The sequence below is a fragment of the Ruegeria sp. SCP10 genome, from assembly GCF_040329495.1.
In the GTDB taxonomy this organism is placed as follows: Bacteria; Pseudomonadota; Alphaproteobacteria; order Rhodobacterales; family Rhodobacteraceae; genus Ruegeria.
Genome location: NZ_JBDZYF010000001.1, coordinates 1,185,583 through 1,241,615 on the forward strand (window position 1 = coordinate 1,185,583; position 56,033 = coordinate 1,241,615).

Below are 56,033 nucleotides of genomic sequence, written 5' to 3' on the forward strand. Positions count from 1 at the left end.
TCGCCGATGGCCGCGTGGTCAAAGGTGTGAATTTCGTGGGCCTGCGCGATGCGGGCGATCCGGTGGAGTCGGCCAAGGCCTATGACGCAGCAGGCGCGGACGAGATCTGTTTTCTTGACATCCACGCGACGCATGAAAACCGCGGCACGATGTTCGATGTGGTTCAGCGTACGGCTGAACAATGCTTCGTCCCCCTGACCGTTGGTGGAGGTGTGCGCACCAAGGATGATGTGCGCGCCCTGTTGCTGGCGGGCGCTGACAAGGTCAGTTTTAACTCGGCCGCTGTCGCCAACCCCGATGTGATCGCCGAAGCTGCAGACCAGTTTGGCAGTCAATGCATCGTCTGTGCCATCGACGCCAAAACCGTAAGCCCGGGGGAATGGGAGATTTTCACCCATGGAGGGCGCAAACCCACCGGGATTGACGCGGTCGAATTCGCCAAGACCGTTGTGGCCAAAGGTGCAGGAGAAATCCTGCTGACATCGATGGACCGTGATGGCACCAAGGCCGGGTTCAATCTGCCCTTGACGCGGGCGATCAGTGATGCAGTGGACGTGCCAGTGATCGCCAGTGGCGGTGTTGGCACCCTCGACCACCTGGTCGAAGGTGTGACCGAGGGTGGCGCGAGCGCGGTTCTGGCCGCCTCGATCTTCCATTTCGGCGAATACACCATCCGCGAGGCCAAGGAACATATGGCCGCTGCGGGTATTCCGATGAGGCTGACATGAGCATTCTCCAAGAACTTGCCGCGACGATCGAAACCCGCAAAGGGGCCGACCCTGACTCCAGCTGGACCGCCAAACTGCTGGCCAAGGGCCCAGAAAAATGCGCCGAGAAATTCGGAGAAGAGGCCGTTGAGGCGATCATCGAAGCCGTCAAAGGCGATAGGGACAAGCTGACCTCCGAAGCGGCAGATGTACTATACCACCTGTTGGTGATGCTTGCCGCGCGCGACGTTGCGCTGGATGACGTGCTGGCCGAACTCCAAAGGCGTCAGGGCACCAGCGGCATTGCTGAGAAGTCCGCGCGCTAAGTAAGCTTCCGATCCGTCAGTCCCAGCCTTATGATCCTTCGAGATACTCAGTAGGGAAAATCGGAATGATCAAAGCTTTGGCCTTTGTTCTGGCTCTTGTGGGTTTGGCAGCCTGCGCTACCCCTCCCCCGCAGACTGGGGATGAGGTGCAGCGTCTTGCGGCCGAGATTCGGACCCTAGGGCCCGGGATTGACCCGGAAGAGGCCGACCGCGCCGCCCGGGTCGCCTATACCTATACCGCCCAGCTGGCAAAGGAATATCAGATCACTGATCCCCCGCTGATCCACAACACGAAGGTCAACAGGGGGCTACGCCCGCGCGGGCTGTGCTGGCATTGGGCCGAAGATATCGAGCGCCGGTTGCAGCAGGAAAACTTCGAAACACTTACGCTGCATCGCGCCATCGCCAATGCCGATAACCCTTTCCGCATCGACCACAGCACGGCGATCATCAGCCGCGCCGGAGACTCGATGTACGAAGGTGTTGTGCTGGACCCCTGGCGTTATGGCGGGGTTTTGTTCTGGTCCCCGCTGTCAGATGACAGCCGATATGACTGGGTTCCGCGCGATGTTGTTCTCGAAAAACGGCGCCTCGAACAGGTGGCGCGGTTGAAACCTTATGTCACCAACTAGGTTCAAAGCTTCGATGAGATGATGCCGGTGCTGAACCCGCCCATGCGCAGTTCGCCAAACAGGCGCTGATATTCGATTTTGGGGCAACGGTTCATTACCACATCCACCCCACGGGCCTGCGCCGTTTCAGCAGCCTCAGGATGCTCGACCCCGATCTGCATCCAGATGGTCCGAAGCTTGGGGAACACCTCCAGCGCCTCATCGACAATGGGTGGAACAGCCTCGGAGCGCCGAAATATATCGACCATATCGACAGGTTCAGAAATCTCCGACAGGGCGCCACGCACCGTCTGGCCAAACAAGTCCTTGCCAGCATGGCCCGGATTGACGGGGATCACCGCATATCCTTTCAACGAAAGATACCGCGCCACATAATAGCTGGGTCGCACCGGATTCATCGACACCCCAACCACCGCGATGGTTTTGGTGCGTTGCAGGATGGTTTTCAGATGATCGTCGGAATAATCAGCCATGGCCGCATCCTAATCACAGCCGCGAAAAAGAAAAAAGCGCCCAAGAAGCCTTGGGCGCCAGTTGTTGGAACGAGGGACAGTGAAATGACCCGCGGCAGTTCCGTTCCGCGGTCACTGTGACATTTAGGCATGATCTGGTTAAAAAAAAGACCAAGCGCTCATTTTTGTGATGACTTTTCACAAAAAACGGAAATTCGCCTAGTCTTCGTACAGAATGACGGGCCAATTTTCTTCGGCCAGATGGATATTCGCCGTCCTATCCTGTTCCCAGATCCGCTCAACCGCCGGGGAATGAGTGAGATACAAACGCCCATCCACGACCTGCCATGCCATGGGGTCGGTGCTTTTCAAAACACCATTAGCCATCGCATAGGAACAATAGCCCCCGAACTGAGGAGCGAAGGCGCGCGGGTTGCTTTCAAACCGTTCGCGATTTTCCTGCGACGCAAAATGCCACTGGGCCCCTTTCCAGGTGACGGCAATGCTTGGTTCACCCCGAACCGGTACAGCACTGTCGAAATAGGACACCGGATCATACCCCGCCATCGCGGCGCCATCGGTTGCAAAATAGACAGGTTTGTCCTGCGCCCAAGCGATAGGTGCAAAAGCGATGGCTGTCAGTATACCGAATATGAAACGGCGGTTTTGCATCTTGGTCCCGTAGCAAAGAATCGAGCAACTAAGATGCAACTTTTGAACCGCTGTGAAACCCCCGTTGACGTGGATGTGAACATCCTTGCGAATGCGCGGTAGCCCTTAATCAAAGATGTCTTCTATAACATCCCAGGCTTCATCCAGAACACGATATAACGCGCTCTTTTTCTTCTTCTTTTTTCGAGACTTCGGGGGTGCGACGTGGCTGATCGCCGTACGAGCAGGCTTTGATTTCTGAACCTTATGCTTTGGCAACATCTTAAGGTCGTGCAGAGGCGCACCACAGCTTGAGCAACTCAGCTCGTGCCGTTTCTTCCCGGTCAGAACCAGGGCAGCCCGAGTACCGCAATAGCAGCAGGTGGCGATTTTGGACGGTCCGGAAATAGCGCTCTCCTGTCTAATGGTGCCGAGAGGCATATAGGGCGATTGCGGCAGCATTTGAGACGTTCAGCGACCCAAATCCCCCGGATGCGTCAATTTTCACCAATTGATCTACAGTTTCTTTGGTCTTTTGCCGCAATCCCGGCCCTTCAGCACCCAATACCAGCGCCACAGGTCGATCCCTTTGATCCCCCAGGGCTGTTTCAATAGTTTCATCCGCCTCGCCATCCAGACCGAGCACCAGAAACCCCATCGACTGAAGCTCGGTTATGGCATCGGCCAGATTGCGCACCCTTAGATAAGGCTGACGTTCCAATGCGCCGCTGGCGGTCTTGGCCAGTGCCCCGGTTTCAGGGGCCGAATGATGCCGGGTTCCGATCACAGCACTTGCACCCAATACTTCGGCTGACCGAAGAATCGCACCTACATTATGTGGGTCCGTTACACGGTCCAGCAGGATCACCCGGGGATGTTCCCGTCCGATGCAGTTCTCGGCCAAGCCGCCCCACTCCAGCGGCTTAACCTCAAGCGCTGCCCCCTGATGCACCGAACCCGCGTCGATCGGGGCACTAAACTTGCGCGGATCAACCATCTCGGCCTCGATCCCCGCGAATTCAATGGCTTCGAGCAGCTTGTCCCGCGCATTTCGCGTCACAATCAGGCGCAGTTTCTGGCGTTTGGGGTTCATCAAGGCGTCGCGCACGGCGTGCAAACCAAACAGCCAAACCGTCTCGGCCGCAGCTGCTTTTCGCGCCTGTTCCTTTTCAACAACCCACTTGGGTTTTTTCATTCTGAGGGCCTCCGGGCCATGAATTCGCTTTCCTGCGCCAATGCCGTATTTTCCTGTTGACGCTCCTTTGGTGCGCTAGTAATCACGCCTCCACGTCAGGTGCAACGCCTGACAGTGGGCGACAGGCCGCAAGGTGTGGCAGGGGACTGTAACTCCCTCGCGGAGACGCACGCCTGGTTCGATTCCAGGGTCGCCCACCACTCTCACAAAGCTTCCAGATACCAGAGCAAAACGCCCACGCCATTGGCCTGTATCTGCTGTTATGAAGAGCAGTCTATCTATTCGTCAAACATTTGGTTCAGTGAAGTGGTCGCTGTTAAACCTTTCGAAAGCCGCAGGCTAAGCCCAGCCATGCCGCCCAGCGACTGCCACAGGTCGTTTTTCTGCACCCGACATAGCGGTTGTCGGCGACACGCTTGACAAGCACCGTATCAGTGCCGCATGTCCGATCCGTTGGTGTCCTCGTAAGAGGATGAAAAGGGAATGCGTCAACGGGTTTACCGCCAAACGCAGCCGCCCCCGCGACCGTGACCGGAGAGGGTGCCCAAAGCCACTGGCCAAAGGCTGGGAAGGCGGGACATCCGACAGGGTATACACCCTGACATCCGCAAGCCGGGAGACCTGCCAGCGCCCGAAGATGAAACCGGACGGGGTGTTCCGGTGTGGGGCTTGGATCGGCCCACATGAAACCCCGTCCCCCAGATTTGACTAAGGGGGATGAGAGAGATGAGCAAAGCCGCACCAGTTGAACTGCTGGTCTGCACGACATGCCGCCGTGGCCTGGCAATCGAAGATGACACCCAGCGCCCCGGCGCTTTGCTGCATAAGGCGCTGGAACAGGCGGGCGTGCCAGATGGGATCCATCTGAAACCCGTAGAGTGCCTGTCAAATTGCGATCAAGGATGTTCCATCGTGTTGCGTGGCGGACCCACGCGTTGGACTTTTGTCTACGAAAACCTCAACGAAACCGACCATGTCGAAACGATCATCGAAGGTGTGACCAAGTACTTGGCCACTGACGATGGTTTGGTCAAATGGCGCGAACGTCCTGAACATTTCCGCAAAAACTGTGCGGCCCGTATTCCCCCGATTGGAGCCCTGAAATGAGCAACTTGGAAAAACTGCCCGTCACCGTTATCACCGGCTTCTTGGGCTCGGGCAAAACCACACTGGTCAAGCACCTGATGCAGAACCCACAGGGCAAGCGTCTGGCGGTGGTGGTCAATGAATTCGGTGATGTAGGTGTCGATGGCGACATCCTGAAATCCTGCGCGATCCCCGATTGTCCGGCAGAAAACATCATGGAGTTGGCCAATGGCTGTATTTGCTGCACCGTGGCTGACGATTTCATACCGACTATCGAAGCTCTGATGGCGCTGGAGCCGCGTCCCGATCACATCCTGATCGAAACCTCTGGCCTCGCCTTGCCTAAGCCGCTGCTGAAAGCGTTCGACTGGCCCGATATCCGCTCAAAAATCACCGTTGATGGCGTGATCGCGCTGGCCGATGCCGAAGCCGTCGCCGCCGGTCGCTTTGCGCCGAATGTGGCAGCGGTGGATGCGCAACGTCTGGCCGATGACTCGATTGACCACGAAACACCCTTGTCCGAGGTGTTCGAGGATCAGATTTCCTGCGCCGACATCATTCTGCTGACCAAGCCCGATCTGGCCGGTCCTGAAGGCGTAGCCAAAGCGAAAGAGATCATCGCCACTGAGGCCCCTCGCCCGCTGCCCGTTGTCGAAGTTGCCGAAGGCGCCGTGGACGTACGGGTCGTTCTGGGTCTTGAGGCCGCAGCCGAGGATGACATGGACGCCCGCCCGTCGCATCACGACGGTCACCACGATCACGAGCATGACGATTTCGAAAGTATCATCGTTGATCTGCCGGAACAGTCCGATCCAGCCGATCTGGTCGCCAAAATCGAACGTCTGGCCACTGAGCTGAACATTTTGCGCGTCAAAGGCTATGCCGCCGTTCAAGGCAAGCCGATGCGCCTGCTGGTGCAAGCCGTGGGTGCTCGTGTGCGTCACCAGTACGACCGCCCGTGGGAGCCTGGCGAAGAACGCCGCTCGCGCATGGTGGTGATCGCCGAGCATGACGACATCAAAGAAGCAGAAATCCGCGATATCCTTGTGGGTGTAACCGAGGCCGCCGAGTAAGGCCCATGCACGTCGTCTTCCGCGAAAGTCACGGGTTAGAAGAAACGGAAACCCCAACCGATCTGGGCCAGAGCCCGGCGGATTTGGTGGTGCTGTCCTTCTCGGACAGTGACCTTGGCGCTTTCGCGGCAGGCTGGCATCGCGGTGGTGGGCCCGAGGGGCGTATGCCCACGATGCGGTTGGCGAACTTGACGGCGTTGAAGCATCCTCTGTCCGTCGACACCTACGTGGAACAGACGCTTGAGGGTGCCAAGGGCATTCTGATCCGCCTGATTGGCGGCGTGCCTTACTGGGCCTACGGGCTGCAGCAAGTGTTGTCGCTGGCGCAGGCCAAGGGGATCGCGCTGGCCGTCCTGCCCGCAGACGGGCGTGAGGACACGCGGCTGGATGAATATTCCACCCTGCCCGTCTCGACCCTGCGTCGTCTGGCGCATCTCTGCGACACCGGCGGCGAAGTCGCCGCACAGGCCGCCTTGGCGCAGATGGCATTGGCGGCGGGGCTTTATGCCGGCCCTGTTATGGGGGCTAAAACCCTGCCCGAATCCGGCGCGTGGTGTCCTGATCGCGGCGCGATCCCGGTTGAGACTGCCTTTTCGGGCGACGTTAAACGTATCGTCGTCACCTTCTATCGCGCCTATCTAACCTCGGCGGATACGGCCCCTGTCGCCGCCGTGATCCGCAGCTTGCGGGATCGCGGGTTCGAGGCCGTCGGTCTCTTCGCCCCCTCGCTCAAAGCACCTGTTGCTGCCGAATGGTTGCGTGGCAACATCGTTGCGCTGAAACCTTCGGCGATCATCAACGCCACCTCGTTCTCGGGCAAAGGTGCATCGGGTACGTCCCCTTTGGACGCGGCGGGCGTGCCCGTGTTTCAGATGGCTCTGGCCACGTCGCGCCGCAAGGCGTGGGCCGAGGCGGAACGCGGCCTTTCCCCTGCCGACCTCGCGATGCATGTGGTGCTGCCCGAGGTGGACGGGCGCATTTCGGCGGGCATCGCCTCGTTCAAGGAACCGGGCAAGCGCGATCCGCATCTGGAATACTCCCGCTTTGCCCACCGGGCTGACCAAGAGCGGATCGAAGCGATCATCGACCGTGTCACCGGCTGGCTGACACTGCATGACAAGCCAAAAGCGGATCAGGTGCCCGCGCTTGTTCTGTCGACCTACCCCGGTAAGGACTGGCAAATGGCGCACGCGGTGGGCCTCGACGCGCTGGCCTCGGCCGAGGCGATGTTGGCCGATCTTCAGGCCGAGGGCTACACCACCGCACCGGCCGAACCGATTGCTGAAACCCTGCTGGACGCGCGCATCTCATGGTCTTTGGAAGACTACCATGCGGCCCTAGCTGGCCTGCCCGAGCAACTGCGCGCCGATCTGCAAACCGTGTGGGGCAAGCCAGAAGACGACCCGGTTTTTACCGAGGGCGCGTTCCACTTCACCGCCCTGCGTCGTGGCAACGCGCTCGTTGCTCTACAGCCCGAACGTGGCACGCCCGAAATGCGCGATGACGACTATCACGACCTGTCTCGCACCCCACGTCACAGCTATGTCGCCTTCTATCTGTGGCTGCGCAAGGGACTGGGCGCAGACGCGCTGATCCATATCGGCGCGCATGGGACTCTGGAATGGCTTCCGGGCAAGTCCGTTGCTCTGTCTGCGAATTGCTGGCCCGAGGCGCTGATCCGCGACCTACCAGCAATCTACCCCTTCATCGTCAACGACCCGGGCGAGGCCGCGCAAGCCAAACGCCGGATCGGGGCTGTGACGCTGGGCCATATCCCGCCCCCGATGAAGGAAAGCGGGACGCCGGATCGCATGGTGCGTCTGGAATCGCTGCTCGATGAGTTTTCGAACGCGGACGGGCTGGACCCCAAACGGCGTGACCGTTTACAGGAGGATATCCGCGACGAGGCGCAGGCCATCGGTTTAGAAAGCGATCTGGGCCTCGATCAGGCGACCTGCACCGCGGAGGCAATCACCCGCATCGACCGCTTTGTCTGCGATATCAAAGAAAGCCAGTTCGGCGACGGGCTGCATATCTATGGCCGCGCGCCTGAGGTATCCGGTACTTTCGACCCTGCGCCTTCGGCCCATGCGGAACGTAGCGCATTGATCGAGGCGCTGGCCGGGAAACGGATCGAGGCCGGGCCGTCCGGTTCCCCCTATCGCGGCCGCTCGGATGTTCTGCCAACCGGACGGAACCTCTATACCACTGATCCTCGGTCGGTGCCGACTCGGGCGGCCTACACACAAGGCGTCAAATTGGCCGAGGAATTGGTTCGGCGTCACCTTCAAGAAGAAGGCGACTATCCCAAGGGGCTGATCGTCGACCTGTGGGGCTCGGCCACCATGCGCACCGCGGGCGAGGAATTCGCCATGGCGCTGCACCTGCTGGGCGTGAAACCGGTGTGGGACAAGGGTTCGGAGCGGGTTTCGGGTATCGAAGTGCTGCCAATCACCGACCTCAGCCGCCCGCGTTTGGACGTGACGCTGCGTGTGTCAGGCCTGTTCCGGGACGTCTTTCCAACCCTATCGGCGCTTTACGGTCAGGCGATCCGCGCGTTAGCGGCACGGGATGAGGCGACCGACTGGAACCCCTATGCCGGTCAGGCCCCTTCGGCCCGCGTTTTCGGCCCCGCCCCCGGCAGCTATGGCGTCGACATGACCCAACTGTCTGAGGTCTATACCGACGAGGCACGCGCGCAGGCAGGTGAGGCATGGCTTGAGGCCAGCTCATTCGCTTTAGAGGGCGAAAACATCGTTCAGGACAAGGTGGGCATCACCCAACGCGTCGCCAATGCCGACAGTTTTGTTCACCTGCAGGACCTGACCGAAACAGACCTGCTGCTGGCAAATGACTACGCCACGCATGAGGCCGGTTTTGCCGCCGCCAAGAAAGCAATGGGTGGTACCGCACAGCTGTATCATCTGGACAATACCAATCCCGAAAACCCACGCGCCCGCACCTTGCCGGAAGAGATCAGCCGCGTTGTCCACGCCAGAGCCGCCAATCCGGACTGGATCGCCGGGATGCAGCGACATGGCTTCCGGGGCGCGGCAGAGATCGCCGCGACGCTGGATCACATGGCGTCATTCGCACATCTCTCAGGCACTGTTGCGCCGCATTTGTTCGACCTCTACCACGATGCGACACTGGGCGATGAAGACGTAGATGCCTTCCTGCAGCAGGCCAATCCGCAGGCCCACCAGGCGATGCTGGACCGGTTCCGCGCGCTGTTGGATGCTGGGTTGTGGAATACCCGGCGCAACTCGATCCGGGCGGATCTGGAGGGGCTGGGATGAGCGCGCCCACCCCAAAACCAGTCGTCCAAGGTTGGTGCCCCGGCGCCCACCGACCGATGATGTCTGGGGATGGGTTGGTGGTGCGCGTGCGCCCTCGTTTCGCCCGGCTGACCGCGCCACAAGCGCTTGGTCTGTGTGAACTGGCCCAGAAATACGGCAACGGCACAATCGATCTGACCAACCGTGCGAACCTACAGTTGCGCGGCGTGAAGGAAGGGGAACACCAGGCTTTGCTGTCCGAGTTGTCCGCGCTTGGACTGCTGGACGCGGAGCCGGGTATCGAGGTTCGGCGCAACATTCTGGTCTCTCCGCTTTATCAGCCGGGCGATCTGACCGCGCGACTGACACAGGAATTGATCGACCGTCTGAGCGAGCTGCCCGCTTTACCGGCCAAGTTCGGCTTTGCCATCGACACGGGACCGAAGCGCCTGCTGTCGGCGGATTCGGCCGATATCCGGTTGGAGCGTTCCGCCGATGGGCTGATCCTGCGCGCAGATGGGGCAGAGACAGGACGTGCAGTCTCGGAGGCCGAGGCCATTGATCACCTGATTGCTCTGGCCACGTGGTTTGCGGAGGTCTTCACGTCAGACACCCGCCGCATAGCGCGGGCCGTGGCGGCTTTTGGTCTGCCTACAGAGTGGCAGGGCCGCGTCCCCGGACCCATCGGCGCGCCGTTGCAACCGGGCGCTTGCGATCTGGGCAACCTCTACGGCGCGGCCTTTGGGCAATTGCCCGCAAATGAACTGCACGCGCTGATCCGCGACAGCGGCGCCTCTGCCCTGCGTGTCACCCCGTGGCGGATGATCCTGCTGGAAGGCGGGGCGGCGATACCCGCCCCGGGCTTCGTCACGGACGGCACCGACCCGCTGATGACCACCGACGCCTGCCCCGGGGCGCCGCTCTGCCCGCAGGCGCAGGTGGAAACCCGCAAAATCGCCCGAGAATTGGCCCCGCGTGTACCCGGCACACTTCATGTCTCCGGGTGTTCCAAAGGCTGCGCTCGGATGGGCCCCGCGGATGTGACTTTAGTCGGCCAGAACGAACGATTTGATCTTGTCAAACAGGGCCGCGCAGGGGATGAGCCAATCCTGCGTGGGCTGAACCCCGAAACACTGATGACGATGGACTTCACCTGATGCCCTACACTTACGAAACCGACGGCGCGGCGATCTACAAGGAGAGCTTTGCAACCATCCGGTCCGAGGCCGATCTGGCCCGGTTCGACGCCGATGAAGAGCAGGTCGCCGTTCGGATGATCCACGCGGCTGGTATGGTCGGGCTGGAAGAGTTCGTCCATTTCTCACCCGGTTTTGTATCCTCCGCGCGGACCGCGCTGGAAGGTGGCGCGCCGATCCTGTGTGACGCGCGTATGGTCAGCGAGGGCGTAACCCGGTTCCGCCTGCCCGCCGAGAATGAGGTGATCTGCACCCTGCATGACGAACGCGTGCGACCACTGGCCGCCGAGATGAGAAACACGCGTTCAGCCGCCGCGCTGGAGCTGTGGCGTCCGCATCTTGAGGGCGCTGTGGTCGCCATCGGCAACGCGCCGACGGCTTTGTTTCACCTGCTGAACATGCTGGAGGACCCCGATTGCCCACGCCCCGCCGCCATCATCGGCTGCCCGGTGGGCTTTGTCGGCGCGGTCGAATCCAAGGACGCCCTGTGGGAGGCGCAGCCGGTGCCGTCCTGCATCGTCAAAGGGCGTCTAGGCGGCAGTGCTATCACCGTTGCCGCCGTGAACGCCATCGCGAGCCGCGCCGAATGAGCGGCGGCACCATATACGGCGTTGGCCTCGGCCCCGGTGACCCCGATCTGATGAGCGTGCGGGCCGACCGTTTGCTGCGCAATGCGCGCCATGTGGCGTTCTTTCGCAAGCCGGGCCGCAACGGTCAGGCGCGCAAGATTGTGGATGGCATGATCCCCGGCAGTGCGACGGAGTTCCCGATGGAATACCCCGTCACCACGGAAATTCCACTGTCTGATCCGCGCTATAACGCCTTGCTCGCTACGTTTTATGAAGACTGCGCCGCGCATCTGAAAAACCTGTCCAACACAGGTGAAGATGTCGTGGTACTGTGCGAGGGTGACCCGTTTTTCTATGGCTCATTCATGCATCTTTACAGCCGCTTACGAGATGGAGCTCAAGTTAAAATCGTGCCCGCGATTACAGGCATGTCCGGGGCATGGACCGCTACGGGCGACCCGATCACTTGGGGCGATGACGTCCTGACTATTCTGATGGGAACTTTGCCCGAAGATGATCTGGCCCGTCGCATGGCGCAAACCGACGCGTTGGTCGTTATGAAAATCGGGCGCAATATCGAAAAGGTTAAACGCGCCTTGAAAACCGCAGGCCTGTATGACCGCGCCTGGATCGTGGAATACGCCCAGATGCCCAATCAGCGGGTCTGCAAATTGTCGGATGATTGCGAAGAGATCACGCCCTATTTCTCGATCATTATCGTTCACGGTCAGGGACGGCGGCCATGACGGGTTGGGTCAAGATTGCCGGGCTTGGACCCGGGGATGAAGCGCTGGTAACACCCGAAGTCACAGCTGCTTTGGCCCAGGCAACGGATGTGGTTGGCTATATCCCCTATGTCGCACGCGTGGCAGATCGCGCGGGGCTGACCCTGCATGCCAGCGATAACCGAGTTGAAATCGACCGGTCCCAGCATGCGTTGCAGATGGCATCCGAGGGAAAAAGGGTTGTTGTGGTCTCGTCCGGAGACCCCGGCGTGTTTGCCATGGCCGCCGCCGTGTTTGAGGCGATGGAAAACGGGCCAATTGAGTGGCGCGACATCCCTGTCGACGTGTTGCCGGGCATTACGGCCATGCTGGCCGCCTCGGCCCGCGCGGGTGCGCCACTGGGGCATGATTTCTGCGCCATCAACCTGAGTGACAATCTCAAGCCGTGGTCGCTGATCGAAAAGCGGCTGCGTCTGGCTGCACAGGGAGATTTCGCGATGGCATTCTACAACCCACGCTCAAAGTCCCGGCCCGAAGGATTTGTAAAGACGCTGGAAATACTGCGTGAGGAATGTGAACCTGAACGCCTGATCCTGTTCGCCCGCGCCGTGTCGCGCGCGAATGAGGCGATCCGGATTTCGACATTGGCCGAAGCGACGCCCGAAATGGCCGATATGCAAACCGTTGTGATCGTCGGCTCCTCCCTAACGCGCGTGATCGAACGCGAAGGCGCGCCGATTGTCTACACACCAAGGTTCACTTTGGCCGAGGGTCAGGAATGAGCCAGCCAGTCCAAAAGCTGATCGACCGAAGACAGCTCGTGCCGGGGTGGCAGACTCGGGCGGTCGATCATCAGGACGGGCACATTCAGCGTCCGCGCGGCATCCAGCTTGGCGCGCGCACCCGTGCCGCCCGCGTTCTTCGATACAACCAGTTCGGTGCCGTGGTTTTTCATCAACTCAACATCACCTTCAACCGTGAAGGGCCCACGCGAGACCACTATATCAGCGTTGGGCAGAGGTACAGTTTCCGGTTCATCGACCAGTCGCAACAAATAATGATGTTGAGGCTGCGCCGCGAAATCCTGCAAATGCATTCGACCCACAGCCAGAAAAACGCGCCGAACGGGACCGTCAAGCGCCGCAACAGCTGCCGGGATATCCGGCACATGTTGCCAGCGATCGCCCTGCTGCGGGCTCCAAGCCGGTCGGGTCAAAGCGGCAAGCGGAACATCCGCCACTTTGCACGCAGCTATGGCGTTGGCGCTCATCTTTGCTGCGAAGGGGTGCGTTGCGTCCACAACATGCGTGATGGCGTTATCGCGGATGTATTCGGCCAGCCCGTCGACTCCTCCGAACCCACCCACGCGAACCGGGAGAGGTTGCGGACGAGGATTGTCCACGCGCCCGGCGTAAGAGTAGACTGCGTTCATCCCCCGTTCGGCAAGGCTGCGGGCCAGGGCGTTGGCCTCGGTCGTGCCGCCAAGAAGCAGGAGTTTGGGCATGCATGAAGCTCCGTGGCTGACCATTCTGGGACTGGGCGAAGATGGACTGGATGGCCTGCCACCCGCAAGTCGTCAAGCCCTGGATCGGGCCGAAGTCATCATGGGCCCGCCACGGCATCTGTCGCTGGTTCCAGAAACTCAGGCCGAACAGATCGAATGGCCCGTGCCGTTTGCCGATGGGATACCCATTCTAACCGACCTGCGCGAGCGACCCACCGTTGTGCTGGCATCAGGTGATCCGTTCTGGTTTGGCGCGGGCTCGGTCATTGCCCGGACCTTTGATGCGGGCGAATGGATTGCCTTGCCGGGTCAATCCACCTTTTCGCTGGCGGCTGCCCGATTGGGTTGGCCGTTGGAAACCACACTGACCTTTGGACTGCACGCCGCGCCCCTGACCCGGTTGCGCCCACATCTGGCGGCCGGGCTGCGTGCTATCCTTCTGCTGCGCGACGGCAAGGCGGTGGCCGAACTGGCGACCTATCTGACAGAGACCGGTTTTGCCGACACCGCCCTGCACGTGATGCAAGCCTTGGGCGGACCACGCGAAAACACGCAGACGGTTTCACTGACCGAGGCCCTGCTGGGCACTTTTGATCATCCCGTTTGCGTTGGGCTTGAGGTTACCGGTCCCGGCCTGTCCTTCCCCAAAGCTTCCGGCAAGCCGGACGACATCTTTGAAACGGACGGTCAGATCACCAAACGCCCCATCCGTGCGCTGACCCTGTCGGCGCTGGCACCGCAAAGGGGCGAGCATCTGTGGGACATTGGTGGCGGTACCGGGTCTATTAGCATCGAATGGCTGATGTGCGATCCGACCTTGACCGCCACCTCGATTGAACCACTGGCCGAGCGCGCAGACCGCATTAGGCGCAACGCGGACACGCTGGGGCAGGATCGATTGGAAGTCATTCACGGCACCGCGCCTGAGGCTTTGTCAGGCTTGGCTGATCCAGATGTTGTATTCATCGGCGGCGGCTTGTCCGAGGCCTTGCTGGTCTGGTTGCGCGACAGTCTGCCAAAGGGCACGCGGCTGGTCGCGAATGCAGTAACGCTCGAGAGCGAGGCGCTGCTGGCGCGGTGGCATGAAACGCTGGGCGGTGACTTGCTACGGATTGAATTGGCGCAGGCGGGCCCTCTGGGTCCCCGTCGTGGATGGAAATCCGCCTACCCGGTGGTGCAGTGGAGCGTGACCCTATGATCGTCGCCGGTCTTGGGTTTTCTAACGCCGCCACAGTCGACAGCCTGAAGGCGGCCTATGATCAGGCGTCCTCGGGCCATGCGGTGGATGCGTTGGCCACGGTCGTAGACAAAGATGGGCACCCCGCTTTGGCGGGCTTCGCTGCGACCCTAGGCTTGCCGTTACACTTGATCGCGCCTGCTGATCTTGCCGAACAACGTACCCTGATATGTTCACCCCGCAGCCGCGCCAGCTATGGCACCGGCAGCGTGGCAGAGGCATCTGCATTGGCCGCCGCCGGATTCGGCGCGCGGCTGATTACACCCAGACAGATTTCACACGACCGGCTGGCCACCTGCGCCATCGCCATCGGAGGACAGACATGACCGTTCATTTCATTGGTGCCGGACCGGGTGCCGCCGACCTGCTGACCTTGCGCGGGCGCGATATCATCGCCTCTTGCCCGGTGTGCCTTTATGCCGGGTCGCTGGTTCCGGAAGAGATTCTTAGCCATTGCCCCAAAGGCGCGAAGATCGTGAACACCGCGCCGATGGATCTGGATCAGATCATGGCCGAGATTGACGCTGCTCATCAGGCAGGTCAGGACGTGGCACGTTTGCATTCGGGTGACCTGTCAGTCTGGTCGGCCATGGGGGAACAGATCCGCCGCTTGAAAGAGATGGGGATTCCCGTCAGCGTCACACCCGGCGTGCCGTCGTTTGCCGCGGCGGCGGCGGCTCTGGGCACTGAACTGACCCTGCCCGGCCTCGCGCAATCAGTGATTCTGACCCGGACGCCCGGCCGCGCGTCTTCAATGCCCGAGGGTGAGACACTGAAAAACTTCGCGCGCACCGGGGCCACACTGGCCATTCACCTTTCGATTGGCAATCTGGACAAGGTTGTCGCTGACCTGACCCCAGCCTACGGCGCGGATTGCCCTGTGGCGATTGTCTATCGCGCCAGTTGGCCGGATGAGCGGATCATCCGTGCGACCTTGGAAACGTTGAAAGATGCGCTGGACGAAAGCATTTCGCGCACCGCTCTGATCATGGTCGGACCCGCGCTGGCAGGTGAAGGGTTTAACGAAAGCTGCCTCTATTCAAAGACTTATGACCGTCGGTATCGCCCGCAAAGCGCGGATAGCCCATGGTCCAGCTGGGAACATGGCGATGACTAATCCTCCGGGCATACTGATTTCCGCGCCATCTTCGGGCACAGGAAAAACCACTGTCATGCTGGGGCTGTTGCGGGCACTGGCCGAGGATGGGTTGACCGTGCAGCCGTTCAAAAGCGGCCCCGACTATATCGACCCGGCCTTTCACCGGGCAGCGGCGGGGCGGGCCTCGTTCAATCTGGACAGTTGGGCGATGGGTGATCCGCTGCTAAACGCGATCTCGGATCAGGCAGACGGGGCAGATATCGTGGTAGCCGAGGGCTCGATGGGTCTGTTCGACGGCGTGGCCAAACCCGGCGAGCTGGGCCATGGCTCCAGCGCTGAGACCGCGCAGCGCATGGGCTGGCCGGTGGTGCTGGTGCTGGATGTGGGCGGACAGGCGCAATCGGCGGCAGCCACTGCGCTGGGTTTCAAGATGTACAATCCCGATCTGCCCTTTGCCGGCGTGATCCTGAACCGCTGTGCCAGCCCACGCCACGAGCGACTGACCCGCTTGGGCATGGAGCGCGCAGGCCTGCCTGTTTTAGGCGTGCTGCCGCGGCGCGGTGATCTGACCTTGCCCGAGCGCCATTTGGGCCTGATCCAAGCTGTTGAGCATCCCGATCTGGAAAGCGCCATCGTGGGTTATGCGGCGTTCCTTCGGGAACACGTGGACCTTGAGGCGATCAAGCGGGCGGCCTCCTCAGGCCCATCTGGGCCATCGTCAGCCGCGCTGCCGCGACCCCCGGCACAACGGATCGCATTGGCGCGGGATGCGGCGTTTTCCTTTACCTATCCCCATTTGCTGGAAGGTTGGCGCGCAGCCGGGGCGGAGGTTTTGCCATTCTCGCCTTTGGCAGATGAGGCCCCAGCCGCAGATGCCGATCTGGTCTGGCTGCCCGGGGGATACCCGGAACTACATGCCGGCAAACTGGCAGCAGCAAATACCTTCCTAAACGGACTGCGCCGCCATGCCGAAGCCAAACCGGTGCATGGCGAATGCGGCGGCTACATGGCTTTGGGGGAAGGGCTAATCGACAAAGACGGCACACGGCACCAAATGGCCGGGTTGCTGGGGCTGGTCACCTCCTACGAGAAGCGCAAATTCAATCTGGGTTATCGCCGGGCTGAATTGCTGGCCCCGATGCCGGGGCTTGCAGCAGGTGCCGCCCTGCGCGGGCATGAGTTCCACTATTCTTCGATCGTTGACCAACCCGATGCGCCGCTTGCGCGCGTCTTTGATGCCGAGGGCACAGAAGGCCCCCAAACCGGGTCTGTGCGTGGCAATGTCACCGGCACGTTCTTCCACCTGATCGCTGAGGCTTCAGCATGAGTGGATTTGTCTCGTTCATCGGCTCTGGGCCTGGTGATCCGGAGCTATTGACGCTTAAAGCTGTGGATCGGTTGCAAAAGGCCGATGCGGTGCTGTTCGATGACCTGAGCAGCGGCCCGATCCTGAGCCATGCGCGCGAGGATGCGGATTTGGTTGGGGTTGGCAAACGTGCTGGCCGCCCATCGCCAAAGCAGAACCATGTCAGTCGCTTGCTCGTGGAATACGCCCAGACAGGGCAACGCATTGTGCGACTGAAATCCGGGGATGGCGGGTTGTTTGGACGGTTAGAAGAGGAACTGGTCGCGTTGCGCGAGGCCGGGATCGACTATGAGATCATACCGGGCATCCCCTCTGCCGTCGCGGCGGCTGCCTCCGCTGGCATCCCTCTGACACGCCGCCTGACCGCACGCCGTGTGCAGTTTGTTACTGGCCACGATGTGAGCGGACAGCTGCCCGAGGACCTGAACCTGCCTGCCCTGGCAGATGGGCTGGCCACAACGGTTGTATTCATGGGCAAACGCACATTTCCCTTGCTGGTCGAAGCGCTGCATGCACATGGCCTGCCGTTGGAGACCCCTGCCTTGCTGGCGGAATCCGTTTCGACCCCGGATCAGGTACTTAATCGCTCGACCATCGGCGCATTGGCCGACAAGCTGAAATCCGAGATCGGAACAGCCCCAGCGCTGATCCTCTATGGCCCACTCGCGGAATTCGAAGATGTATGAGCTGACCCTGATCGGTATCGGCACCGGCAATCCCGATCATGTGACCCTGCAGGGTGTGCAAGCGATCCGAGAGGCCGATCTGATCCTGATCCCGCGCAAAGGCGAAAGCAAAGCGGATCTGGCTGGGGTGCGGGAAGAGATCATCGCAAAGGCCTGCGAGACGCCACCTCAGATCGCTTATTTCGATATCCCCACGCGCCACTCGGATGAGGGATATCTGCAAGGTGTCGACGACTGGCATGACGCCATCGCATTGCGCTGGCAGGCAGCCATTGCAGAGTACCCGGATGTAACCAAGGTGGCGCTGTTGATCTGGGGCGATCCATCGCTCTATGACAGTTCACTTCGCATCGCAGCCCGATTGCACCCGCAGCCCCGCAAACGCGTCATTCCGGGGATCACCGCGCCACAAGCCCTGACCGCCGCGCATGCGATCCCGATCAACGATATTGGCGCACCTTATGTGGTCACAACCGGGCGACGCTTGCGTGACGAAGGGTGGCCGGCGAACGCCACGAAAGTTGCGGTGATGCTGGATGGGGAATGCTCATTCCAAAGCCTTGATATGGCGGGTTATGACATCTGGTGGGGCGCTTATGTCGGGATGAAAGAGGAAATCCTGATCCATGGGCCACTGATCGACGTCGCCCAACAGATATTGGACACCCGCGCCAAAGCCCGCGCCGATCACGGCTGGATCATGGATATCTATTTGCTGCAAAAATCCACACGGTAATGTGAGTGCTTGGCGCGTCAAACTCTGGCATCAAGATGTGAATACTTGACGGAGATCTCAGATATGAAAGCCCTGTACGCAGCAATGTGCCTTTTTTGCCCTGCCCGCCTTGGCCGACGAGGCACTGCTGGGCTGGGCCGTGTATGAGACCGACAAGACGTATGAAGCCTTGATCGCGGACACAAAGGCTGCAGTCAAAGCAAACGGGCTAATCGTTGTCACGCAGGCGGGTCCAACCAAGGCAGCTGCTGCGCGCGGCATTACCATCCCCGGCAATCGGGTGATTGGCGTGTTCAACAATGACTATGCCGTGCGCGTTCTGGAAACCTCGACCGACGCGATGATCGAAGCCCCGATCCGGTTCTATATCACCGAGAATGAAGACGGAACCGCAACCCTGTCCTATAAAACGCCCAGTTTTGTCTTCGCACCCTATGCCGAACAAGGTGGCGTGGCCTTGACTGATATCGCTGCGGAATTGGACGCTAAGTTTCAATCCATTGCGGAATCGGCGCGCGAATAGTCACACTGGCGTGATCCGGCTTGCCTCTGGTGCGAAGGTCAGACATCTGCTTGGCAAAGAAAATCTCGGAGCTCATTGATGCAGGACATGTCCCCCCGCGCGGCTGATTTGCTGGCCCAACGCTTATATGAGGCCGGATGCCGCCATGCTTTTGGCATGCCCGGCGGTGAGGTGCTGACACTGGTCGACGCGCTGGAGCAGGCAGGGATCACCTTTCACCTGGCCAAACATGAAAACGCGGCCGGATTCATGGCCGAGGCCGTGCATCACCGCGACGGCGCGCCTGCCATTCTGGTCGCTACTATTGGCCCAGGTGCGATGAACGGGATCAACGTGGTCGCCAACGCGTTTCAGGATCGGGTGCCGATGATTGTTCTGACCGGCTGCGTGGATCCCGATGAAGCGCTGACCTATACCCATCAGGTGATGGATCACAGCCAGGTCTATCGCTCGATCACCAAGGCCACATTTGTGATGACCGCAGAAGGCGCGGATATCATCGCCGACAAGGCCGTATCGCTGGCCAACCAGCCCCGGCCCGGCCCGGTTCATATCGACGTACCAATCTCGGTCGCGGATATGCGCGTGTCATCGACCAAGCGTCGGCGTCTGGCCAAGGTCGCAGCCGTTGCTCCGGAAGGCGATTGCCTTGCCAAAGCACGTCGCTGGGTGTCCGAGGCCGAACGTCCCGTCGCGATCATTGGGCTGGATGTTCTTTATGATGACTCGTGCAGCGTGGTGCAGGCGTTTCTGGAACACTTCAACATCCCGTTTGTGACAACCTATAAGGCCAAGGGTGTCATCCCCGAGGATCACCCTTTATGTCTGGGCGGTGCAGGGCTGTCGCCTTTGGCTGACAAGCACCTGATCCCTCTGATCGAACAATCCGATCTGGTTCTGTGCCTGGGCTACGACCCGATCGAGATGCGCCCCGGCTGGCGCGAAATTTGGGACCCGGACCAAAAGCGCGTCATCGATATCTCGGCCGTAGTCAATGATCACTATATGCATCAGGCCGGGCTGAATCTTGTGGCTCACACCGGCGAAACCCTCGAAGCCATGGCCAAAGGCACCCCGGCGCGCTCGACATGGCCCGGCGGAGAACCTGAACAGGTCAAGGCGGCACTGGCGCAAACCTTCCCGCAAGACGACGACTGGGGGCCTGCTGCTGTGATCGCCGAAACCCGCGCTACCCTTCCGCAGAACACTCTTGCAACGGCAGACAGTGGTGCGCATCGCATCCTGCTGAGCCAGATGTGGGAGTGTCATGAGCCGCGCGGGCTGATCCAGTCTTCGGCGCTTTGCACGATGGGGTGTGCCCTGCCCATGGCCATCGGCCTGAAACTGGCTGAACCCGACCGTCCGGTGATCAGTTTCTCGGGCGATGCCGGTTTCCTGATGATAGCCGGAGAGCTGTCGACCGCCGCCGAGATGGGCGGCAATCCCATCTTTCTTGTCTTTGTTGATGCCAGCCTTGCGCTGATTGAACTAAAACAGCGCCAGCGTCAGATGGGCAATCGGGGTGTTGATTTCGACCGCCATGACTTTGCCGCCATGGGGCGCGCTTTCGGTGGCTATGGACATACTGTTCGCAACCGCGCAGAACTGCGGACGGCGCTGGAAGAGGCGGTCAAAGCCGACCGCTTTACCGTGATCGCCGCCGAGATCGAGCGTGGAGGATATGATGGCCGCATCTGACGGGCCGCTGAAAGGCGTCAAAGTACTAGACCTGTCTCGCATTCTGGCCGGACCGACTTGCACACAATTGCTGGGCGATCTGGGCGCAAGCGTCATCAAGGTCGAAAACCCGGCCTCGGGCGGGGATGACACGCGGCAATGGGGACCTCCATATGTGGCGGATGCCGAGGGCAACCGCTCGGACCTGAGCGCCTATTACATGTCGGCCAACCGGAACAAGAAATCCGTCGCCATCGACATTGCAACGCCCGAGGGGCAGGCCGAAATCAAGCGTCTGGCCTCGCATGCTGATATCCTGATCGAGAATTTCAAGCCCGGTGGGTTGGCCAAATACGGATTGGATTACAACAGCTTATCGCAGGATCTTCCGGGCCTCGTCTATTGTTCGATTTCCGGCTATGGGCAAACCGGACCCAATTCCAGCAAGCCCGGCTATGACCTGATGGCGCAAGGCTACGGTGGCGTCATGTCACTGACCGGCGACCCGGATGGCGCGCCGATGAAAGTAGGCGTCGGCATCTCAGATGTGATGTGTGGGATGTACGCCGCTGTCGGCATTCTGGCCGCCCTGCGCCATCGCGACATGACGGGCGAAGGGCAGCAGATCGATCTGGCGCTGGTGGATTCGCAGGTGGCCTGGCTGATTAACGAAGGCGTCAATTATCTGACATCAGGCAACGTCCCGCAGCGGCGCGGCAATGGTCACCCGAATATCGTACCGTATGAGGTCTACAAGACCGCAGATGGCCACGTAATTTTGGCGGTTGGCAATGATAGCCAGTTTCGTCGTTTTTGCGATTTCATCGGCCACTCCGACCTTGCCGACGACCCGCGTTTCGCCACCAACCCGGCCAGGCTGGAGCATCGCGATGCTCTGAATGCGATTCTGCGGCCTGCGCTTCGGTCGCACAACATGGACACCGTGATTTCGGAACTGGAGAGTCGCAAAGTCCCTGTTGGTCCGGTGCAGACGCTGGATCAGGTATTCGACACCGATCAAGTGGATGCGCGCGAGATGCAAATCACGATGCAGGCCCAGCCGGGCGAGGTGAATCTGATCGGGAATCCGCTGAAACTGTCCCGCACGCCTGTAACATACCGGCGCGCCCCGCCGGTGTTTGGTGCAGACACTGATGACATTTTAGGCGCTGAAAACCCCTTTGAGGACTGAAACACTTGCCCATTTCGGCGGCAAGTTGCTGAAACATGCCCTTGAATCGGCGGTTTTTTTCAATTTTTGCACACACGCCTTTTCACCAATTCGAGAGCAGGGTCGATACTGTTACGACCCGCCCGCACACTCTGATAAATCAAACAGTGTCGAATATCGCAATCGGATTGGACCCAAGTATGAAACAAGACGTTTTTGGACAGATGAACACTTTGACCCACTCGGCCAGCGCCGAAGCGTGGGATGGTGTTCTGCTTGGGTTCATGGCGCACGCGGCAATCACCCCTCAGCACTTGGGCAAGGTGCTTGAGCTGGAACCGGATTTTGCCCTAGGCCACGCGATCAAGGGCCTGTTCATGGTTCTGCTGGGCCGACGCGAAATGCTGCCCGTTGCGACCGAAGCGCTGAGTGCGGCCACCACCGCGATGGAGCGCCAGCCTGTATCAGCCCGCGAACGGCTGTATGTTGAGGCACTTTCACTCTATCTGTCCGACTTGCCCTCGCAAGCGATCCAGAAGTTCGAAGAGATTCTGCGCACCCATCCAACCGATACGCTGGCGATGAAACTCAGCCATGCAACCCGGTTTGTTCTTGGGGACGCCGAAGGAATGCGTCGGTCGATCGAACGCATCCTGCCTGCTTATGAGCCCGATCATGCCGGGCGCGGCTACCTGTTGGGTTGCCACTCATTTGCGCTGGAAGAAACCGGTGCTTACCAGAAGGCTGAGATTGCCGGACGTCAGGCGCTATGGATGGTTTCAGACGATGCCTGGGGCCTGCATGCTGTGGCCCATGTGCACGAAATGACGGGCAATGCCCAACTGGGCCTTGATTGGCTGGCCGGGCGCGAAGATGCCTGGGCCCATTGCAATAACTTCCGCTATCACGTCTGGTGGCACAAGGCGTTGATGCATTTGGATCTGGGTCAGGTCGATCAGGTGATGGCCCTATACGATCAGCATATCCGCAAGGATAAGACCGACGACTACCGCGACATCTCAAACGCCACATCGCTGCTGTCCCGGTTGGAGCTTGAGGGGATCGATGTCGGCAACCGTTGGGAGGAACTGGCCGATCTCAGCGCCGCTCGGACCGAGGATGGCTGTCTAATCTTTGCTGACCTGCACTATCTGCTGGCCCTGACCGGTGACAATCGTGGCGATGCAACCGGGAAAATGCTGCAGCGTATCCAAAAGGATGCGCAGCGCAATCAGGGTGACACCCCGATCCGCATGTCTGATCCGGGCATCGCGGCCGCCAAGGGGCTTGAGGCGTTTGGCGATGGGCTTTACGGCGCGGCCTTTGACTTCCTGTCAACCGCTCGGGCCGGGATGCAAATGGCCGGTGGCAGCCACGCCCAGCGTGATGTATTCGAGCGCATCACAATTGATTCCGGCCTGCGCGCAGGTCGTCTGGATGCAGTCGAGCGCATTCTGGATGATCGCCGCGCGAAACGCGCCGGGGGTGAGGACAATTACGCACTAGCGCGCCGCGCATTGATCGAAGCGGCCCGCGACAGCGGCGACGCGCAAAGCGTCCCGGCTGAATAACCAAAAGACTAAGAAGGACAGAAAACGTATGGCGACTGTTTCGCCCGCTTCTGATTTTGCGCCTGCGGCGGCCCATGCGGCGGCACCCGCAACGATGCGCGACCCGCGGCTGGATTTCTATCGCGGCATTGCGATGTTTATCATTCTGGTGGCCCATATTCCCGGCAACGCTTGGACCGGCTGGATTCCGGCCCGGTTCGGATTCTCAGATGCGACCGAGATCTTTGTGTTCTGTTCCGGCATGGCCTCGGCCATTGCGTTTGGCGGAGCCTTCATGCGCAAGGGCTGGTGGATGGGAACGGCACGCGTGGCGTACCGCATCTGGCAAGTCTATTGGGCCCATATCTGCCTGTTTTTCTTTGTCGCCATGACCATGGCCGCCTTGGACCAGACCGGTGCGTTTGAAAAGACCTACATCTCATCCCTGAACCTTCAGCACTTCTTCAAAGACCCGGCCTCTCAGATGGTGGGGATTTTCACACTGACCTATGTGCCGAACTACTTTGACATTCTGCCGATGTATCTGGTGGTTCTGGCGATGATGCCGCTTTACATGGCGCTGTATCGGGTCAATTTCTGGCTGATGGCCGCCGTTTCCGTGGCGATCTGGTTTATTGCTCAAACCGGAGCGCTGGCCCTTCCGGCCGAGCCGTGGTCGGATCGTCAATGGTTCTTCAACCCGTTTGGCTGGCAATTGCTGTTCTTCACCGGCTTTGCCTTCATGCGCGGCTGGATTCCGGCCCCGCCGGTATCGAATACGCTGATCTGGGCGGCGATTGCGTTCCTTGTTCTGTCCGCGCCGATCGGGTCCTGGAAAGTGTTCCTGTGGGTGCAAGCCGCTGCCCCGGGCCTGGCCGAGCAAATCCGCGAGATCTGGCCCCTGACCAAAGAACTGCGCGGCAAGACCGAGTTTGGCCTGTTCCGCTATATCCACTTCCTGTCATTGGCCTATTTGGGCTGGGTCGTCGCCGGTGAACATGGTCATCGCCTGATTGCTTCGGGTCACAGCCTTGGCGCGCGCATCTGGCAAGTGGCACTGAAACTGATCACCAAAGTGGGTCAGCAGTCACTCGCCGTCTTCGTCTTTTCGATGGCCGCAGCGCGCCTGATCGGCGTTGCCTTGGATCAGACTGGGCGGGATTTTGCCACCGTCTTCGCCGCCAACACGATTGGCTTTGCCATGATCATCGCGGTGGCCTATCTGGCGGCTTGGTTCAAATCACAGCCTTGGAAATCAAAGAGATGACCCTGACTCGCCGCGCATTTCTGGCTTCAACTTCAGCGCTGTTTCTGGCGCCGGCCACCTTTGCCTCGGGCGGGGACGTGCCGTTTGACCGCAACCACGTGATCGAGCTGGCCCGCGAACTGGCCAATCGCCCCTTTACCGAGCGCGAGATGGTGCCGCAAGAATGGCAGGACCTGACCTATCAGCAATATCGATCAATCCGGTTCCGTCTGGATCGCGCGCTGTGGTATGAAACCGAGACGCCGTTCAACGTCGATTTCTTCACGCCTGGCCTATATTTCCCGCGCACGGTCAAAGTGTCGACGGTTGAGAATGGCATGACCAAACCGGTCAACTTCGACCTGGACATGTTCGACAAGTCCAACGATGTTCCAACCCTTCCAATCGATGAAACGCTGGGCTTTTCGGGCCTGCGCCTGCGCACTGAAATGCACCGCCCCGGTGAAACCGATGAGTTCTGCGTCTGGCAAGGGGCCAGCTATTTCCGTGCCATCGGTCTGCACGAGGTTTACGGCCTGTCCGCTCGTGGTCTGGCGCTGAAAACAGGCGATCCGGATGGCGAGGAATTCCCCGAATTCATCCGCTTCTGGCTGGAACGACCGGAACCCGGCCAACGCAATATGGTGGTCCACGCACTTATGGACAGCCCCAGCGTAACAGGGGCTTATCGGTTTAAGGTGACCGCAGGGGCCGATTGCATCATGGATGTCGAGGCCACCTTGTTCCCACGCACCGAACTGGATCATGTCGGCATCGCGCCCGGAACCTCGATGTTCCTGTTCGACCAAACCAACCACAGCCGCTTTGACGATTTCCGCCCCGCCGTCCATGACAGTGACGGGCTGCTGATCCGCAATGGCGCGGGTGAGGTGATCTGGCGGCCTCTGGCCAACCCAACCCGTCTGCAAATCTCTTCCTTCGTGGACACGAACCCTCAGGGCTTTGGCCTGATGCAGCGCAAACGCGACTTCTCGGACTATGCAGATCTTGAGGCGAATTATCACAAGCGCCCCAGCCTATGGGTCGAGCCCGGCTCCGACTGGGGCAAGGGCACGGTTACACTGGTCGAGATTCCCGCCGATCAGGAAATCTATGACAATATCGTCACTTACTGGCGTCCTGCAGAACCCTATGCCGCAGGCAGCCAGGTTGATCTGACCTACCGTCTAATCTGGGGTGAAGAACCGCAGCGCACCCCGATGCCGCGCGTGATCAACACGGCCATGGGCGAAAATACCTTTGGCGAGGGCCGTCTGGCTGTGATCGACTTCGAACCCAGTGAGCTGTTCGAGGATCTGGACGCGGTTACCATCTTTGCGAACTCCCCTCACGCCGAAACCTCGGATGGTGTGTTGCAGCGCAATCCCGATACCGGCGGCGTGCGTCTGGCGTTTTCTTTCCAACCCGGTGAGCGTGACCATGTCGAACTGCGCGCGCAGCTGCTGGTCAACAAACGCCCGGCCTCCGAAGTGTGGCTGTATCGTTGGACCGCATGAACCGCGACTTGCATATCATGCCACCCGAGGCGCCACTGGCGATGCCCGCTCAGGACTTCAGCGCCGGGTTCCGTGATGCCGAGGTGCCATCAGGCAAACATCGCTCGGCCGGGTTCTGGCGCGCGCTGGCCTTTTCCCCGGCCATGGTGGCAACACTTGGCCTGCTATGGGTTATGGCCGACTGGTTCGGGGCCGAAGGCATCAACCTAGTCGAAGGCATTTTGCTTACCCTGATCTCGTTTAATTTCTTCTGGATATCCTTCACGGTCTGCACCGTTCTGCTGGGCATGATCTCACTATCGCGGCAAGAACGGCCTGTACCGCAAGGTCGCGCGCAGCCGCTGCGCGTCGCCCTGTTGATGCCGATCTACAACGAAGTGCCATGGTTCGTACTGGGAAATGCTCGCACCATGCTAGAGCAGCTGCGCGCACGCGGTGGACGGCACGAATACGCCATGTTCATCCTGTCGGATACCCGCGACCCCGAGATCGCTGCGCAGGAACAAGCCAGTATCGAGGCGCTGCGCACAACGCTGGCCCCGGACCTGAAACTCTATTATCGCCGCCGCGAACAGAATACCGATCGCAAGGTAGGCAATATCGCTGACTGGGTCAGCCGTTGGGGCGCGGATTGGGACGCGATGTTGGTACTGGATGCCGACAGCTTGATGACCGGTCGCGCCATCGCCCGCCTGACGGATTCGCTGGCCCGAGATCCCGGCGCGGGCCTGATCCAAAGCTACCCGCAACTGATCGGCGCGCAGTCGGTCTTTGCCCGGATGCAGCAATTCGCCAATGGCGTCTATGGCATTGCCTTTGCCGAAGGCTTGGCCCGCTGGTGCGGACAAGAAGGCAATTACTGGGGTCACAACGCGATTATCCGAACCAAAGCATTCGCGACCTGTGCGGGTCTGCCTAAACTGCGCTCGCTCAACGGGCAGGACAAGCTGATCATGAGCCACGATTTTGTCGAGGCTGGTCTGCTGCGCCGCGCTGGTTGGGGCGTGCGGTTCCTGCCACGTATTCGCGGCTCTTACGAAGAAACACCACCCACCCTCATCGACCACGCCCTGCGGGACCGCCGCTGGTGTCAGGGCAACCTGCAACATCTGAAGTTGCTGGGCTCTCGCGGGTTCCGCTCAGTCTCGCGGTTTCACATGTTCCATGGGGCGGTTGGCTATCTGATGTCGCCGCTGTGGTTTGCGCTGCTGCTGATGTGGGCACTGATCGGTCAGGGTGAAGAGGCGTCGGTTCTGCACTATTTCAGCCCGGACAACCCACTGTTTCCGCAATGGCCCGAGATGAGCGAAACCCGTCACGTGCTGATCATTCTGGTGATGTACGCGATGCTGCTGGCCCCCAAGGTTTTGGGCGTGGCGGCGCTGCCACTGAGCGGTGTCCGCTATTCAGATTTCGGCGGTTGGCGGCGGTTCTTCACCTCATTCCTTTTCGAGGTCATCCTGTCAATCCTCTACGCGCCGATCCTGATGGTGCAGCAGATGATTGCCGTGTTCCGCACCGCCTTGGGCTTGCAAAAGGGTTGGTCGCCGCAAGCACGCGATGGCGGCAGCTATTCGTTGCGCACTCTGATCCTGTGCCACACGCTGGAAACCATCAGCGGCATTGCGCTGAGCGTTGGTATTCTGGCCGGATTGGTCTCGGTCTGGCTGGCCCCGATTGCGATCAGCCTTGCGCTGGCGATCCCCCTGTCAGCGCTCAGCGGCGTGTCCGCAGGAACCGCCCGCCGGATGGTTGGCATGCGCGAGGATTTTGCCGAACCGGCCATCACCCGATCGGCCCGTCGTCATCGGGATGAGCTGAAACGTCTGATCGAAGGTAAAGGCAGCATGACCCCGGCAGAGTGATTATCCGCCGGGCAGACCTTCGTACCAATCCACCATCATGTCCGCCCAACCGTTGGGCACATTATGGCCGCCCGGGAACAGAGCAAATTCGAGCGCGCTGCCATCAGCGCAACCGCTCCAATACCGGCGCATGAACGGACCGGTCGTGGAAAACCCGCTGGGCTTAGTGTCAACGCATCCGTTGGCAACACGCCAGATTTCAAGCCCGGCAAAGATATCACCCTGATGAAAACGACCACCCCCAAGCAGCCGCCCTTCGAGTGGCACAACGTTGTCGATCCAGCCATGCGTATGGAACAGGCGCACCGGCCCATTGCAGGCTTCTGGATGTGGTCGCCAGAACCCGCCGGAAACCGGCACATAGGCCGAGAATGTCTCGGGCGCGTCGCAGGCCAGATAGTTCACCATGAACCCTCCGGCTGAAAACCCGCCCAAAACAGCGCGATCGCTATCGATGCCGAACCGCTCTGCCGCATCGTTCACCACTTCGCTCAGAAAGGCCGTTTCATCCCGTTCGCCGAAGCCCGGGTAGAAATTCCAGCTTTTGGTGCCGCCGCGATCCGGTCTTTCCAGACCCTCGGGGGCCATAACGGCGTATCCACGGGCCAATAAAGGCTCGACCATGCTGCGGTTGTTCATGGTGCCGGACCCACTGCCGCCATAGCCATGCAAGAATACCAGCAAAGGCGGGTTTTCGGCATTGGGCAGTTCGATGTGATATTCGCCCAAGGTCGTCTTGCATGTGCCCTCATCCGGGCCGCAATCAGCATATGCGGACTGGGCCGCAACGGCCAAACAGGCAGATAACCAGTATTTCATCTTGCTCAGGTCCCCTCAGAATACGTCTCGACGGGCAATCCGGACCGAACCCAACCCGGCCCGGCCGCTGACCCCAGCATACCTTCTGGCACGTCGATAATATTGGTAAATCCCGCCTCGGTCAGTTGATTGCTCAACCGCGCAGACCGCACGCCCCGTGCGCAGATCAGTGCAATCGGGCCGGATTGATCACCGTCGGTCAACTGCAACAAAGCTGAAACGAAGTCATCCCGCCGCATATCCAGCGGCTGCGCGCCCTGCCCGATGCCGGTCGCCTTCCATTCGCGCGGGGTGCGAATATCCACCAACAGAATGTCACCAGAAACCGCACTTTGATGCGCTTGAGCGACATCAAGCTGGTCGCCCGAATAATCCTGTGGAATCAAACGGTATTCGCGGATTGCAAATCCAGCGACAAGGGCCGCCCCGCCCCCCAGCAAAACCCATCTTCGGGCGAGGTTTGTCTTCTCTGCCATGCGGCACCCTTTTGCGTTGACCGCCTTGTTGTAGCACATCAAAGACTAAGACGCTTTGGTCAAGAATGGCCACTGCGATCAAGTTCGCGTCATTATCACGCAGCAGGGTTCCGCCTGAAATACGCCCTTTAGTCCTTGTCGAAACCTTGCAATTTCTCTGCAGCCAATAAATTATCCTTACAAATTCAGTCATATCGACCGCCCACACCGGAGTATCGCACTTGTCCCTATTCCTTATCGCGGCCCTTCCCTTTCTCGGAGCTGTTTTTCCAGCCCTTTTGATCCGGGCAGGACGAAACGCAGCCGCATCTGCCGCTGGGTTGACCACGTTTCTCGCTCTAATGGGATTGCTGATCCACATCCCGGCCGTGATGCGTGGCGAGGTCGTGACGGCGCGGTTCGACTGGATCCCGGGTCTGGGCCTGAACGCGAATTTCATGCTGGATGGGCTGGGCTTTCTGTTTGCCCTGCTGATTTTGGGTATCGGCCTGCTGATCATCCTCTACGCGCGCTTCTACCTGTCACGCGAAGATCCGATGGGGCAATTCTACACATACCTTTTGCTGTTTCAGGGGGCGATGATCGGGATTGTCCTGTCCGATAATATCCTGCTTTTGCTGATTTTTTGGGAGCTCACCTCGCTCAGCTCTTTCCTGCTGATCGGGTATTGGAAACACTTGCCTGAAGGTCGACAGGGCGCGCGGATGGCACTGGCGGTCACGGGTGGTGGCGGGCTGGCGATGATCGCCGGGATGCTAATCCTGGGCAATATCGTGGGGTCCTACGATCTAAGCGTCATTCTGCAGAACAAAGAGCTGATACAGGCCTCACCTTACTACCTGCCCGCCCTGATCCTGATCCTGCTGGGTTGCTTCACCAAATCGGCGCAGTTCCCGTTCCATTTCTGGCTGCCGCACGCGATGGCCGCGCCAACGCCGGTCTCGGCCTACCTGCACTCGGCCACGATGGTGAAGGCCGGGCTGTTCCTGATGGCGCGGATGTGGCCGGTTCTGTCAGGTACTGATGCATGGTTCTATATCGTGGCCACGACAGGTCTCGTGACCATGCTGCTGGGTGCAGTGATTGCGTTGTTCAAGGATGATCTGAAGGCGCTGCTGGCCTTTTCGACAGTCTCACATCTGGGGCTGATCACCATGCTGTTGGGGTTTGGCACCAAGTTCGCAGCAGTCGCGGCCGTCTTCCACATCATCAACCACGCGACCTTCAAAGCAGCCCTGTTCATGACCGCCGGGATCGTCGATCACGAGACCGGTACGCGTGATATCAAACGGCTGGGCGGGCTGCGCCACCTCATGCCAATCACCTTTACAATCGGCACGATTGCAGCGCTTTCGATGGCCGGTCTGCCACCGCTGAACGGCTTCCTATCGAAAGAGATGATGTTGGAAGAAACCGTGCACACCACATGGCTGCACCTACATTACCTGGTGCCGGGTCTGGCCCTGGTGGCAGCGCTGTTTTCGGCGGCCTATTCCTTCCGATTTGTCGGTCACGTGTTTCTTGGGCCTGAGCGCAACGACTACCCAGCCCACCCGCACGACCCGCCGATCGGATTGTGGGTTGCGCCAGCTTTCCTTGTGGTTCTGGTGATCCTGATTGGACTGAACTCAGCAGCTATTGTCGGCCCTTTGGTGGCCGTAGTTTCAAGCGCAGTTATTGGCGGCGAGAAACTGCCCTATTACTCACTCAAACTCTGGCATGGGTTCACACCTGCCCTCTTCATGTCTGTCGTCGCGACGCTCGGGGGCCTGTTCCTACTGGGGCTGCATAAACACTGCGAACGGTTCTGGAACACCCTGCCCCGCCCCGAGGCCAAGGTGATCTTCGAGGCGCTGATCAACCGCTTCACACAACTAAGCCGCTGGATCACGGATGAGCTCCATAACGGTGTGCTCAGCCGCTATGCCATCATCTTTGTCGCTTTCACGGTTGGGCTGGGCTACTACGCCTACACGACCGGCACGATTGGTGTTGAGACCCGCATACCGCTGCCTGCGCAATTCATCCCGATCATCGGCTGGATTTGCCTGGTCGGCGCGACGCTGGGAATCATGTGGTTCCACCGCAACCGTCTGCTCTCGCTGGTGCTGATCGGCGTCGTTGGCCTGATCGTTTCGGTTGCCTTCAACTATCTGTCTGCTCCGGATCTGGCGCTGACCCAGATCTCAGTCGAAGTGGTGACGATGATCCTGTTACTGTTGTCGCTGAACTTTCTGCCCACGGAAACACCATGGGATAGCAGCGCCGCTCGACGATGGCGGGATGCGGCGATATCCGTAGTCGCTGGTATCGGGAGTGGAGCCCTCATCTACGCAATCATGCTGCGCGACTTTGCCTTCCCGACGATCTCGGACTTCCATCTGGCGAACTCGTACAAAGGCGGCGGTGGCACCAATGTGGTGAACGTCATTCTGGTCGACTTCCGGGGCTTTGATACCTTTGGTGAGATCATCGTGCTGGGCATTGCTGCGCTGATCATCTTTGCCCTGACCGAGGCCGTTCTGGGGACAAATGTGCGCGGTTACCTGCTGAACCGCAAACCGCATTGGCCACAATCGGGGGACTCGCATCCGCTGATGATGGTGGTTGCAACCCGCGTGATGATGCCGATTGCGTTGATGGTGGGCGCCTACATTTTCTTCCGCGGCCACAACCAGCCCGGGGGTGGTTTCATCGCTGGTCTGATCGTCGCGATCGCGTTTCTCATGCAATACATGGCCAGCGGCTACACATGGGCCATCGAACGACAAAGGTTCTATTATCACGGCACCATCGGTTGGGGTGTGTTGATCGCGGCGGCCACTGGTCTAGGGGCCTGGTTCAACGAACGTCCCTTCCTGACCAGCGATTTCGGATACATCAACTGGCCGCCACTGGAAGAGTTCGAATGGGCCACTGCCATGTTGTTCGATACGGGCGTGTTCCTGGCGGTTCTTGGCGCCGTAATGCTGGCGCTCGATAGCCTGTCGCGTTTTGCATGGCGGCCGGGCATGGCGCAGGAATTCCCGATGGATATCAACCCGCTGCGGGATGATCCCCCAGAACAAGACGAAGAGAAGGAGCAGGCCTGATGGAAGCGCTGGTTGCCTCTGCCGTAGGCATTCTGACCGCCGCCGGGATCTTCCTGATCCTGCGTCGCCGGACATTCCCGGTCATTCTTGGCCTGTCGCTGATCACCTATGCGGTGAACGTGTTCCTGTTTGCCACCGGACGGCTGGCGTTGAACGCGCCTGCCGTTCTGAACAAATACGAGGATGTCCCCTATACCGATCCGCTGCCACAGGCGCTGGTGCTGACGGCCATCGTGATCTCGTTCGGGATGACGGCCGTGATCGTAATGATCGCGCTTTCGGCCTATCTGTCCTCGAAGGATGACCATATCGATATGAGCCCGCAGGACAGCGTGGACGCGCCAGGAGAAGATGCATGAACCACTGGATCGTTGCGCCGATCGTCCTTCCTGCGATCCTGGCTCCGTTCATTATCATGGTCCTGCGCTATCATCTGGACCTGCAGCGTATTTTCTCGGTCGCGGGTGTTGTCGCCTTGCTAGGCATCGCACTGACCATCACCGCGCAGGCGTCGGGCGGGGATATTCAGGTCTATGAGCTGGGCGATTGGCCGGCCCCTTTTGGCATTGTAATGGTGTTGGACCGGCTATCGGCCATGATGGTGCTGCTGACAGCACTGCTGGCCCTGCCCATTGTGCTCTATGCCATCGCCTCGGGCTGGGATGATCGAGGGAAACATTTCCACGCGCTGTTCCATTTCCAGCTTATGGGCGTGTGCGGGGCCTTCCTGACCGGCGACGCCTTTAACCTGTTTGTGTTCTTCGAGGTCCTTCTGATCGCCTCCTACGGTCTGATGACGCACGGGGGCGGCTCTGTTCGCCTGAAAGCAGGCGTTCAGTATGTCGCCTATAACCTTCTGGGCTCGACCCTGTTCTTGTTTGCCTTGGGCACGCTTTACGGTGTGACAGGCACACTGAACATGGCCGACATCGCCCTTCGTGTGGCTGAGATGTCCGCTGAAGATACCGCCCTGTTGCGGGTGGGCGCGGTGCTGCTGCTGCTGGTCTTCTGTATCAAGGCCGCCGTTCTGCCACTACATTTCTGGCTGCCTGCCAGCTATGCCAATGCGCCACTGCCTGTGGCCGCACTGTTTGCGATCATGACCAAGGTTGGCGCCTATTCGATCATTCGGATGTACACACTCGCCTTTGGACCCGAGGTCGAAGCGACCCAAGGTCTGGCGGGCGACTGGTTGCAACCGGCGGCTCTGGTCACCCTTGCAGTCGGAGCCATCGGTATTCTGGGCTCGCAACACATTGCGCGGATGGTTGCGTTCTGCGCGATCGCTTCGATGGGGACGCTGTTGATTGCAATCTCACTGGTTACGCCTCAGGCCAGCGCAGCCGCGCTGTATTATGTGTTCCATTCGACACTGGCGACGGCACTCATGTTCCTGATCGCCGATCTGATCATGGAACGGCGTGGCGGGGCCATCACCCCAATGACACCCATGGCGCAGACCGGGCTGATATCGGGGCTGTTTTTCGTGGGAGCCATCGCCATGGCTGGTATGCCGCCTCTCTCGGGTTTCATTGGCAAGCTGCTGGTTCTGGATGCCGCGCGCGATGCGCCGGGTTCCAGCTCGGTATGGGCGGTTGTTCTGATCGGGTCGTTTGTGACAATCGTCGGACTGGCACGGGCCGGGTCTTTGATCTTCTGGAAAAGCCACGATGCCGAACATATCGGCTCTCAGGGCACTGCGGATGAGGAGGCCACCCCCTTGCCCGCACCCGAACCGCAACCGGGCCTGGCCTTCACGTCGGTCTTTGGATTGGTTGCCGGGCTGATCCTGCTGACCATCTTTGCCGGACCAGCACTGGACTACACAAGCCAAACCGCTGAACAATTGTTCACGCCCGAGCACTACATCTCGGCCGTGTTGGGAGGGGAAGAATGATCAAGCTGCTGCGTCGCGTATTCCCGCACCCACATCTGACCTTTTTGCTGACAGTTGTGTGGGTCCTGCTGGCCAATAACGGGTCTTTGAACTCGCTGGTGTTCGGTCTCATCCTCGGGATCATCATCCCCTTTGTTACACAGCCTTATTGGCCAGATCAGCCGAAACTGCGCAATTGGCCGATGATCGTAGAGTATCTGCTGATCGTTCTGTGGGACATCGTGATGGCCAATATCACCGTCGCCCGGATCATCCTGTTCAAACGCGATGCAGATCGCCAACCCAATTGGGTCTGCATTCCGCTGGAACTGCGCACACCCGAAGCGATTACAGTGCTGGCTGGCACCATCACCATGACCCCCGGTACGGTCAGTTGCGATCTGTCGGCACAAGGTCACAACCTGCTGGTCCACTGCCTCGACGCCCCCGACCCCGAGGCCGTCCGCGATCAGATCAAACAGCGCTATGAACGCCGCCTGAAGGAGATTTTCGAATGATCGAATACGCCATCTACTTCGCCTTCACCTGTTTCGGAGCGGCAATCCTGATGTGCCTGTGGCGGATCATCACCGCAGACGGGGTCGGCACCCGTGTTCTGGCACTGGACACGATGGTCATCAACACCATCGCTCTGATGATCCTCTACGGTCTTGATCAGGGCACCGAGATTTTCTTCGAGGCCGCCATGATCATCGCCATGTTGGGCTTTGTCTCAACCGTGGCCTATGCGCGCTTCATGCTGCGCGGCAATATTATCGAGTGAGGGCGGGATGACATTTATCTTCGAATTGCTGATCACTGTCTTTCTGATCGTATCGGGCATCTTTGGCTTTGTCGGCTCGTTTGGCATGATCAAGCTCAAAGACCCGATGTCACGCCTGCATGCGCCCACCAAGGCAACAACCTTGGGAGTGGGTGGCGTGCTGCTGGCGTCGATCTGCCATTCGGTTCTGCTGGAAGGCAAGCTGTCGCTGCATGAACTACTGATCACGTTATTTTTGTTCCTCACGGCCCCGATCACGGCCCTGTTCATTGCAAAATGGCATGTTCACCGCCATGAAAAGCCCAGCGATCTACCGGATGCGGGCGAGGATGAGCTTTGGGCCACCCACGCGGTCGAGCAGGTCGAAGACGTCCCGGACCACAGCACGAACTGAGCCTTATGCAAAATCCTCCGCTGCCCCTGACCCGCGATCTGGTTCTTATTGGCGGTGGGCACACGCATGCGTTGCTGCTGCGTAAATGGGGCATGAGCCCACTCCCTGGTGCGCGCGTGACGGTGATCAACCCCGGCCCGACCGCGCCCTATTCCGGAATGTTACCCGGCTTTGTTGCCGGGCATTACGCGCGGTCTGAACTGGACATTGATCTGGTGAAACTGGCGCGTTTTGCGGATGCGCGGATTGTTCTGGGTTCAGTCGACGCAATCGACACCGATCAGCGACTGATCCATATCCCCGGTCGAATACCGGTTGCGTTCGATGTCGCCTCGGTCAATGTCGGGATCACGTCGGATATGCCCGGTCTGCCGGGGTTTGCGGACTACGCCGTACCCGCCAAACCCCTTGGTCCTTTCGCCAGCCGATGGGCCGCGTATCTGGACAAGTCCGGCCCCGCAGCAGTGGCTGTGATCGGCGGTGGCGTCGCGGGGGTTGAACTGGCAATGGCAATGGCCCACGCGTTGAAAACCCGACAACGACCGGCGCGGGTTACGCTGATCGACAATGCGATGGCCCTGTCTGCGATCGGACCAAAAGCCGCCGCTACGATCCGCAGGGCTATGGATGATCTTGGTGTCGAGGTACTAGAACAGATCGCGATCAAGGAAATCACTGCGGATTATGTGACGTTGCAGGATGGCCGCCAGATCGAGGCTGACTTTGTCACCGGAGCCGCAGGGGCCCGCCCCTATGAGTGGATCACCCGCACCGGGCTAGATTTGCAGGACGGGTTCATCCGGGTGAATGCTCATCTTCAATCCAGCGATCCGGCTGTTTTTGCCGCCGGCGACTGTGCCCATCTGACAGAAAATCCGCGCCCCAAGGCGGGCGTTTTCGCGGTGCGTGAAGCTCCGGTTCTGTTCAACAACCTGAGGGCAGCGCTGGGGGCCGGGAAAGTGAAGCGCTATGTGCCGCAGAAGGATTACTTGAAGCTGATCTCGCTGGGCGGAAAATCCGCGCTGGGGGAACGGCTGGGCACCTCGTTCAGCGGTGCATTGATGTGGCGGTGGAAAAACCACATCGACCAGACATTTATGAATAAGTTCCGCGAACTTCCCACGATGCAAGCTCCGGCCCTGCCACGCGATCATGCGGCGGGAATATCCGAGGCATTAGGCGATAAACCCATGTGCGGTGGCTGTGGGGCCAAGGTTGGCAGGGGCGCCTTGCAACGTGCATTGCACGCGCTGTCAAAACCCATCCGACCGGATGTGACCGCCCTACCCGGTGACGATGCCGCCCTGCTGACAACTGGCAAGGCGCAACAGGTCATGACCACAGATCATCTGCGCAGCCTGACCTCTGATCCCGTGCTGATGACGCGCATCACCGCTGTCCATGCGCTTGGAGATATCTGGGCCATGGGGGCCCAACCCCAGGCCGCGACCGCGACCATCATTTTGCCGCGCATGTCCGCCATGTTGCAGGAACGGACCCTTTCCGAGATCATGACCACAGCCAATGAGATCATGCAGGGCGCCGGCGCCGAGATCGTGGGCGGCCATAGCTCGATGGGGGACGAAATGACCCTGGGCTTTACCATCACCGGTTTGTGCCCTGAACAGCCAATCACATTGGCCGGGGGGCGGCCAGATGATGTTCTGATCCTGACCAAACCCATCGGCAGCGGCGTTCTGATGGCAGCGGAAATGGCAGGACAGGCAAATGGAGCGGATGTCGCAGAAGCCTACAAACTGATGACCCAGCCACAAGGTCAGGCGGCTAAGATATTGTCACGCGCACGGGCGATGACGGATGTCACAGGGTTCGGGCTTGCCGGGCATTTGCTAGGCATATGCGACGCCTCAAACTGTGGCGCCAATTTGGATTTGGACGCGGTTACGGTTATGCCTGGAGCTCTTGAGTTGAGCAATTTCGGCGTTCACTCCACACTGTTTCCTGACAACAGATCCATCGCACCCGAGCTTCCCTCGGATGGCAAAGCAGCCCTGCTGTTTGATCCTCAAACTGCAGGCGGGTTATTGGCTGCAGTTGCTGCGGACGACGCAGACGCAGTGTTAGACGCGCTGCAGCAGTCAGGCTATCCGGCGGTCAAGATCGGTCGCCTGACCGACACGCCCGGGCTGCACCTTCAAAGCTGATCCAGCGCGGCTTCTATCTCTGCTGCCACCTGACGCAGGCCGCTGTCGTCCAGCTTTTGCACCTCGACCCGCGCAACGGGGTCGATGGGATGAGCACGGCGCGACTTGGCATAGGCCGGGTCATAGTGCTGTTCGATCAACGCTCGGGTCAACGCGCGCTTGTCGCCCGCATCGATCAATGCCAACCACGCATCCACGACCTCATGCCCACGGTGAACCCGCAACGGGGACAAGCGATCGCGCAAACGCGCGCTGTCGGACAGGATATCATCATAAGCCTGCATCAAATACGCCGCCCGTGCCGCGACCGGAGCAACGATCTGAATGCGCGGAGCCGCACACATCCCCGTCCACAGGCTGGGTGGCAGTATCCGCTCACCGATCTTCGAGGATTCCGCCTCAACCACAACCGGGCGTGCCGGATCAAGCGCGCAGAAAGCAGCTGAAAGCGCTGACTCGAACGCTTTCTGGCTAGGCTGTCCCCCGGGCATCTCACCCAGCAGCGAACCCCGGTGATTGGCCAATCCTTCCAGATCGACGACCTGAACACCGCGACGCTGCAAATGGTGTAGCAACTCGGTTTTAGCCGTTCCGGTATAGCCATCCAGCGCAATCAGTCGAAAGGGCAATGGTTGCTCATATAAATAGGCATTCACCAAACGCCGATAGGTTCGATACCCGCCCTCAATGACCTCGGCCCGCCAACCGATCTGCTGCAGTGTCCATGCAAACGACCCGGATCGCTGTCCCCCACGCCAGCAATAGACCAGCGGTCGCCAGTTGCCCTCATGATGGCTAAGGCTGTGTTCAATATGATTGGCCGCATTTCGGAACACCAAAGCCGCCCCAAGTTTGCGGGCCAGAAACGGGCTTTGTTGTTTATAGATCGTTCCGACCCGGGCGCGTTCTTCATTGTCCAGAACCGGCAGGTTGATCGCGCCGGGCAGGTGATCCTCTGCAAACTCAGCCGGGCTACGGACATCGATCACGGTGTCGAAACCATGCGCATATAGCTGAGCCAAGTCGGAAAATTTTAAAGCCATGCCAGTGGTTTACTTGCCCGAACTTAGGAAAAGAAGCCTGTCTAGTCGCTCGCTCGAGTATATTTAGTCACGAACGGCAGTTCGAGACAAAAAGCTAAAAAAAGCCGCATCAATAGGATGCGGCTTCTCAGTCATTTGCAGAGTGTTACTTCTGCTTGATACGCCCGTCTACATACGGTTGGTAGGGCGCGTTTTCAGCCAGGTATTCGGCGGTCACATCCGCCAGATCGGGGCCGAAATCATAGGCGTTCTTGTCGTCACCTTCGAACATCTTGTACCCGTCACCGCCGTTTCGCACATAGTTGTTGGTTACGACAAGATAGGTCGCCGCCGGGTCGATAGGCACAAAGCCATCACCCTCTGCCACCATCACTTCGGTAATGCGTCCTTCGTTCGGGGCGACCGACGGATCCCAGGTGAAGCTCAGCCCGGCAACCTGAGGGAAGCGGCCTTTGACTTCTTCGACCTGGCTGACACCGTTTTCCAGCGCATCAATCACGCCCTGACCGCTGATTTCAAAGGTCGAAAGGGTGTTCTGGAACGGCAGAACCGTCAGAACCTCACCCATGGTGACCTCACCTTCGTCAATCGATGCGCGCAGGCCGCCCGAGTTTGCGATTGCGATCTGAGCGCCTTGGTCGGCGACACGGGCCAACATTGCGTCGGCAACCAGATTGCCCATCTCACATTCCTGAACTCGGCAGATATCACGCGAACCTTCAACGGCAGCGCCGGTTTCAGCGACCACGCGTTGCTTCATCTCTTCGATCGGGGCACCCATTTCAGCGACGCGCGCAGCAATGTCTGCATCCGGCGTTACCGATGCATCCAGCAGGATCGGCTCACCTTCTGCCGAGATCAGGTTACCGTCATCGTCAAAAGTCAGCGTGACCTCACCCAGATATTTCGAATAGGCATAGGCTTGCACGACCGGGACATCGCCCACCATCATCGGGTACGGGCCAGCCGCATCTTCGTTGGTGTTCGATAGCAGCGTGTGCGAGTGACCACCAACCACCAAATCCAGACCCGGCACCTGCGCGGCAATCTCCAGATCTTTGGCCAGACCCACGTGGTTCAGCGCGATGATGATGTTGACACCCTCATCCTGCAGCGCCGCGACGTCGGCCTTCAGACTTTCGATCTCATCCTGAAACACCACATCCTTACCGGGGCTCGAGGTGTCGACCGTGTCGGTTGCCAGGGCCGAGATGATACCAATCTTCTGGCCGCCAACCTCAAGAACCACATGGTTTTCCACCTTGTCCTTGAGTTCAGCCGATGTCGACAGATCCAGGTTACCCGAAATCACAGGGAAGCTGACTGCATCAATGAACGCAGCGAGGCCTTCGGGACCGTCGTCAAACTCGTGATTGCCAACGGCCATCACGTCATAACCGATGGCCTCCATGAACTCCGCCTCTGCCGCGCCTTTATAGGTGGTGTAGAACAGCGAGCCTTGGAACGGATCACCTGCGTCCAGAACCAAAACGTTCTCATCCGCCATATCGGCGCGCTTGGCGTCCAGAATGGTCTTAAGTCGTGCAACGCCGCCAAAACACTTTCCTTCGGCTTCACCTTCCGCATCACAGGTCGAATCGTATTTGTTGATCGACTCAATACGGCTGTGGATATCGTTTGTGTGTAAAATCGTCAGTTTATAGTCGGCAGCCGCAATCCCAGCGGTCAGCCCCAATACGGCAACAGAGGCCATGAAACGGGTCAACATACGAATACTCCCTATCGTTGTTTGACCAGATCGTGCGCTGATGGCGACGAAGAGTCAAAGGGGCAAATCTGACTTGATTCCCCGTTCCGTGCGGGGCATCACCCGAGGCATGCTGATTTACAAAATATTTCGGGCCGATGAATGGGCTCTATTGCAGGCCGAGGGCGCCTCGGACGGCGCGCCGACCGATGTGGCGGATGGGTTTGTGCATTTCTCAACGGCAGAGCAGGCTTCGGAAACAGCTGCCAAGCATTTTACCGCTGTCGATGGGCTGACCCTGCTGGCGTGCGACGGGAATGCTATGGGGGATGACCTAAAGTGGGAGGTCTCGCGTGGTGGGGCGCTGTTTCCGCACCTCTACCGTCAGATCAGGATGAGTGATGTGCTCTGGTCGCGGCCCCTGCCCTTTGATGGCCAAACCCATCTATTCCCCGAGGAAATGGCATGACCGCCTACATCGACCCCCAACGCGAACAGTTCGACGCTTTCAAATCGCTGGATCGGAATGAGCCGATTGAGATGTTGAACCTTGTCAAGTTTCGCCCCACGGCTGCTTACCCAGCGGATCATGAACTCGCCGCTGGCGGGCTGACCGGGGCGCAAGCTTATCGCAACTATGGGGCTGAGACGGCGCCGATTATAGCCAGACTGGGTGCGTCAATCCTGTGGCGTGGGTCGTTTCACACCACCTTGATCGGACCGCAGGACGAGGCATGGGATGAAGTGTTCATCGCCCGCTACCCCTCGGCTCATGCGTTTCTGGAAATGGTGACCGACCCGATCTATCAAATGGCCGTGGTGCATCGCCAGGCCGCCGTTGAAACCTCGCGCCTGATCCGATGCGGCGCGGCCAAAGGTGGGGCAGCGTTCGGATGAAACTAGCCGAAAAACTGGGCCTTGCCGCGCTGCATCGATTTGATCCTGAGACGGCGCATGGCCTGTCGATCAAAGCGCTAAGGGCCGGGCTGGCCCCCATGCCGGGGCCGGTGACGTCTGCTCGGCTGGCGACAGAAATCGCCGGCTTGCGCCTGCCCAACCCGGTTGGTCTAGCCGCTGGGTTTGACAAGAACGGAGAGGTCCTGACCCCACTATCCCACGCCGGGTTTGGATTTATCGAGGTGGGCGCTGTGACCCCACGCCCGCAACCGGGGAACCCTAAGCCGCGCCTGTTCCGTCTGACCGAAGACAAGGCTGCCATCAATCGCTTTGGATTCAACAACGAGGGCATGGAGGTCATGGCCCAGCGTCTAGCCAACCGCCCCGCAGATGCGGTGATCGGCCTGAACCTGGGCGCAAACAAAGACAGCGACGACCGACCTGGTGACTTTGCCAAAGTGCTGGCCCATTGTGCCGCGCATCTGGATTTTGCCACTGTGAATGTCTCCTCCCCCAACACCGAAAAGCTGCGGGACCTGCAAGGGAAAGCAGCCCTTGGCGTGCTGCTGGGTGGCGTGATCGAAACGCGCGACGCGCTGCCTCGACCGCTTCCTATTTTCCTGAAAATCGCACCAGATCTGACCGAAGCCGAATTGCAAGACATCGCAGACGTCGCCGTCGAGACGGGTGTGGATGCGGTTATCGCCACCAATACCACGCTGTCCCGTGAAGGGTTGCGTAGCGCGCATAAGTCTGAACAAGGCGGCCTGTCAGGCGCGCCGTTGTTCGAGAAATCAACACGTGTTCTGGCAAAGCTCAGCCAACTGACCGAAGGCAATCTGCCCCTTATTGGCGTCGGCGGGGTCAGCACCGCAGACCAGGCTTATGCCAAGATTTGCGCCGGGGCCTCGGCGGTGCAGTTCTATACGGCCATGGTCTATGGCGGTCTGTCTCTGGCCGCCGAGATCGCTCAGGATCTGGATGACCTGCTGGCCCAAGACGGGTTTGACACCGTGGCGCAAGCTGTGGGCAGCAAACGAGGGGATTGGTTGTGATTGAGTATTGGCACAACCCGCGCTGTTCGAAATCCCGAATGGGCCTCGCTTTGCTAGAGGAACGCGGCGCACAGGTTCAGGTTCGAAAATACCTCGAGGATGCGCCCTCGGTCGACGCGCTGCGTCAGGTGCAGGCCTTGCTGGGCGTGCCCGCCATTCAGATGATGCGCACGGGTGAGAAGCTGTTCAAGGAACTGGGCCTGTCAAAAGACGCGCCAGACGCGGATTTGATCCAGGCCATGGCAGATCATCCGATCTTGATCGAACGCCCGCTGGCTATTGCCGAAGGGAAAGCCGCACTTGGTCGTCCACCCGAGAACCTGCTGGATTTGCTCTAGACAACCTGCGCCTCAAGCCGGGGGTAGCGCCAGCCCATGGTCACGCCGCGTGCAAGGTTCAACACCATCAGCGCGGCCCAAAGCCCATGATTGCCGCATGCAGGGACAAGAAGAAACAGGGCGACAACATAGATCGCCACAGATTGCAGCATTGCGTTGCGCATCGCCCGGGTCCAGGTCGCACCGATATAGATGCCATCGAACATCCAGCTGGCCACGCCGATCACCGGGGCAAGGGCAGCCCAGAACAGGAACTCGCGTCCGGCTTGGCGCACCTCGGGCGATGTGGACATCAGGTCGATCAGGGCAGGGCCAGCCAGAAAGAATACCGCACCCAGCAGAACAGCGCCCCCAACGCCCCATTGCGATGCCATGACCGAGGCGCGCCGCACCTGATACCGATCCCGCGCGCCCACGGCACTGCCAACCAGCGCCTCGGCCGAAAAGGCAAAGCCGTCCAATGCAAAGGCGGTGATTTCCAGAAATTGCAGAAGCACTTGATTGGCGGCTAGATTGACGTCCCCCAAATCCGAGCCAACAAACAGAAAGGTGGTAAAAGACCCGGTCAACAGGATGGATCGGATCATGATATCACTGTTCACCTGCAGCATTCGGCGCAATCGCACAGCGTCAAAAATGCGGGGCCAATCCCGCCAGATGCGGTCTCGAAATCCATCGCGGCACAGCCACAGGCCCAGCGCTAACCCGGTCCATTCCGCGATCAAAGTGGCAATCGCCACGCCTTCGACACCCCAACCCAGCCCCAGAACGAACCACAGGTCCAGAACGATATTGAGGCCGTTCATCCAGATTTGCAGAATGAAAACGCCCCGCGCACGCTCAACCGCGATCAGCCAGCCTGTGACTGCATAAAGAGCTATCGTCGCGGGTGCGCCCCAGATCCGAATCTCAAGATAGGTGCGGGCGAGGGTTTCAACCTCGGGACTGGCTGGTGACAGCAGGAACGCACCGCTGAAAATGGCGACCTGCGCCAGTATGAAAACCAGCCCCGCCGCTCCGCCCAGCATCAGCCCACGGATCAGCAGCGCGCGCATCTCCTCCCTGTCCCCTGCCCCGCGCGCCTGTGCGGCAAGGCCGGTGGTGCCCATCCGCAGGAACCCGAAAATCCAGTAAATCGCAGACAGGATCACCGCACCGATACCGACAGCTCCGATCGGGGCCGCAGCCCCCATCTGCCCCACCACGCCTGTATCTACAGCACCCAGAATGGGCACGGTTGCGTTGGACAGCACAATGGGAATGGCGATTTTCAGCACCCGCCCATGCGTTATGGGCGCCGAGGCATCTGTCATGATCAGCCCTTATCCCGAGCCGGCTGCGGCATCAAGAAATGCCCGGTGGCTTGCGCAAACAGTTTGGCATGATTGTCTTGCCAGGCCTCGACCCGGACCGAGGCATAGCGTCGACCGGCCCGATTGACGAAGGCGCGCGCATAGGCATCCCGTGGCAGGCCTGACCGCAGATAGTCGACCGTAAAGTCGATGGTCTTCGGAAAGCGGATGTTTTCGTCGGTCACGATGGCCTCAGCATCGATCTCACCGCTTTCGATTTCGGAAAACATGTGCTCCCAACTCAGCGTGATCACGGCTGTGACCTCCAGAAACGCGGCCGTTACACCACCGTGAATAGCGGGAAGGAACGGGTTTCCAATCAGTTTCTCATCGAAGTTCAGGACGCCGGTCAGCTCATTGCCCCTGCGATCAAAACTTATGTTCAAGAAGCGGATGTAAGGCACGCCGTCGATCAACGCGCGCAAGGCGCCATCGCGGCGTTGCTTGACCACCTGCATCGGCTCAGGGCGGGTTCTGGCCATGCTATTTTCCCTCCACCGTGAACGAGCCCGAAGCGGTTGCTACAGGTCGGCCCTGATCATCATCCATGGCCGTTGCACGTACAAACGCCACATTGCGAGTGATGTGATAGCAGCTGGCCCGCGCGGTGATCGTCTGGCCCGGAGCCGCTGCGCGCATGTAGTCGATCCTCAGGTTGATCGTTGCTGTCCCACCGGGCGAGGACGGATGGCTCATGACCGCGGCACCGCAACAAGTATCCAAAATGGTCGAAATTGCCCCCCCGTGAATCACTCCTGTTCTGGGATCGCCAATCAGGTCTGTATTGTAAGGCATGGTAATTTCGGCCTCACCCGCGCCAATCTGGGTTAGCTCCAAACCGATGGCCCGCGCATGGGGGATCGCTTCGATAAATTGGCGGGCTAGGACTGTCTTGTCGACCATTTGCTAACTTCCTATCGTGACGCCCCTTTATGATCCGTAGAAATTGCAAAGGGCAAGCCCACCTGTTGCGCTTGACGTGGCAAGGACGTAGGTTGCCGTTGAGGAGACCAGGAATGTCCGACAACCGTTTGTCATTCAAAGAGATGTGCGCGGAATTCGACGTGACACCGCGCACCCTGCGCTACTACGAGTATATCGAGCTGTTGCAGCCAGACCGCGAAGGGCGGTCCCGGTTTTACGGCCCTCGCGAATGCGCCCGGATGACGCTGATCATGCGCGGTCGCAAGTTTGGTTTCCCTCTGGAAGAAATTCGCCAGTGGCTGCTGATCTATGAAGATGAGGGCAATCAGGCACAGATGGCGGCCTTTGTTGAAATGGCCGACCGACAGATGGATGAGCTGCGTCAACAACGCAAACAACTGGACGAAGCGATGGATGCGCTTAAGCAGTTGCGCGATCAAACTGCGAATTCCATTTCCTGATTTTCGCCACCCTTGAATCGATCTGGTGCGCCTCAAGACGTGGTTCGCATGTCAGGATCACATTCGGTTTTTTCAGCCCGATTGATCCGATTCCAGCCTGACGTAACGGAAATAAAATTGCGATCCAGCGCCTTTACGTGTTTGGATGTTACGTCAACTTTGAAGTGACGCAGCGTCGGGATTACGTAAACGTCATTCTCATGTTGTAAAGCAGACGACGACTACGCAACTCGTGTCGCATGACACCAGTGACGAGAGTATGACGAATGACCGATGATCTTATGACCATCCGCGAGATGTGCGGGACCTATGATGTCACACCGCGTACTTTGCGGTTCTACGAAGCCAAGGAACTGCTGTTCCCGATCCGCGAGGGTCAGAAACGCTTGTTCACCAAACGCGACCGCGCGCGGCTGAAACTGATCCTGCGTGGGAAGCGGTTCGGCTTTAGCCTGGAAGAAATTCGGCAACTTCTGGATTTGTACCATGTGGGTGATCAACAGCTGACCCAGATGTCGCGCACCTACGAGATTGCGTGTGAACGTCTCGCCGACATGGAATCACGCCGCGAAGAGCTGACGCAGGCGATTGACGATCTGAAAGAACAATTGCGTTGGGGAGAGAAAGTCATCTCTTCAATGAAACAAGACAAGAAGGCGGCCGAATAACATCGACCGCCTATCACCCGGACATCTGAATTAAGGGAGCTTCACATGCCCGTTTACAATGCGCCAACCAAAGACACGCAGTTCATCCTGCACGACGTTCTGAAAGTCTCGCAGTCGGATATCCCCGGCTATGACGAACTGGAAGCCGAGTTTACCAGCGCCGTTCTGGAAGAAGCCGGCAAGGTTGCCACCAATGTTCTGCATCCGTTGAACGTGGTGGGTGACACCGAAGGTTGCCGGTTGGAAAACGGGATTGTGTATACGCCCACCGGGTTCAAAGACGCCTTCGAGCAAGTAAAGGAAGGTGGCTGGACTGGCCTCGACATGCCGGAAGAGTATGGCGGCCAGAACATGCCTTATGTCATCGGCACCGCAGTAGGTGAGATGTTCTCGGGCGCAAACCAAGCGTTTGTGATGTATCAAGGCCTGACCCATGGCGCGGCCTCGGCTATTCTGGCCCATGGGTCGGAAGAACAGAAAAACACCTATCTGCCCAACATGGTAAGCTGCGAATGGACCGGCACCATGAACCTGACCGAACCGCATTGTGGCACCGATCTGGGCCTGATGCGCACCAAGGCGGAACCGCAGGGCGACGGCAGCTACAAGATTTCCGGCCAGAAGATCTTTATCTCGGCAGGCGATCACGACATGGCCGATAACGTCATCCATCTGGTCTTGGCCAAAATCCCCGGTGGCCCTGAGGGGATCAAGGGCGTATCGCTGTTCATCGTGCCCAAGTTCATCGTGAACGAAGACGGCACTCCGGGTGAGCGCAACGGTGTTTCGGTTGGAAAGATCGAAGAAAAGATGGGCATCCACGGCAACTCAACCTGCGTCATGAACTATGACGAGGCCACCGGCTGGCTGCTGGGCGAAGAGCACAAAGGCATGCGCGCCATGTTCACCATGATGAACGAAGCGCGTCTGGGTGTGGGCATGCAGGGCCTGTCGCAGGCCGAGGCCGCGTATCAGAACGCTGTTGAATACGCCAAAGATCGTCTGCAAGGCCGCGACGTAACCGGTGTGAAGAACCCGGACGGCCCCGCCGATCCGCTGATCGTGCACCCCGACATCCGCCGCAACTTGATGGATCAGAAAAGCTTTACCGAAGGCGCGCGCGCTTTCATCCTTTGGGGTGCGACCATGATCGACAAGGCGCACCGTTCGGGTGACAAGGACGCGGACGGTTTGATCTCGTTGCTGACCCCGGTCATCAAAGGCTTCCTGACGGACGAAGGTTACGACATGACCGTTCAGGCGCAGCAGGTCTATGGCGGCCACGGTTACATCGAAGAATGGGGCATGTCGCAATACACCCGCGATGCCCGTATCGCGATGATCTACGAAGGCGCAAACGGCGTTCAAGCACTGGACCTTGTAGGCCGGAAGCTGGCGCAGGATGGCGGCAAGCACGTCATGGCGTTCTTCGATATGGTCAAAACCTTCTGCAAGGAAAACGCAGGCCAGAACGAAGCTTATGACAAAGCCTTTATTGAACCACTGAAAGCTGCGTCCAAGGACCTGCAGGCCGCTGGGATGTACTTCATGCAGGAAGGCATGAAGAACCCTAACAACGCGCTGTCTGGGTCTTATGACTTCATGCACATGTTCGGTCATGTCTGCCTGGGTCTGATGTGGGCGCAGATGGCGAAGGCTGCTCAAGATGCGCTGGACGGTGGGGCCTCGGACAAAGAGTTCTACGAGACCAAGATCAACACCGGTCGTTTCTATATGGCCCGCCGCCTGCCCGCGACCGCCATGCATCTGGCTCGCATCCAGACCGGTGCCGACACTGTAATGGCACTGGACGCGGTGAACTTCTGATCTCAATCTGGTCCCTGGGCTCTGACCCGAGGACCAGATGACCCCGAGCTCCGTCGGAGTACCCGGGGAACTGGTCAGGATAACGTGCAACATGCCTTGGGAGGGGCGCTCGCATGACCATAAAACTGCACTGCTTCGGTGAAAGCGGCAATTCGTACAAAGCTGCTTTGGCGCTGGAAATGTCTGGCCTTGAGTGGGAGCCGGTCTTTGTCGATTTCTTCAAAGGCGTCACTCGCAGCCCTGAGTTCCGCTCGGACGTCAATGTAATGGGCGAAGCGCCCTTCCTGATCGATGGTGATTTCAAAACCTCCCAGTCTGGTGCCATTCAGGCTTATGTCACCGAGAAATCCGGCAAGTTCGGCGGCAAGAGTCGGGAAGAGAACTACGATATCCTGCGCTGGGTGCTGTGGGACAACCACAAGCTCAGTTCGATGGCGGGCGTGACCCGTTTTCTGATCAATTTCCTCCCCGAAGAACACCGCAATGCCGATGTGATTGCCTTCAACCAAGGTCGTCTGAAAGCGGCCTACGATGTTCTGAACACCCACCTTGAGGGCCGCGACTGGATTGTTGGGGACGGCGTGACCAACGCCGATCTCAGCTGCTGCGGCTACCTTTACTATCCCGAACCATTCGGCTTTGACCGTGCCGACTGGCCCAATATCGATGCCTGGCTGCAACGCCTTTCCGAGCAGCCCGGCTGGAAACACCCCTATGACCTGATGCCCGGCAACCCGTCGGATCGAGCTTAAGGAGAAGACCCATGACCGAAGCTTACATTTATGACGCCCTGCGCACACCGCGCGGCAAGGGTCGCAAGGATGGCAGCCTGCACGAAGTGACCTCGGTGCGCCTGTCCGCCCTGACCCTGAACGCGATGAAGGAACGCAACAATCTGGAAGGGCACGCCGTTGAGGACGTGATCTGGGGCAACGTCACGCAGGTGATGGAGCAAGGCGGCTGTCTCGCGCGCTCAGCGGTTCTGGCGTCGGATCTGGATGAATCGATCCCTGGCCTGGCGATCAACCGCTTCTGCGCTTCGGGCATGGAAGCCGTGAACCTGGCCGCGAACCAGGTCAAAGGCGGCGCGGGTGACGCTTATATCGCTGGTGGTGTTGAGATGATGGGCCGCGTGGCCATGGGCAGCGACGGTGCTGCGATTGCCGTAGACCCGACGCTGGCAATGGACACCTATTTCGTACCGCAGGGCATCTCGGCCGACATCATCGCGACCGAGTATGGGTTCAGCCGCGACGATGCCGATGCGCTGGCCGTTGAGTCTCAGAAACGCGCGGCTGCGGCTTGGGAAGACAACCGCTTCGATAAGTCGGTGATCTCGATCAAGGATCAGAACGGCCTGACCATTCTGGACCGCGACGAGTACATGCGACCCGGCACCGACATGCAAAGCCTCGGCGCGCTGAACCCGTCCTTCCAGATGATGGGCGAGCAGATGCCCGGCTTCGACAAAGTCGCGATGCTGAAGTACCCGCATCTGGAGCGGATCAACCACATCCACCACGCGGGCAACAGCTCGGGCATCGTGGACGGCTCAGCCGCTGTTCTGATCGGCAACAAGGAATTCGGTAAGAAATACGGCCTGAAGCCGCGCGCTCGGATCAAAGCGACCGCGAAGATCGGCACCGATCCGACCATCATGCTGACCGGCCCGGTTCCGGTGACCGAGAAGATCCTTGCCGACAACGGCATGAAGATCAGCGATCTGGACCTGTTCGAAGTGAACGAAGCTTTCGCCTCGGTCGTACTACGCTTCCAGCAAGCGTTCGACGTCGACCCTGCTCTGGTCAACGTCAATGGCGGTTCGATCGCGATGGGCCACCCGTTGGGCGCAACCGGTGCGATGATCATCGGCACACTGCTGGATGAGCTGGAGCGTCAGGACAAGGAAACCGGTCTGGCCACGCTCTGCATCGCGTCCGGCATGGGCGCGGCAACCATTATCGAGCGGGTCTGATGCCCAAGCTGGCTCTTTCTCAGATCCCGTTTCATGGGGGATCGTCCTATCCCGGCAAGCTGGCCGAGGCGACTGCAGGTCGTTTCGTACAGCGTGTAGGCGATGCGGGCGGGCTGACTCAATACGGGGTCAACATCGTGCGGCTGGAACCTGCGGGGATGTCCTCCTTGCGCCACTACCACATGGAGCAGGACGAGTTTGCCATCATGCTCAGCGGCAATTGCGTGCTGATCGATGACGATGGCGAACACCAGATGCTGCCCGGTGACTGCGCCGCATGGCCAGCAGGTGAAGCCAACGGCCATCACCTTGTGAACAAGACCGATGCGCCCGCGACCTTTTTGGTGGTGGGCACACGGACCCCGACCGAGACCGGCTATTACAGCGATATAGACATGATGGTGAAGGATGATGAGAACGGATTCTCTTTCACCCGGAAAGATGGCAGCCCGCTGACGGCTGACCAGATTGGAGATGACAATGACTGATTTCACTCTGACCAAAGACGCAGACGGCGTCGCATTCATCACCTGGGACGCTCAGGGCAAATCCATGAACGTCATGACGCGTGAGGCGTTCCAGCTGGTCAGCGCTCTGGTTGATCAGGCTCTGGAAGATGACGAGGTCAAGGGCATCGTGATCACCAGTGGTAAGGAAGGATCCTTTGCCGGTGGCATGGACCTAAGCACACTGGCGACTATCCGTCAGGAAGCCGGGGACGAACCGGCACAAGCCCTGTTTGATTTCGTCATGGGCGGCCACAACATCCTGCGCAAGCTGGAACTGGCAGGCATGGACTTCAAAACCAAAAAAGGCGGTAAGCCCGTGGCCTGTGCCATCAATGGCACCTGCGCCGGGATTGGAACCGAGATCGCGCTGGCCTGTCACCACCGCGTCATGACCACCAACCCCAAATCCAAGATCGGCCTGCCGGAAATTCTGCTGGGCATCTTCCCCGGTGGCGGCGGCACAATGCGCTACAGCCGTATGGTTGGTGCGATGGCGGCCGCTCCTGTCCTGCTGGAAGGCAAGATGATGGACCCGGCCAAAGCCAAAGGTGCGCAGCTGGTCGATGCCGTATCGGACGATCCAGTCGCTGCAGCGAAGGAGTGGGTTCTGAACGCGAAAGATGCCGACCTGGTGAAACCTTGGGACACGAAGGGCTATAAGATGCCCGGCGGTGCGCCATATCACCCGGCTGGCTTCATGACCTTTGTCGGCGCAAACGCCATGGTGCATGGCAAGACCCAAGGCGCATTTCCGGCGGCCAAGGCGCTGCTGAGCTCGATCTACGAAGGTGCGTTGGTCGACTTCGACACCGCCCTGAAGATCGAAGCGCGCTGGTTCACCAATGTGCTGATGAATCCCTCGTCTTCAGCCATGATCCGATCGCTGTTCCTGAACAAGGAAGCGCTGGAGAAAGGTGCAGTACGTCCAAAGGATGTGCCAGATCAGCGCGTCAAGAAAATCGGCGTTCTGGGTGCAGGCATGATGGGCGCGGGGATCGCGCTAGTGTCGGCGCAGGCCGGGATGGAGGTTGTGCTGGTCGACCGTGATCAGGCTGCCGCCGACAAGGGCAAAGCCTATACCGAGACCTATCTGGACAAGGGTATCAAACGCGGCAAGGTCACGGCGGAGAAGAAAGAGGCCATGCTGGGCCTGATCACCGCGACCCCTGATCTGGATCACCTGAAAGGCTGTGATCTGATCATCGAGGCCGTGTTTGAAGACCCCGGCGTCAAGGCTGAGATGACCAAGAAGGTCGAGGCAATCATCCCCGAGGATTGCATCTTTGCCTCGAACACCTCGACCCTGCCGATCACCGATCTGGCGAAGGCCTCCGTTCGGCCCGAGCAGTTCATTGGCATCCACTTCTTCTCACCGGTGGAGAAGATGTTCCTGGTCGAGATCATCAAAGGCAAGGAAACTGGCGATCGCGCGGTCGCTAAGGCGCTGGACTATGTACGCCAGATCCGCAAAACGCCGATCGTGGTCAACGATGCGCGCTTCTTCTATGCCAACCGCTGCATCATTCCCTATATCAACGAAGGTCTGCGGATGATCACCGAGGGCGTCAGCCCCGTTCTGATCGACAATGCCGCACGTCAGTTGGGCTTCCCTGTCGGACCAATCCAGCTGAACGATGAGACCTCGATTGATCTGGGGGCCAAGATTGCACGTGCCACCAAGGCAGCGATGGGCAATGCCTACCCGGAAAATCCAGGCGACGATCTGATCTTCTGGATGGAGGAAGAGGGTCGTCTGGGACGCAAGGCCAATGCCGGTTTCTTCGACTATGACGAAAAAGGCAAACGCGTCGAATACTGGAAAGGTCTGGCAGAGAAATACCCGCATGCGGAAGATCAGCCTGACCTGATCGAAGTGCAGGAACGTCTGATGTTCGCCCAAGTTCTGGAAGCGGTCCGCGCGCTGGAAGAAGGCGTTCTGGAAGACATCCGCGAAGGCGATGTTGGCGCCATTCTGGCCTGGGGCTTTGCGCCATGGTCGGGCGGCCCGCTCAGCTGGTTGGACATCATCGGCACGCCTTACGCGGCCGAGCGTTGCGATCAGCTGGCCGAGGCCTATGGCGAACGCTTTGCCTGCCCGCCTTTGCTGCGTGAAATGGCGGAAAAAGGTCAGACCTTCTACGCCCGCTTCAACCCCGAAGCAAAAGCAGCTTAACCAACAAAGATACAGGCGCGGACATCCGCGCCTGTATCCGACCTAGTGCTGGATTAAATCCGCCATTCGGACCGCAAGAACAGAACCGGTGAATTTGGTCTACCCGGGCGCCCCGGGCGCCGCAGCCCTGCAGGCGGGCGGATCGGGAAAATCGGGTCCTGCGGGATTGGCGCAGGCAAAGCACCCAACGGGTTCGCCAGAACCGAAACGTCTCCTCTGACGGCAATCGAAGCGATCAGCGCCGCAGCCGCTGCATCTTCAGCGACCTGATAGGGCGCTTGCTCTCGTGCCCCGCCCATGCCGAAACGCCCTGCTGGGCAATAGGCCTGCAAGCCGCCTTCGATAAAGATCACCTCATCCGTGTCAAAGAACAGCGTGGTCACCTGAAACGATGACCCCGGTACCTGGGACGACATCCGGCAGGAACCATTCAAAAGTCGTGCGGGAATGACCGATACGCCATCCGCCTCTGGATCAAGCTTGGCAAGATCAATGGCCATACCCTGTTCAGGCATCAACCAGACAGGCCGACCGTTATAAGCTGCACGCGCGGGAACAAAAATCGGTACATAATCGGCGCGGGTCTCATCGGCGGGAATGACGACGCAACAGGTCGAAACCCGACGCACTTCGCGAAACCCGTTGTCCAGCGTTCGGACCAAATCGCCTACAGCGATGCGTTCGATCAGTTTCCAACCGCTTGTGGTCGCAATCTTGGTGCCATGTAACAGCCCCCCACGGCGGGCGTTTACGGCCTGATCAAGGTTGTTGTGATCAGCCTCAAGGGGCTGATCCGAGAACTCAGAAAAACTCACTACTTCTAACACGTGCCTCACCCCCTTTTGGCACAAACAAACACTGCATTATGGGTAGCACGAAAAATGTCGAAGTGACTTATTTCTGACATATTTACGCCCAATTCGGGCCATTTAAGGCGAATTCCGCGCGGATTTCTTACACAAAATCAGCTCTGACATCGCCTTTGGTTCAGGTTTGGAAACGCCCGCTATACAAAGCCATCGAACTGATATCCGAATCTCTGAATATCTTCTGCACAGGCCCGTGCTACCGCTTCGCGCGTCTTCGCCACGTAGTATTGGCGGTAGTCTCGGTCCCGATCAGACCTGTTGAGATGCGGCAAAGTCAGTTCGAACCCAAGATGATCGACCAAGTGTTTCGAGTCTTCACTGAAATGCTCAAGGCGGATGAAGGCGTCACATTTCTCGATCCCATTGGACATCGTCATGTAAAAACGCGCCGGGTGCCGCTGAAAGGTTCTCAGCGTGGCCGGATGCAACACGAACCCCTCAAAATCCAGCTCTTGCGCGCGGGCGACATCCGGGTGATCAAAGCTCTGTGTCCGCAGCCAATGGTAGTAGCTGACAATCCGATCCCACGGATTGCGGACCAAGGTGAAGACAAACATACCCTCGATAGCCTGCGTCGACAAAACCCCGTCGATATCGGCCAAGGTGGAATGCTTCCACAATCGCCCCTTAGCGTTCAGTGACTTTGCCCGACGTCTGCGTTTGATCGCTTTGGGCGTATCCCCAAGCAGGATATCGTCCTTCATCGCCCGCTGCTCCAATGCCAGCGCAAGAGAGGTTCCCCCGGTCTTGGGCATATGCACAAATACATATCGGCGCCCGGTCGAGATGATCATGCGATCCCCTGCTCGGCCTGCATGCGGCTGGATCGCCAGCCTAACAGAACCCCTGCCGAGGCAATCAACCCGATCCCGACGGCCTGCATCGCGCTGATGGATTGCCCCAATGCGAGCCACGCAAACAGCGGACCGAACACCATAACCGAGTACTCAAACACCGCCACAAAAGATGGCTCGCCCACCTGATAGGCTTTGATCAGCATGAACACCGCAACGGTCGACCCTATAGCCTGCACCAGCAACCATGGGACAGCGGGCTGAAACTCGGACACAAGACCGCGGGTGACGAACCCTTCGGCCCCTTCGGGTGTGGCCACCGGAAACGCCGTGAAAAGGGCCAAGCCGATGGCACCCGCCACCCCCAGCGTGATCACCATATTGGCCAGCAACGCAACCGTGCTTTCATCAGAACACAATTGGCGCGTGGTGATCGAGCTGAGTGCATAAAGCAACCCGCCCAGAATAGGCATCAGAGTCCTTACGTCAAAATCCGTCGGGCTGGGTTGAAGCACGCACAAGATGCCGATGAATCCAATAATCACAGCCCCGATGCGCCACGGTCCGATGTGTTGTTTCAAGCCCAGCGCCGTGATCAGCAGCACAAAAATCGGCGCGCTGAACAATCCGGCCAAAGCTTGCGCGATTGGCATCAAAGCTAAAGAGCCAAAGTAAAACAGCATGGCCAAGGTGATCAAAACACTGCGCAATATAACAGGCCACCAGCGCTTGGGCCTAAGCGTGCCAAACCCGATCAGGGACAAGCCCGCAATCAGCGGCAGCATCAGAAGGGCACGGCTTAGGTGGAACTGCCAAAGGCCGATTGTGTCGGCCAAAAGGATCACAACATTGTCGATGACCCCGATGATCGCCATCGCCCCCAGCATGAGGGTAGCGGCCAGTACCGGTGCGTTTCTTTTCCCTGCCTGCATATTGCTGACGATCCCTTTCCATTCCCCGCCATCCAGCACAATTGAACGTGCGGGCGCAACACGTTTGCGCCGTGCCTTCGTGGCGTGTTAAGCTTCGGCAAAACAAATTTCGAGCAGACCCAACCCAGATGACGGCCCTGAAACAGTACCAGCGGATCGAAGCCACCGGTCTGTGGCGCCCCTCGCCCGATGAGCAGCGGCGCGAGGTAGTTGTGTCTATCGGAGAGGCCACGCTGACGATCTCGGATTTCAATGATCGCGCCTTGACCCATTGGTCATTGGCGGCATTGGAGCGGCAGAACCCTGGGACATATCCGGCGATCTTCAACCCTGACGGCGACCCGGATGAGACGCTGGAACTGGCCGAGAGCGAAAAAACGATGCTGGAAGCCATCGACCGGCTGCAACGCGCCATCGACCGGGCCCGCCCGCATCCTGGGCGGTTGCGTTGGCTGAGCGTTGGTGGGGTTGTTGTAGCCGTTTTAGCGGTGATGTTGCTGTGGTTGCCGGGCGCGTTGCAAAGCCATGTTGTCTCGGTCGTGCCCGAAGTCAAACGGCAGGAGATCGGCGAGACAATCCTGAAACGGATCGAACGTGTTTCGGGCCGCGCTTGTGCCTCACGCGATGCGCAGGCCTCGCTGGATCGTCTGGCCAAACGGACCGGAGTGCGCCAAATCATCATTCTGCCCGCGGGTGTTCAGGACAGCCTGAGCCTGCCGGGCGGCACCGTTCTGTTGAACCGGTCCCTTGTCGAAGATCATGAAGACCCGGCTGTGGCCGCCGGATACATCATCGCCGAGCGTTCCCGTTCAGCGCAGCAGGACCCGCTGGATGA

General features: G+C 59.3%; 57 protein-coding genes, 1 tRNA gene and 1 riboswitch (2 of these 59 only partly in view). Of the genes, 43 read left to right on the top strand and 15 right to left on the bottom strand.

Annotated features, from left to right (window positions below; translation table 11 throughout):
- The 3 genes from hisF to ABLN87_RS06025 form a co-directional block, all read left to right on the top strand.
- A protein-coding gene (gene hisF / locus ABLN87_RS06015) for an imidazole glycerol phosphate synthase subunit HisF (protein WP_353008273.1) crosses the window boundary here: on the top strand, positions 1-728 show its 3' portion. 34 nt of this gene lie to the left of the window's left edge; the window shows 728 of its 762 coding nt (coding positions 35-762); its start codon lies beyond the left edge, outside the window; the stop codon is at positions 726-728.
- Positions 725-1,033, top strand: coding sequence for a phosphoribosyl-ATP diphosphatase (locus ABLN87_RS06020; RefSeq protein WP_353008274.1), 309 nt, complete (start codon positions 725-727; stop codon positions 1,031-1,033). The genes hisF and ABLN87_RS06020 overlap by 4 nt, the downstream gene beginning before the upstream one ends.
- 65 nt (positions 1,034-1,098) lie before the next feature.
- Positions 1,099-1,665, top strand: coding sequence for a hypothetical protein (locus tag ABLN87_RS06025; protein WP_353008276.1), 567 nt, complete (start codon positions 1,099-1,101; stop codon positions 1,663-1,665).
- 2 nt (positions 1,666-1,667) lie between these two features.
- On the opposite strand, the gene ABLN87_RS06030 is transcribed toward ABLN87_RS06025, so the two are convergent.
- The 4 genes from ABLN87_RS06030 to rlmB all read right to left on the bottom strand — a co-directional run bounded on the left by ABLN87_RS06030 (position 1,668) and on the right by rlmB (position 3,963).
- Complete coding sequence (locus ABLN87_RS06030) at positions 1,668-2,138, bottom strand: CoA-binding protein (protein ID WP_353008277.1); 471 nt, start codon at positions 2,136-2,138, stop codon at positions 1,668-1,670.
- A 198-nt stretch (positions 2,139-2,336) separates the two neighbouring features.
- Entirely contained in the window at positions 2,337-2,789 is a 453-nt protein-coding gene (locus tag ABLN87_RS06035) for a YHS domain-containing (seleno)protein (protein ID WP_353008278.1), read from the bottom strand.
- 105 nt (positions 2,790-2,894) lie between these two features.
- Positions 2,895-3,209: a hypothetical protein gene (locus ABLN87_RS22515; RefSeq protein ID WP_417750382.1), complete on the bottom strand. Its 315-nt coding sequence runs from the start codon at positions 3,207-3,209 to the stop codon at positions 2,895-2,897.
- Positions 3,190-3,963, bottom strand: a complete 774-nt coding sequence (gene rlmB, locus ABLN87_RS06040) for a 23S rRNA (guanosine(2251)-2'-O)-methyltransferase RlmB (RefSeq protein ID WP_353008280.1) — start codon at positions 3,961-3,963, stop codon at positions 3,190-3,192. Before rlmB ends, ABLN87_RS22515 begins: the two co-directional genes overlap by 20 nt.
- A gap of 116 nt (positions 3,964-4,079) precedes the next feature.
- Between rlmB and ABLN87_RS06045 the strand changes: the two genes are divergently transcribed.
- The 8 genes from ABLN87_RS06045 to cobJ all read left to right on the top strand — a co-directional run bounded on the left by ABLN87_RS06045 (position 4,080) and on the right by cobJ (position 12,672).
- Positions 4,080-4,163, top strand: a tRNA-Tyr gene (locus ABLN87_RS06045).
- 237 nt (positions 4,164-4,400) lie between these two features.
- Positions 4,401-4,606, top strand: a riboswitch (cobalamin riboswitch).
- Between the two features lie 83 nt (positions 4,607-4,689).
- Entirely contained in the window at positions 4,690-5,070 is a 381-nt protein-coding gene (locus tag ABLN87_RS06050; protein WP_353008281.1) for a DUF1636 domain-containing protein, read from the top strand.
- Positions 5,067-6,122 (top strand): cobalamin biosynthesis protein CobW, encoded by a 1,056-nt coding sequence (gene cobW, locus ABLN87_RS06055; protein ID WP_353008282.1) that lies wholly within the window; start codon positions 5,067-5,069, stop codon positions 6,120-6,122. The genes ABLN87_RS06050 and cobW overlap by 4 nt, the downstream gene beginning before the upstream one ends.
- Before the next feature lie 5 nt (positions 6,123-6,127).
- Positions 6,128-9,421, top strand: a complete 3,294-nt coding sequence (cobN, locus tag ABLN87_RS06060) for a cobaltochelatase subunit CobN (RefSeq protein ID WP_353008283.1) — start codon at positions 6,128-6,130, stop codon at positions 9,419-9,421.
- Complete coding sequence (gene cobG / locus ABLN87_RS06065; RefSeq protein ID WP_353008284.1) at positions 9,418-10,557, top strand: precorrin-3B synthase; 1,140 nt, start codon at positions 9,418-9,420, stop codon at positions 10,555-10,557. Before cobN ends, cobG begins: the two co-directional genes overlap by 4 nt.
- Entirely contained in the window at positions 10,557-11,186 is a 630-nt protein-coding gene (locus ABLN87_RS06070) for a precorrin-8X methylmutase (protein WP_353008285.1), read from the top strand. The genes cobG and ABLN87_RS06070 overlap by 1 nt, the downstream gene beginning before the upstream one ends.
- A complete protein-coding gene (locus ABLN87_RS06075; RefSeq protein WP_353008286.1) occupies positions 11,183-11,911 on the top strand; it encodes a precorrin-2 C(20)-methyltransferase in 729 nt (242 codons plus the stop codon). Before ABLN87_RS06070 ends, ABLN87_RS06075 begins: the two co-directional genes overlap by 4 nt.
- Positions 11,908-12,672 carry a precorrin-3B C(17)-methyltransferase gene (gene cobJ / locus ABLN87_RS06080; RefSeq protein ID WP_353008287.1) on the top strand — a complete coding sequence of 255 codons (765 nt, stop codon included), beginning with the start codon at positions 11,908-11,910 and terminating at the stop codon, positions 12,670-12,672. The genes ABLN87_RS06075 and cobJ overlap by 4 nt, the downstream gene beginning before the upstream one ends.
- Here the strand turns inward: cobJ and ABLN87_RS06085 are convergent.
- Positions 12,663-13,394, bottom strand: a complete 732-nt coding sequence (locus ABLN87_RS06085; RefSeq protein WP_353008288.1) for a cobalt-precorrin-6A reductase — start codon at positions 13,392-13,394, stop codon at positions 12,663-12,665. The genes cobJ and ABLN87_RS06085 overlap by 10 nt on opposite strands.
- Here ABLN87_RS06085 and cbiE point away from each other — a divergent pair.
- From cbiE to mdoH, 13 genes are all read left to right on the top strand, one after another.
- A complete protein-coding gene (cbiE, locus tag ABLN87_RS06090) occupies positions 13,393-14,592 on the top strand; it encodes a precorrin-6y C5,15-methyltransferase (decarboxylating) subunit CbiE (RefSeq protein ID WP_353008289.1) in 1,200 nt (399 codons plus the stop codon). The genes ABLN87_RS06085 and cbiE overlap by 2 nt on opposite strands.
- On the top strand, positions 14,589-14,957 hold the full coding sequence (locus tag ABLN87_RS06095; RefSeq protein WP_353008291.1) for a cobalamin biosynthesis protein: 369 nt from the start codon (positions 14,589-14,591) through the stop codon (positions 14,955-14,957). Before cbiE ends, ABLN87_RS06095 begins: the two co-directional genes overlap by 4 nt.
- The gene (gene cobM, locus ABLN87_RS06100; protein ID WP_353008292.1) at positions 14,954-15,748 is read left to right on the top strand and encodes a precorrin-4 C(11)-methyltransferase; all 795 of its coding nucleotides are present in this window, start codon (positions 14,954-14,956) and stop codon (positions 15,746-15,748) included. Before ABLN87_RS06095 ends, cobM begins: the two co-directional genes overlap by 4 nt.
- Positions 15,735-17,057, top strand: a complete 1,323-nt coding sequence (locus tag ABLN87_RS06105; protein ID WP_353008293.1) for a cobyrinate a,c-diamide synthase — start codon at positions 15,735-15,737, stop codon at positions 17,055-17,057. Before cobM ends, ABLN87_RS06105 begins: the two co-directional genes overlap by 14 nt.
- Positions 17,054-17,782, top strand: coding sequence for a uroporphyrinogen-III C-methyltransferase (gene cobA, locus ABLN87_RS06110; RefSeq protein WP_353008294.1), 729 nt, complete (start codon positions 17,054-17,056; stop codon positions 17,780-17,782). The genes ABLN87_RS06105 and cobA overlap by 4 nt, the downstream gene beginning before the upstream one ends.
- Entirely contained in the window at positions 17,775-18,518 is a 744-nt protein-coding gene (gene cobF / locus ABLN87_RS06115) for a precorrin-6A synthase (deacetylating) (RefSeq protein ID WP_353008295.1), read from the top strand. Before cobA ends, cobF begins: the two co-directional genes overlap by 8 nt.
- Before the next feature lie 100 nt (positions 18,519-18,618).
- Entirely contained in the window at positions 18,619-19,041 is a 423-nt protein-coding gene (locus ABLN87_RS06120) for a DUF302 domain-containing protein (RefSeq protein WP_417750383.1), read from the top strand.
- Between the two features lie 78 nt (positions 19,042-19,119).
- On the top strand, positions 19,120-20,739 hold the full coding sequence (locus ABLN87_RS06125) for a thiamine pyrophosphate-binding protein (protein ID WP_353008298.1): 1,620 nt from the start codon (positions 19,120-19,122) through the stop codon (positions 20,737-20,739).
- On the top strand, positions 20,726-21,910 hold the full coding sequence (locus ABLN87_RS06130; protein ID WP_353008299.1) for a CaiB/BaiF CoA transferase family protein: 1,185 nt from the start codon (positions 20,726-20,728) through the stop codon (positions 21,908-21,910). Before ABLN87_RS06125 ends, ABLN87_RS06130 begins: the two co-directional genes overlap by 14 nt.
- A 179-nt stretch (positions 21,911-22,089) precedes the next feature.
- Positions 22,090-23,460, top strand: a complete 1,371-nt coding sequence (locus ABLN87_RS06135) for a tetratricopeptide repeat protein (RefSeq protein WP_353008300.1) — start codon at positions 22,090-22,092, stop codon at positions 23,458-23,460.
- A gap of 28 nt (positions 23,461-23,488) precedes the next feature.
- A complete protein-coding gene (locus ABLN87_RS06140; protein WP_353008301.1) occupies positions 23,489-24,706 on the top strand; it encodes an OpgC family protein in 1,218 nt (405 codons plus the stop codon).
- Positions 24,703-26,202: a glucan biosynthesis protein gene (locus ABLN87_RS06145; protein ID WP_353008302.1), complete on the top strand. Its 1,500-nt coding sequence runs from the start codon at positions 24,703-24,705 to the stop codon at positions 26,200-26,202. Before ABLN87_RS06140 ends, ABLN87_RS06145 begins: the two co-directional genes overlap by 4 nt.
- On the top strand, positions 26,199-28,067 hold the full coding sequence (gene mdoH / locus ABLN87_RS06150) for a glucans biosynthesis glucosyltransferase MdoH (RefSeq protein WP_353008303.1): 1,869 nt from the start codon (positions 26,199-26,201) through the stop codon (positions 28,065-28,067). The genes ABLN87_RS06145 and mdoH overlap by 4 nt, the downstream gene beginning before the upstream one ends.
- Here the strand turns inward: mdoH and ABLN87_RS06155 are convergent, their stop codons facing one another.
- Together ABLN87_RS06155 and ABLN87_RS06160 are read right to left on the bottom strand one after the other, a co-directional pair.
- Entirely contained in the window at positions 28,068-28,886 is an 819-nt protein-coding gene (locus ABLN87_RS06155) for an alpha/beta hydrolase family esterase (RefSeq protein WP_353008304.1), read from the bottom strand.
- A 5-nt stretch (positions 28,887-28,891) separates the two neighbouring features.
- Positions 28,892-29,362, bottom strand: coding sequence for a rhodanese-like domain-containing protein (locus tag ABLN87_RS06160; RefSeq protein WP_353008305.1), 471 nt, complete (start codon positions 29,360-29,362; stop codon positions 28,892-28,894).
- Between the two features lie 221 nt (positions 29,363-29,583).
- Here ABLN87_RS06160 and ABLN87_RS06165 point away from each other — a divergent pair, with 221 nt between their 5' ends.
- The 7 genes from ABLN87_RS06165 to selD are packed head-to-tail and all read left to right on the top strand — an operon-like array spanning position 29,584 to position 37,673.
- A complete protein-coding gene (locus tag ABLN87_RS06165) occupies positions 29,584-32,454 on the top strand; it encodes a monovalent cation/H+ antiporter subunit A (RefSeq protein WP_353008307.1) in 2,871 nt (956 codons plus the stop codon).
- A complete protein-coding gene (locus ABLN87_RS06170) occupies positions 32,454-32,813 on the top strand; it encodes a Na+/H+ antiporter subunit C (RefSeq protein ID WP_353008309.1) in 360 nt (119 codons plus the stop codon). The genes ABLN87_RS06165 and ABLN87_RS06170 overlap by 1 nt, the downstream gene beginning before the upstream one ends.
- Positions 32,810-34,351 carry a monovalent cation/H+ antiporter subunit D gene (locus ABLN87_RS06175; protein WP_353008311.1) on the top strand — a complete coding sequence of 514 codons (1,542 nt, stop codon included), beginning with the start codon at positions 32,810-32,812 and terminating at the stop codon, positions 34,349-34,351. Before ABLN87_RS06170 ends, ABLN87_RS06175 begins: the two co-directional genes overlap by 4 nt.
- Positions 34,351-34,848 carry a Na+/H+ antiporter subunit E gene (locus ABLN87_RS06180; RefSeq protein WP_353008392.1) on the top strand — a complete coding sequence of 166 codons (498 nt, stop codon included), beginning with the start codon at positions 34,351-34,353 and terminating at the stop codon, positions 34,846-34,848. The genes ABLN87_RS06175 and ABLN87_RS06180 overlap by 1 nt, the downstream gene beginning before the upstream one ends.
- Positions 34,845-35,114: a K+/H+ antiporter subunit F gene (locus ABLN87_RS06185; protein ID WP_170532030.1), complete on the top strand. Its 270-nt coding sequence runs from the start codon at positions 34,845-34,847 to the stop codon at positions 35,112-35,114. The genes ABLN87_RS06180 and ABLN87_RS06185 overlap by 4 nt, the downstream gene beginning before the upstream one ends.
- A gap of 7 nt (positions 35,115-35,121) precedes the next feature.
- On the top strand, positions 35,122-35,508 hold the full coding sequence (locus ABLN87_RS06190) for a Na+/H+ antiporter subunit G (RefSeq protein WP_170532028.1): 387 nt from the start codon (positions 35,122-35,124) through the stop codon (positions 35,506-35,508).
- A 5-nt stretch (positions 35,509-35,513) separates the two neighbouring features.
- A complete protein-coding gene (selD, locus tag ABLN87_RS06195) occupies positions 35,514-37,673 on the top strand; it encodes a selenide, water dikinase SelD (RefSeq protein ID WP_353008313.1) in 2,160 nt (719 codons plus the stop codon).
- On the opposite strand, the gene mnmH is transcribed toward selD, so the two are convergent.
- Together mnmH and ABLN87_RS06205 are read right to left on the bottom strand one after the other, a co-directional pair.
- Entirely contained in the window at positions 37,664-38,716 is a 1,053-nt protein-coding gene (gene mnmH, locus ABLN87_RS06200) for a tRNA 2-selenouridine(34) synthase MnmH (protein WP_353008314.1), read from the bottom strand. The two genes, selD and mnmH, sit on opposite strands and share 10 nt — an antisense overlap.
- Positions 38,717-38,861: 145 nt before the next feature.
- Entirely contained in the window at positions 38,862-40,445 is a 1,584-nt protein-coding gene (locus ABLN87_RS06205) for a bifunctional metallophosphatase/5'-nucleotidase (RefSeq protein WP_353008316.1), read from the bottom strand.
- Between the two features lie 109 nt (positions 40,446-40,554).
- On the opposite strand from ABLN87_RS06205, the gene ABLN87_RS06210 reads away from it, so the two are divergent.
- The 4 genes from ABLN87_RS06210 to arsC are packed head-to-tail and all read left to right on the top strand — an operon-like array spanning position 40,555 to position 42,714.
- Positions 40,555-40,893 carry a DUF952 domain-containing protein gene (locus ABLN87_RS06210; RefSeq protein WP_353008317.1) on the top strand — a complete coding sequence of 113 codons (339 nt, stop codon included), beginning with the start codon at positions 40,555-40,557 and terminating at the stop codon, positions 40,891-40,893.
- The gene (locus tag ABLN87_RS06215) at positions 40,890-41,321 is read left to right on the top strand and encodes a DUF1330 domain-containing protein (protein ID WP_353008318.1); all 432 of its coding nucleotides are present in this window, start codon (positions 40,890-40,892) and stop codon (positions 41,319-41,321) included. Before ABLN87_RS06210 ends, ABLN87_RS06215 begins: the two co-directional genes overlap by 4 nt.
- On the top strand, positions 41,318-42,376 hold the full coding sequence (locus tag ABLN87_RS06220) for a quinone-dependent dihydroorotate dehydrogenase (protein WP_353008319.1): 1,059 nt from the start codon (positions 41,318-41,320) through the stop codon (positions 42,374-42,376). Before ABLN87_RS06215 ends, ABLN87_RS06220 begins: the two co-directional genes overlap by 4 nt.
- A complete protein-coding gene (arsC, locus tag ABLN87_RS06225) occupies positions 42,373-42,714 on the top strand; it encodes an arsenate reductase (glutaredoxin) (RefSeq protein WP_353008320.1) in 342 nt (113 codons plus the stop codon). Before ABLN87_RS06220 ends, arsC begins: the two co-directional genes overlap by 4 nt.
- Here the strand turns inward: arsC and ABLN87_RS06230 are convergent.
- The 3 genes from ABLN87_RS06230 to ABLN87_RS06240 are packed head-to-tail and all read right to left on the bottom strand — an operon-like array spanning position 42,711 to position 44,969.
- A complete protein-coding gene (locus tag ABLN87_RS06230; protein WP_353008321.1) occupies positions 42,711-44,027 on the bottom strand; it encodes an MATE family efflux transporter in 1,317 nt (438 codons plus the stop codon). The genes arsC and ABLN87_RS06230 overlap by 4 nt on opposite strands.
- A gap of 2 nt (positions 44,028-44,029) precedes the next feature.
- Complete coding sequence (locus ABLN87_RS06235) at positions 44,030-44,548, bottom strand: PaaI family thioesterase (protein ID WP_353008322.1); 519 nt, start codon at positions 44,546-44,548, stop codon at positions 44,030-44,032.
- Between the two features lies 1 nt (position 44,549).
- Positions 44,550-44,969 carry a PaaI family thioesterase gene (locus tag ABLN87_RS06240; RefSeq protein ID WP_353008323.1) on the bottom strand — a complete coding sequence of 140 codons (420 nt, stop codon included), beginning with the start codon at positions 44,967-44,969 and terminating at the stop codon, positions 44,550-44,552.
- 113 nt (positions 44,970-45,082) lie between these two features.
- Here ABLN87_RS06240 and ABLN87_RS06245 point away from each other — a divergent pair, with 113 nt between their 5' ends.
- The 7 genes from ABLN87_RS06245 (at position 45,083) to ABLN87_RS06275 (ending at position 52,603) form a co-directional block, all read left to right on the top strand.
- The gene (locus ABLN87_RS06245) at positions 45,083-45,451 is read left to right on the top strand and encodes a MerR family transcriptional regulator (protein ID WP_353008325.1); all 369 of its coding nucleotides are present in this window, start codon (positions 45,083-45,085) and stop codon (positions 45,449-45,451) included.
- A 266-nt stretch (positions 45,452-45,717) separates the two neighbouring features.
- Positions 45,718-46,119, top strand: coding sequence for a MerR family transcriptional regulator (locus tag ABLN87_RS06250; RefSeq protein WP_353008326.1), 402 nt, complete (start codon positions 45,718-45,720; stop codon positions 46,117-46,119).
- A gap of 45 nt (positions 46,120-46,164) precedes the next feature.
- On the top strand, positions 46,165-47,946 hold the full coding sequence (locus ABLN87_RS06255) for an acyl-CoA dehydrogenase C-terminal domain-containing protein (protein WP_353008327.1): 1,782 nt from the start codon (positions 46,165-46,167) through the stop codon (positions 47,944-47,946).
- 113 nt (positions 47,947-48,059) lie between these two features.
- Positions 48,060-48,698, top strand: coding sequence for a glutathione S-transferase family protein (locus ABLN87_RS06260; protein ID WP_353008329.1), 639 nt, complete (start codon positions 48,060-48,062; stop codon positions 48,696-48,698).
- Between the two features lie 11 nt (positions 48,699-48,709).
- Positions 48,710-49,921 carry an acetyl-CoA C-acetyltransferase gene (locus ABLN87_RS06265; RefSeq protein ID WP_353008330.1) on the top strand — a complete coding sequence of 404 codons (1,212 nt, stop codon included), beginning with the start codon at positions 48,710-48,712 and terminating at the stop codon, positions 49,919-49,921.
- The gene (locus ABLN87_RS06270) at positions 49,921-50,409 is read left to right on the top strand and encodes a cupin domain-containing protein (protein WP_353008331.1); all 489 of its coding nucleotides are present in this window, start codon (positions 49,921-49,923) and stop codon (positions 50,407-50,409) included. Before ABLN87_RS06265 ends, ABLN87_RS06270 begins: the two co-directional genes overlap by 1 nt.
- Positions 50,402-52,603: a 3-hydroxyacyl-CoA dehydrogenase NAD-binding domain-containing protein gene (locus tag ABLN87_RS06275; protein ID WP_353008333.1), complete on the top strand. Its 2,202-nt coding sequence runs from the start codon at positions 50,402-50,404 to the stop codon at positions 52,601-52,603. The genes ABLN87_RS06270 and ABLN87_RS06275 overlap by 8 nt, the downstream gene beginning before the upstream one ends.
- Positions 52,604-52,656: 53 nt before the next feature.
- Here the strand turns inward: ABLN87_RS06275 and ABLN87_RS06280 are convergent, their stop codons facing one another.
- The 3 genes from ABLN87_RS06280 to ABLN87_RS06290 all read right to left on the bottom strand — a co-directional run bounded on the left by ABLN87_RS06280 (position 52,657) and on the right by ABLN87_RS06290 (position 55,198).
- Entirely contained in the window at positions 52,657-53,430 is a 774-nt protein-coding gene (locus ABLN87_RS06280) for a Hint domain-containing protein (protein WP_353008334.1), read from the bottom strand.
- A gap of 179 nt (positions 53,431-53,609) precedes the next feature.
- On the bottom strand, positions 53,610-54,266 hold the full coding sequence (locus ABLN87_RS06285) for a sulfotransferase family 2 domain-containing protein (protein ID WP_353008335.1): 657 nt from the start codon (positions 54,264-54,266) through the stop codon (positions 53,610-53,612).
- Complete coding sequence (locus ABLN87_RS06290) at positions 54,263-55,198, bottom strand: DMT family transporter (protein ID WP_353008337.1); 936 nt, start codon at positions 55,196-55,198, stop codon at positions 54,263-54,265. Before ABLN87_RS06290 ends, ABLN87_RS06285 begins: the two co-directional genes overlap by 4 nt.
- A 128-nt stretch (positions 55,199-55,326) precedes the next feature.
- Between ABLN87_RS06290 and ABLN87_RS06295 the strand changes: the two genes are divergently transcribed.
- Positions 55,327-56,033, top strand: the 5' portion of a protein-coding gene (locus tag ABLN87_RS06295) for a hypothetical protein (RefSeq protein WP_353008338.1). It continues 307 nt past the right edge of the window; the window shows 707 of its 1,014 coding nt (coding positions 1-707); it begins with the start codon at positions 55,327-55,329; its stop codon lies off the right edge, out of view.

Coding starts and splice junctions, on each gene's coding strand:
- rlmB (WP_353008280.1), bottom strand. CDS start 3,963: ATGAAAAAACCCAAGTGGGTTGTTGAAAAGGAACAGGCGCGAAAAGCA.
- cobF (WP_353008295.1), top strand. CDS start 17,775: ATGTATGAGCTGACCCTGATCGGTATCGGCACCGGCAATCCCGATCAT.
- ABLN87_RS22515 (WP_417750382.1), bottom strand. CDS start 3,209: ATGCCTCTCGGCACCATTAGACAGGAGAGCGCTATTTCCGGACCGTCC.
- ABLN87_RS06210 (WP_353008317.1), top strand. CDS start 40,555: ATGCTGATTTACAAAATATTTCGGGCCGATGAATGGGCTCTATTGCAG.
- ABLN87_RS06105 (WP_353008293.1), top strand. CDS start 15,735: ATGGCGATGACTAATCCTCCGGGCATACTGATTTCCGCGCCATCTTCG.
- ABLN87_RS06260 (WP_353008329.1), top strand. CDS start 48,060: ATGACCATAAAACTGCACTGCTTCGGTGAAAGCGGCAATTCGTACAAA.
- ABLN87_RS06135 (WP_353008300.1), top strand. CDS start 22,090: ATGAAACAAGACGTTTTTGGACAGATGAACACTTTGACCCACTCGGCC.
- ABLN87_RS06075 (WP_353008286.1), top strand. CDS start 11,183: ATGAGCGGCGGCACCATATACGGCGTTGGCCTCGGCCCCGGTGACCCC.
- ABLN87_RS06020 (WP_353008274.1), top strand. CDS start 725: ATGAGCATTCTCCAAGAACTTGCCGCGACGATCGAAACCCGCAAAGGG.
- cbiE (WP_353008289.1), top strand. CDS start 13,393: ATGCATGAAGCTCCGTGGCTGACCATTCTGGGACTGGGCGAAGATGGA.
- ABLN87_RS06240 (WP_353008323.1), bottom strand. CDS start 44,969: ATGGTCGACAAGACAGTCCTAGCCCGCCAATTTATCGAAGCGATCCCC.
- cobG (WP_353008284.1), top strand. CDS start 9,418: ATGAGCGCGCCCACCCCAAAACCAGTCGTCCAAGGTTGGTGCCCCGGC.
- ABLN87_RS06235 (WP_353008322.1), bottom strand. CDS start 44,548: ATGGCCAGAACCCGCCCTGAGCCGATGCAGGTGGTCAAGCAACGCCGC.
- ABLN87_RS06265 (WP_353008330.1), top strand. CDS start 48,710: ATGACCGAAGCTTACATTTATGACGCCCTGCGCACACCGCGCGGCAAG.
- ABLN87_RS06035 (WP_353008278.1), bottom strand. CDS start 2,789: ATGCAAAACCGCCGTTTCATATTCGGTATACTGACAGCCATCGCTTTT.
- cobA (WP_353008294.1), top strand. CDS start 17,054: ATGAGTGGATTTGTCTCGTTCATCGGCTCTGGGCCTGGTGATCCGGAG.
- ABLN87_RS06220 (WP_353008319.1), top strand. CDS start 41,318: ATGAAACTAGCCGAAAAACTGGGCCTTGCCGCGCTGCATCGATTTGAT.
- ABLN87_RS06245 (WP_353008325.1), top strand. CDS start 45,083: ATGTCCGACAACCGTTTGTCATTCAAAGAGATGTGCGCGGAATTCGAC.
- ABLN87_RS06130 (WP_353008299.1), top strand. CDS start 20,726: ATGGCCGCATCTGACGGGCCGCTGAAAGGCGTCAAAGTACTAGACCTG.
- cobM (WP_353008292.1), top strand. CDS start 14,954: ATGACCGTTCATTTCATTGGTGCCGGACCGGGTGCCGCCGACCTGCTG.
- ABLN87_RS06155 (WP_353008304.1), bottom strand. CDS start 28,886: ATGAAATACTGGTTATCTGCCTGTTTGGCCGTTGCGGCCCAGTCCGCA.
- ABLN87_RS06175 (WP_353008311.1), top strand. CDS start 32,810: ATGAACCACTGGATCGTTGCGCCGATCGTCCTTCCTGCGATCCTGGCT.
- ABLN87_RS06185 (WP_170532030.1), top strand. CDS start 34,845: ATGATCGAATACGCCATCTACTTCGCCTTCACCTGTTTCGGAGCGGCA.
- ABLN87_RS06085 (WP_353008288.1), bottom strand. CDS start 13,394: ATGCCCAAACTCCTGCTTCTTGGCGGCACGACCGAGGCCAACGCCCTG.
- mdoH (WP_353008303.1), top strand. CDS start 26,199: ATGAACCGCGACTTGCATATCATGCCACCCGAGGCGCCACTGGCGATG.
- ABLN87_RS06140 (WP_353008301.1), top strand. CDS start 23,489: ATGGCGACTGTTTCGCCCGCTTCTGATTTTGCGCCTGCGGCGGCCCAT.
- ABLN87_RS06285 (WP_353008335.1), bottom strand. CDS start 54,266: ATGATCATCTCGACCGGGCGCCGATATGTATTTGTGCATATGCCCAAG.
- ABLN87_RS06070 (WP_353008285.1), top strand. CDS start 10,557: ATGCCCTACACTTACGAAACCGACGGCGCGGCGATCTACAAGGAGAGC.
- ABLN87_RS06215 (WP_353008318.1), top strand. CDS start 40,890: ATGACCGCCTACATCGACCCCCAACGCGAACAGTTCGACGCTTTCAAA.
- cobW (WP_353008282.1), top strand. CDS start 5,067: ATGAGCAACTTGGAAAAACTGCCCGTCACCGTTATCACCGGCTTCTTG.
- ABLN87_RS06145 (WP_353008302.1), top strand. CDS start 24,703: ATGACCCTGACTCGCCGCGCATTTCTGGCTTCAACTTCAGCGCTGTTT.
- ABLN87_RS06275 (WP_353008333.1), top strand. CDS start 50,402: ATGACTGATTTCACTCTGACCAAAGACGCAGACGGCGTCGCATTCATC.
- ABLN87_RS06270 (WP_353008331.1), top strand. CDS start 49,921: ATGCCCAAGCTGGCTCTTTCTCAGATCCCGTTTCATGGGGGATCGTCC.
- mnmH (WP_353008314.1), bottom strand. CDS start 38,716: ATGGCTTTAAAATTTTCCGACTTGGCTCAGCTATATGCGCATGGTTTC.
- ABLN87_RS06250 (WP_353008326.1), top strand. CDS start 45,718: ATGACCGATGATCTTATGACCATCCGCGAGATGTGCGGGACCTATGAT.
- ABLN87_RS06290 (WP_353008337.1), bottom strand. CDS start 55,198: ATGCAGGCAGGGAAAAGAAACGCACCGGTACTGGCCGCTACCCTCATG.
- ABLN87_RS06030 (WP_353008277.1), bottom strand. CDS start 2,138: ATGGCTGATTATTCCGACGATCATCTGAAAACCATCCTGCAACGCACC.
- cobJ (WP_353008287.1), top strand. CDS start 11,908: ATGACGGGTTGGGTCAAGATTGCCGGGCTTGGACCCGGGGATGAAGCG.
- selD (WP_353008313.1), top strand. CDS start 35,514: ATGCAAAATCCTCCGCTGCCCCTGACCCGCGATCTGGTTCTTATTGGC.
- ABLN87_RS06190 (WP_170532028.1), top strand. CDS start 35,122: ATGACATTTATCTTCGAATTGCTGATCACTGTCTTTCTGATCGTATCG.
- ABLN87_RS06230 (WP_353008321.1), bottom strand. CDS start 44,027: ATGACAGATGCCTCGGCGCCCATAACGCATGGGCGGGTGCTGAAAATC.
- ABLN87_RS06170 (WP_353008309.1), top strand. CDS start 32,454: ATGGAAGCGCTGGTTGCCTCTGCCGTAGGCATTCTGACCGCCGCCGGG.
- ABLN87_RS06205 (WP_353008316.1), bottom strand. CDS start 40,445: ATGTTGACCCGTTTCATGGCCTCTGTTGCCGTATTGGGGCTGACCGCT.
- ABLN87_RS06050 (WP_353008281.1), top strand. CDS start 4,690: ATGAGCAAAGCCGCACCAGTTGAACTGCTGGTCTGCACGACATGCCGC.
- ABLN87_RS06025 (WP_353008276.1), top strand. CDS start 1,099: ATGATCAAAGCTTTGGCCTTTGTTCTGGCTCTTGTGGGTTTGGCAGCC.
- ABLN87_RS06125 (WP_353008298.1), top strand. CDS start 19,120: ATGCAGGACATGTCCCCCCGCGCGGCTGATTTGCTGGCCCAACGCTTA.
- cobN (WP_353008283.1), top strand. CDS start 6,128: ATGCACGTCGTCTTCCGCGAAAGTCACGGGTTAGAAGAAACGGAAACC.
- ABLN87_RS06255 (WP_353008327.1), top strand. CDS start 46,165: ATGCCCGTTTACAATGCGCCAACCAAAGACACGCAGTTCATCCTGCAC.
- ABLN87_RS06160 (WP_353008305.1), bottom strand. CDS start 29,362: ATGGCAGAGAAGACAAACCTCGCCCGAAGATGGGTTTTGCTGGGGGGC.
- ABLN87_RS06095 (WP_353008291.1), top strand. CDS start 14,589: ATGATCGTCGCCGGTCTTGGGTTTTCTAACGCCGCCACAGTCGACAGC.